At 72.6% G+C, this 56,981-nt stretch carries 50 protein-coding genes and 1 pseudogene (1 of these 51 running past the window's edge); 29 read left to right on the top strand and 22 right to left on the bottom strand.

The genetic code is table 11. The annotated features are described in order from the left end of the window. The 3 genes from folB to folP form a co-directional block, all read right to left on the bottom strand. On the bottom strand, positions 1-214 hold the 5' portion of the coding sequence (folB, locus tag ACFV9M_RS25370) for a dihydroneopterin aldolase (protein ID WP_385065979.1). Its footprint begins 146 nt before the window's first position; the window shows 214 of its 360 coding nt (coding positions 1-214); it begins with the start codon at positions 212-214; its stop codon lies beyond the left edge, outside the window. A 303-nt stretch (positions 215-517) separates the two neighbouring features. After that, positions 518-1,024 (bottom strand): nuclear transport factor 2 family protein, encoded by a 507-nt coding sequence (locus ACFV9M_RS25365; protein WP_385065977.1) that lies wholly within the window; start codon positions 1,022-1,024, stop codon positions 518-520. Further along, positions 1,021-1,953 (bottom strand): dihydropteroate synthase, encoded by a 933-nt coding sequence (gene folP, locus ACFV9M_RS25360; protein WP_385065974.1) that lies wholly within the window; start codon positions 1,951-1,953, stop codon positions 1,021-1,023. The genes ACFV9M_RS25365 and folP overlap by 4 nt, the downstream gene beginning before the upstream one ends. Positions 1,954-2,170: 217 nt before the next feature. Between folP and ACFV9M_RS25355 the strand changes: the two genes are divergently transcribed. Both ACFV9M_RS25355 and ACFV9M_RS25350 read left to right on the top strand, forming a co-directional pair. Continuing rightward, positions 2,171-3,304: an alpha/beta hydrolase gene (locus tag ACFV9M_RS25355; protein WP_385065971.1), complete on the top strand. Its 1,134-nt coding sequence runs from the start codon at positions 2,171-2,173 to the stop codon at positions 3,302-3,304. Between the two features lie 278 nt (positions 3,305-3,582). Further along, on the top strand, positions 3,583-5,181 hold the full coding sequence (locus tag ACFV9M_RS25350; RefSeq protein WP_385065969.1) for a hypothetical protein: 1,599 nt from the start codon (positions 3,583-3,585) through the stop codon (positions 5,179-5,181). Between the two features lie 125 nt (positions 5,182-5,306). On the opposite strand, the gene ACFV9M_RS25345 is transcribed toward ACFV9M_RS25350, so the two are convergent. Both ACFV9M_RS25345 and ACFV9M_RS25340 read right to left on the bottom strand, forming a co-directional pair. Continuing rightward, positions 5,307-6,650: a PH domain-containing protein gene (locus ACFV9M_RS25345; RefSeq protein ID WP_385065967.1), complete on the bottom strand. Its 1,344-nt coding sequence runs from the start codon at positions 6,648-6,650 to the stop codon at positions 5,307-5,309. Continuing rightward, entirely contained in the window at positions 6,647-7,150 is a 504-nt protein-coding gene (locus ACFV9M_RS25340) for a PH domain-containing protein (RefSeq protein ID WP_385065964.1), read from the bottom strand. The genes ACFV9M_RS25345 and ACFV9M_RS25340 overlap by 4 nt, the downstream gene beginning before the upstream one ends. 31 nt (positions 7,151-7,181) lie before the next feature. Between ACFV9M_RS25340 and ACFV9M_RS25335 the strand changes: the two genes are divergently transcribed. Continuing rightward, positions 7,182-8,333 carry an NADH-quinone oxidoreductase subunit D gene (locus tag ACFV9M_RS25335; protein WP_385065962.1) on the top strand — a complete coding sequence of 384 codons (1,152 nt, stop codon included), beginning with the start codon at positions 7,182-7,184 and terminating at the stop codon, positions 8,331-8,333. Between the two features lie 33 nt (positions 8,334-8,366). Here the strand turns inward: ACFV9M_RS25335 and ACFV9M_RS25330 are convergent, their stop codons facing one another. Continuing rightward, positions 8,367-9,506, bottom strand: a complete 1,140-nt coding sequence (locus ACFV9M_RS25330; RefSeq protein ID WP_385065960.1) for an SAM-dependent methyltransferase — start codon at positions 9,504-9,506, stop codon at positions 8,367-8,369. Positions 9,507-9,624: 118 nt separating this feature from the next. On the opposite strand from ACFV9M_RS25330, the gene ACFV9M_RS25325 reads away from it, so the two are divergent. From ACFV9M_RS25325 to ACFV9M_RS25315, 3 genes are all read left to right on the top strand, one after another. Then, positions 9,625-10,827 (top strand): sensor histidine kinase, encoded by a 1,203-nt coding sequence (locus tag ACFV9M_RS25325; protein WP_385065957.1) that lies wholly within the window; start codon positions 9,625-9,627, stop codon positions 10,825-10,827. Positions 10,828-11,092: 265 nt separating this feature from the next. Then, positions 11,093-11,761, top strand: coding sequence for a response regulator (locus tag ACFV9M_RS25320; protein WP_385065954.1), 669 nt, complete (start codon positions 11,093-11,095; stop codon positions 11,759-11,761). Between the two features lie 120 nt (positions 11,762-11,881). Then, a complete protein-coding gene (locus ACFV9M_RS25315; RefSeq protein ID WP_385065952.1) occupies positions 11,882-12,538 on the top strand; it encodes an AAA family ATPase in 657 nt (218 codons plus the stop codon). A gap of 33 nt (positions 12,539-12,571) precedes the next feature. On the opposite strand, the gene ACFV9M_RS25310 is transcribed toward ACFV9M_RS25315, so the two are convergent. Beyond that, positions 12,572-13,678 carry a DUF5937 family protein gene (locus ACFV9M_RS25310; protein ID WP_385065950.1) on the bottom strand — a complete coding sequence of 369 codons (1,107 nt, stop codon included), beginning with the start codon at positions 13,676-13,678 and terminating at the stop codon, positions 12,572-12,574. 86 nt (positions 13,679-13,764) lie between these two features. After that, entirely contained in the window at positions 13,765-15,051 is a 1,287-nt protein-coding gene (locus ACFV9M_RS25305; RefSeq protein ID WP_385065947.1) for a threonine aldolase family protein, read from the bottom strand. A 239-nt stretch (positions 15,052-15,290) separates the two neighbouring features. Between ACFV9M_RS25305 and ACFV9M_RS25300 the strand changes: the two genes are divergently transcribed. The 10 genes from ACFV9M_RS25300 to ACFV9M_RS25255 all read left to right on the top strand — a co-directional run bounded on the left by ACFV9M_RS25300 (position 15,291) and on the right by ACFV9M_RS25255 (position 23,770). Beyond that, on the top strand, positions 15,291-16,220 hold the full coding sequence (locus tag ACFV9M_RS25300; RefSeq protein ID WP_385065944.1) for a Rossmann-like and DUF2520 domain-containing protein: 930 nt from the start codon (positions 15,291-15,293) through the stop codon (positions 16,218-16,220). Further along, on the top strand, positions 16,217-17,209 hold the full coding sequence (panC, locus tag ACFV9M_RS25295; RefSeq protein ID WP_385065941.1) for a pantoate--beta-alanine ligase: 993 nt from the start codon (positions 16,217-16,219) through the stop codon (positions 17,207-17,209). Before ACFV9M_RS25300 ends, panC begins: the two co-directional genes overlap by 4 nt. Next, complete coding sequence (locus ACFV9M_RS25290; RefSeq protein ID WP_385065938.1) at positions 17,206-18,990, top strand: L-aspartate oxidase; 1,785 nt, start codon at positions 17,206-17,208, stop codon at positions 18,988-18,990. The genes panC and ACFV9M_RS25290 overlap by 4 nt, the downstream gene beginning before the upstream one ends. A 5-nt stretch (positions 18,991-18,995) precedes the next feature. Next, positions 18,996-19,985 carry a carboxylating nicotinate-nucleotide diphosphorylase gene (gene nadC, locus ACFV9M_RS25285; RefSeq protein WP_385065936.1) on the top strand — a complete coding sequence of 330 codons (990 nt, stop codon included), beginning with the start codon at positions 18,996-18,998 and terminating at the stop codon, positions 19,983-19,985. A gap of 15 nt (positions 19,986-20,000) precedes the next feature. Further along, entirely contained in the window at positions 20,001-20,798 is a 798-nt protein-coding gene (locus ACFV9M_RS25280) for a type III pantothenate kinase (protein ID WP_385065933.1), read from the top strand. Positions 20,799-21,147: 349 nt separating this feature from the next. Then, positions 21,148-21,846, top strand: a complete 699-nt coding sequence (locus tag ACFV9M_RS25275) for a hypothetical protein (protein WP_385066093.1) — start codon at positions 21,148-21,150, stop codon at positions 21,844-21,846. 75 nt (positions 21,847-21,921) lie between these two features. After that, positions 21,922-22,101, top strand: coding sequence for a hypothetical protein (locus ACFV9M_RS25270; protein ID WP_385065930.1), 180 nt, complete (start codon positions 21,922-21,924; stop codon positions 22,099-22,101). 137 nt (positions 22,102-22,238) lie between these two features. Beyond that, entirely contained in the window at positions 22,239-22,667 is a 429-nt protein-coding gene (locus ACFV9M_RS25265) for a BlaI/MecI/CopY family transcriptional regulator (RefSeq protein WP_385065927.1), read from the top strand. A gap of 9 nt (positions 22,668-22,676) precedes the next feature. Then, a complete protein-coding gene (locus tag ACFV9M_RS25260) occupies positions 22,677-23,210 on the top strand; it encodes an amino-acid N-acetyltransferase (RefSeq protein ID WP_385065924.1) in 534 nt (177 codons plus the stop codon). Between the two features lie 224 nt (positions 23,211-23,434). Further along, entirely contained in the window at positions 23,435-23,770 is a 336-nt protein-coding gene (locus ACFV9M_RS25255) for an Lsr2 family protein (protein WP_385065922.1), read from the top strand. On the opposite strand, the gene ACFV9M_RS25250 is transcribed toward ACFV9M_RS25255, so the two are convergent. Then, the gene (locus ACFV9M_RS25250; RefSeq protein ID WP_385065919.1) at positions 23,749-24,291 is read right to left on the bottom strand and encodes an SCO3374 family protein; all 543 of its coding nucleotides are present in this window, start codon (positions 24,289-24,291) and stop codon (positions 23,749-23,751) included. The two genes, ACFV9M_RS25255 and ACFV9M_RS25250, sit on opposite strands and share 22 nt — an antisense overlap. Positions 24,292-24,863: 572 nt before the next feature. Between ACFV9M_RS25250 and ACFV9M_RS25245 the strand changes: the two genes are divergently transcribed. After that, complete coding sequence (locus ACFV9M_RS25245) at positions 24,864-27,389, top strand: ATP-dependent Clp protease ATP-binding subunit (RefSeq protein WP_385065916.1); 2,526 nt, start codon at positions 24,864-24,866, stop codon at positions 27,387-27,389. Between the two features lie 119 nt (positions 27,390-27,508). Here ACFV9M_RS25245 and ACFV9M_RS25240 read toward each other — a convergent pair whose 3' ends face one another. Then, entirely contained in the window at positions 27,509-28,195 is a 687-nt protein-coding gene (locus tag ACFV9M_RS25240) for an HAD family acid phosphatase (protein ID WP_385065914.1), read from the bottom strand. Positions 28,196-28,720: 525 nt separating this feature from the next. Between ACFV9M_RS25240 and ACFV9M_RS25235 the strand changes: the two genes are divergently transcribed. Continuing rightward, positions 28,721-29,311 (top strand): M23 family metallopeptidase, encoded by a 591-nt coding sequence (locus ACFV9M_RS25235; RefSeq protein ID WP_385065912.1) that lies wholly within the window; start codon positions 28,721-28,723, stop codon positions 29,309-29,311. Between the two features lie 17 nt (positions 29,312-29,328). Here ACFV9M_RS25235 and ACFV9M_RS25230 read toward each other — a convergent pair whose 3' ends face one another. Then, complete coding sequence (locus ACFV9M_RS25230) at positions 29,329-29,922, bottom strand: TetR/AcrR family transcriptional regulator (protein ID WP_385065909.1); 594 nt, start codon at positions 29,920-29,922, stop codon at positions 29,329-29,331. 169 nt (positions 29,923-30,091) lie between these two features. On the opposite strand from ACFV9M_RS25230, the gene ACFV9M_RS25225 reads away from it, so the two are divergent. Then, a complete protein-coding gene (locus ACFV9M_RS25225; RefSeq protein ID WP_385065906.1) occupies positions 30,092-31,687 on the top strand; it encodes an MDR family MFS transporter in 1,596 nt (531 codons plus the stop codon). A 421-nt stretch (positions 31,688-32,108) separates the two neighbouring features. On the opposite strand, the gene cseC is transcribed toward ACFV9M_RS25225, so the two are convergent. From cseC to ACFV9M_RS25200, 5 genes are all read right to left on the bottom strand, one after another. Beyond that, the gene (gene cseC, locus ACFV9M_RS25220) at positions 32,109-33,464 is read right to left on the bottom strand and encodes a two-component system sensor histidine kinase CseC (protein ID WP_385065903.1); all 1,356 of its coding nucleotides are present in this window, start codon (positions 33,462-33,464) and stop codon (positions 32,109-32,111) included. A gap of 23 nt (positions 33,465-33,487) precedes the next feature. Next, a complete protein-coding gene (gene cseB, locus ACFV9M_RS25215; protein ID WP_385065900.1) occupies positions 33,488-34,189 on the bottom strand; it encodes a two-component system response regulator CseB in 702 nt (233 codons plus the stop codon). A gap of 300 nt (positions 34,190-34,489) precedes the next feature. Continuing rightward, positions 34,490-35,155, bottom strand: a complete 666-nt coding sequence (locus tag ACFV9M_RS25210; RefSeq protein WP_385065897.1) for a hypothetical protein — start codon at positions 35,153-35,155, stop codon at positions 34,490-34,492. Beyond that, the gene (locus ACFV9M_RS25205; RefSeq protein WP_385065894.1) at positions 35,140-35,682 is read right to left on the bottom strand and encodes a SigE family RNA polymerase sigma factor; all 543 of its coding nucleotides are present in this window, start codon (positions 35,680-35,682) and stop codon (positions 35,140-35,142) included. Before ACFV9M_RS25205 ends, ACFV9M_RS25210 begins: the two co-directional genes overlap by 16 nt. A 311-nt stretch (positions 35,683-35,993) precedes the next feature. Next, positions 35,994-37,097 carry an A/G-specific adenine glycosylase gene (locus ACFV9M_RS25200; protein WP_385065891.1) on the bottom strand — a complete coding sequence of 368 codons (1,104 nt, stop codon included), beginning with the start codon at positions 37,095-37,097 and terminating at the stop codon, positions 35,994-35,996. Between the two features lie 346 nt (positions 37,098-37,443). Here ACFV9M_RS25200 and ACFV9M_RS25195 point away from each other — a divergent pair, with 346 nt between their 5' ends. After that, positions 37,444-38,313 (top strand): hypothetical protein, encoded by an 870-nt coding sequence (locus tag ACFV9M_RS25195; protein ID WP_385065888.1) that lies wholly within the window; start codon positions 37,444-37,446, stop codon positions 38,311-38,313. Between the two features lie 124 nt (positions 38,314-38,437). Here ACFV9M_RS25195 and disA read toward each other — a convergent pair whose 3' ends face one another. Both disA and radA read right to left on the bottom strand, forming a co-directional pair. Next, positions 38,438-39,562: a DNA integrity scanning diadenylate cyclase DisA gene (gene disA / locus ACFV9M_RS25190; RefSeq protein ID WP_385065885.1), complete on the bottom strand. Its 1,125-nt coding sequence runs from the start codon at positions 39,560-39,562 to the stop codon at positions 38,438-38,440. Positions 39,563-39,643: 81 nt separating this feature from the next. Next, positions 39,644-41,053, bottom strand: a complete 1,410-nt coding sequence (gene radA, locus ACFV9M_RS25185; RefSeq protein WP_385065882.1) for a DNA repair protein RadA — start codon at positions 41,051-41,053, stop codon at positions 39,644-39,646. Between the two features lie 340 nt (positions 41,054-41,393). Here radA and ACFV9M_RS25180 point away from each other — a divergent pair, with 340 nt between their 5' ends. Beyond that, positions 41,394-43,151, top strand: coding sequence for a hypothetical protein (locus ACFV9M_RS25180; protein ID WP_385065879.1), 1,758 nt, complete (start codon positions 41,394-41,396; stop codon positions 43,149-43,151). A 342-nt stretch (positions 43,152-43,493) separates the two neighbouring features. Here ACFV9M_RS25180 and ACFV9M_RS25175 read toward each other — a convergent pair whose 3' ends face one another. Then, positions 43,494-44,435 carry a hypothetical protein gene (locus tag ACFV9M_RS25175; RefSeq protein ID WP_385065876.1) on the bottom strand — a complete coding sequence of 314 codons (942 nt, stop codon included), beginning with the start codon at positions 44,433-44,435 and terminating at the stop codon, positions 43,494-43,496. Positions 44,436-44,530: 95 nt separating this feature from the next. On the opposite strand from ACFV9M_RS25175, the gene ACFV9M_RS25170 reads away from it, so the two are divergent. From ACFV9M_RS25170 to ilvD, 3 genes are all read left to right on the top strand, one after another. Next, the gene (locus ACFV9M_RS25170; protein WP_385065873.1) at positions 44,531-45,463 is read left to right on the top strand and encodes a Ppx/GppA family phosphatase; all 933 of its coding nucleotides are present in this window, start codon (positions 44,531-44,533) and stop codon (positions 45,461-45,463) included. Between the two features lie 192 nt (positions 45,464-45,655). Further along, positions 45,656-46,480 (top strand): sugar phosphate isomerase/epimerase family protein, encoded by an 825-nt coding sequence (locus tag ACFV9M_RS25165; RefSeq protein ID WP_385065870.1) that lies wholly within the window; start codon positions 45,656-45,658, stop codon positions 46,478-46,480. A gap of 279 nt (positions 46,481-46,759) precedes the next feature. Continuing rightward, positions 46,760-48,613: a dihydroxy-acid dehydratase gene (gene ilvD, locus ACFV9M_RS25160; protein ID WP_385065867.1), complete on the top strand. Its 1,854-nt coding sequence runs from the start codon at positions 46,760-46,762 to the stop codon at positions 48,611-48,613. 249 nt (positions 48,614-48,862) lie between these two features. On the opposite strand, the gene ACFV9M_RS25155 is transcribed toward ilvD, so the two are convergent. Continuing rightward, positions 48,863-51,292 carry a PQQ-binding-like beta-propeller repeat protein gene (locus tag ACFV9M_RS25155; RefSeq protein WP_385065864.1) on the bottom strand — a complete coding sequence of 810 codons (2,430 nt, stop codon included), beginning with the start codon at positions 51,290-51,292 and terminating at the stop codon, positions 48,863-48,865. A 182-nt stretch (positions 51,293-51,474) separates the two neighbouring features. Here ACFV9M_RS25155 and ACFV9M_RS25150 point away from each other — a divergent pair, with 182 nt between their 5' ends. From ACFV9M_RS25150 to proC, 5 genes are all read left to right on the top strand, one after another. Then, positions 51,475-51,789, top strand: a complete 315-nt coding sequence (locus tag ACFV9M_RS25150; RefSeq protein ID WP_385065861.1) for an SH3 domain-containing protein — start codon at positions 51,475-51,477, stop codon at positions 51,787-51,789. A gap of 46 nt (positions 51,790-51,835) precedes the next feature. Continuing rightward, on the top strand, positions 51,836-52,357 hold the full coding sequence (locus ACFV9M_RS25145; RefSeq protein WP_385065858.1) for an EamA/RhaT family transporter: 522 nt from the start codon (positions 51,836-51,838) through the stop codon (positions 52,355-52,357). 179 nt (positions 52,358-52,536) lie between these two features. Continuing rightward, positions 52,537-53,415: an ABC transporter ATP-binding protein gene (locus tag ACFV9M_RS25140; protein WP_385066091.1), complete on the top strand. Its 879-nt coding sequence runs from the start codon at positions 52,537-52,539 to the stop codon at positions 53,413-53,415. Further along, positions 53,412-54,227 carry an ABC transporter permease gene (locus ACFV9M_RS25135; protein WP_385065856.1) on the top strand — a complete coding sequence of 272 codons (816 nt, stop codon included), beginning with the start codon at positions 53,412-53,414 and terminating at the stop codon, positions 54,225-54,227. The genes ACFV9M_RS25140 and ACFV9M_RS25135 overlap by 4 nt, the downstream gene beginning before the upstream one ends. A 107-nt stretch (positions 54,228-54,334) precedes the next feature. Next, entirely contained in the window at positions 54,335-55,147 is an 813-nt protein-coding gene (proC, locus tag ACFV9M_RS25130; protein WP_385065855.1) for a pyrroline-5-carboxylate reductase, read from the top strand. A 15-nt stretch (positions 55,148-55,162) separates the two neighbouring features. Here proC and ACFV9M_RS25125 read toward each other — a convergent pair. Next, positions 55,163-55,267 (bottom strand): annotated as a pseudogene (locus tag ACFV9M_RS25125) (cysteine hydrolase); the annotation flags it as partial. A 58-nt stretch (positions 55,268-55,325) separates the two neighbouring features. After that, on the bottom strand, positions 55,326-56,351 hold the full coding sequence (gene trpS / locus ACFV9M_RS25120) for a tryptophan--tRNA ligase (RefSeq protein WP_385065853.1): 1,026 nt from the start codon (positions 56,349-56,351) through the stop codon (positions 55,326-55,328). Positions 56,352-56,981: the final 630 nt, after the last annotated feature.

The following is a 56,981-nucleotide window of genomic DNA, read 5'->3' as shown; positions in this document are numbered from 1 at the left end:
CGAGGTCGACGGGCTCGCCCTCGACGACGGCCACGACCTCCTCCGCCACGATGCCGTAGTGCACGGTCTTCGCCAGGTCGTCGTCGGCCGCGGCCGGACGGGTGTCCAGGCCGAGGGAGAGGTCCACGATGAAGGTCTGTCCCTCCTCGCGCTCCCTGGGGAACACGCCGTGGTACCCGCGGGCCTTCAGGCCGCGCAGCGCGACACGATCCACGCGAATCACTCCTGCAGTCGTCGGTGACGGCCGGTCCTGCCGTGTGCGGGCGGCTCACCGGCCTCGAACGAATGTACCCGCGAACTCTGACAGGACCGGGCCACGGGGGCCCCGGTCCGGCCGGCCGCCACAAGGTTTCACCGTGCGTTTTCCCCGGGGAACCCGGTGGCTCACGGGTCGGTGGCGGCGCCTACCCACGGGTTCGTGATTCCAACCACTTCTCCGTTCCTGTGGACCCGCGGCGCGGTTCCCGGGGGTCGGACGGGGCGGCGAGGGGCGCTCGCCTCCCTTCCGCCTACCCACTCAGGAGGGGCCCTCCTCGTCCTCCTCCTCCTCGTCGTTCTCGGCCAGGACCGGGGAGGCGTGGTGCGCCCAGAGCTTCCAGCCGTCCTCGGTGCGGCGGAACACGTTCGTGGCGACCACCAGCTGCCCCACGAGCGGGCCCAGCTCCTCGCCGGCCTCCGGGGCGGGGCCACCGCTGAGGATGTTCTCCGTGCAGGTCACCAGGGCGGTGTCGCCGGTGACGGACACATGGACGTCGGTGAGGAAGAACTGGATGTAGTCGGTGTTCGCCATGATCAGCGCGTACGACCGCAGCACCTCGCCGCGCCCGGTGAGCACGGGCCAGCCCGGGTGCACGCAGGAGACCACGCCCGTGTCGGCCGGGTCGTGGTACTCCTCGTCGACCCCCAGGTCGGCCGGGGTGAGCCAGAGCGAGGACACCGTCTCGAAGTCGCCCTGCTCCAGTGCTTCGTAGAAGGCGGTGTTGGCGGCCTCGACCTGCTCGACATCGGTGTGGGGGGCGCTCACCGGGCTCCTTCAGCGCCGTCGGGGGAGTGCGCGGGGGTGTGGGCGGTGGTGTGGACGGTGTCCGCGGGCGTGCGCGCTCCTTCCACGGCGCGCGCGACCCGTACCGCGTCCGCCGTCGCGCGCACCTCGTGCACGCGTACCGCCCACGCGCCGCCGTGGGCCGCGAGGGCGGAGACGGCCGCCGTCGCGGCGTCCCGCTCGCGGGCGGGCGGCGGGGAGCCCTGGGGCCCCGCCAGCACCCGGCCGAGGAACCGCTTGCGGGAGGCGGCGACCAGCAGGGGATGTCCGAGGGCGTGCAGCCGGTCGAGGTGGGCGAGCAGGGAGAGATCGTGCTCGGCTCCCTTGGAGAAGCCGAGACCCGGGTCGACGACGATGCGGTCGGGGGCGACGCCGCCGGCCAGCACGGCCTCCACGCGCGCGTGGAGCTCGTCGACGACCTCGCGGACGACGTCGTCGTAGACGCCCCGGACGTTGCCGCCCTCGAGGAAGCCGCGCCAGTGCATGACGACGAAGGGGGCGCCCGCCTCGGCGACGGCCGGGACCATCTCCGGGTCGGCGAGGCCGCCGCTGACGTCGTTGACGAGGGCGGCGCCGGCGGCGAGGGACCGGGCCGCGACGGAGGCGCGCATGGTGTCGACGGAGACGACGACGCCCTCCGAGGCGAGGCCGCGGACGACGGGGATCACACGACGCAGTTCCTCGGCCTCGTCGACGCGGGTCGCGCCGGGGCGGGTGGACTCGCCGCCGACGTCGACGAGGTCGGCGCCCTCGGCGACGAGCTGGAGGCCGTGTTTGACGGCGGCCGTCGTGTCGAACCAGCGGCCGCCGTCGGAGAAGGAGTCGGGGGTCACGTTGACGACTCCCATGACCGCGCAGCGGTCCCATTCCGGAAGGCCGGCGACGCGCCCGCGTCCGCTCTGCTTGCTCATACGTTCAGCGTAGGCCCCGCAGGGGGCGGCCATGCGGTGCGGCCCGGGCGGAAGCTCCCGGGCGGGGACGGCGGCGCAGAGGGCGGGAGGTTCACTCACCTACCGAAGCTGCCGAAAAGGCCAGGGAAGGCCCCGGGCGGCCCGCGCGAGGGAGCGGGGCGGCGCGGGAGCCCGGGCGGAGAGCGCGGACGGGAACACCTGGCGGACGGGAACACAGATGGGTCTTACGAGCACCAAGGTGCTGCTGCTGGCGGTCTCGTCCGCCGTCCTGCTGTTCGTCGGCACGGTGTGGCAGTGGCCGCGGCTGGCCGGGCCCGGCCTGCGGGCCGTCAGCGGGCGCGTGGGCCTGCTGCTCGCCACCCAGTCGGCGGTCTTCGCGTCGGTGGGGCTCGCCGCCAACCAGGCCTTCGGCTTCTACGCGAGCTGGGCGGACCTGTTCGGCCGGGAGACCGGCCAGGGTGTGGTCGTCGACCACGCTGCGGGCGGCGGCGGGGCGGCGCTGCGGGTGGTGGGGATCCGGCGGGTGGAGGGCGCGGGCGGGCGGCCGCGGTCCGGCGGGCAGGTGCACGAGGTCGCCGTCTCCGGCCGGACCACGCGCATCGCCACGCCCGCGTTCGTGTACCTGCCGCCGGAGTACTTCGACCCCCGCCGGCCGGCGCGTACGTTCCCGGCGGCCGTGGTCCTGACGGGGTATCCCGGTACGGCGGAGGCGCTCGTCGACAAGCTGGACTACCCGCGCACCGCGCGGCGGCTCGCGGCGGACGGGCGGATGCGGCCGATGATTTTGGTGATGCTGCGGCCGACGGTGGCGCCGCCGAGGGACACGGAGTGCGTCGACATACCGGGCGGACCGCAGACCGAGTCGTTCTTCGCGGAGGACCTGCCGGAGGCCGTGGCGGCGCACTACCGGGTGGGCGGGGAACCGGGCAGCTGGGGCGTCATCGGGGACTCCACGGGCGGTTACTGCGCGCTGAAGCTCGCCATGCACCACCCCGGCGTGTTCGCGGCGGGCGCCGGCCTCTCGGCGTACTACAAGGCGCCGATCGACCCGACCACCGGCGACCTCTTCCACGGGGACACGACGCTGCGGAACGAGGCCGACCTGCGGTGGTTCCTGAAGAACCGGCCGCCGCCGGACACCTCGTTGCTCGTCACCAGCAGCAAGGCGGGGGAATCCAACTACAAGGACACGCTGAAGTTCATCGAACAGGTGAAGGCGACGAACAGGACCAGGATCTCGTCGATCATCCTCGAAAGCGGCGGGCACAACTTCAACACCTGGCGGCGCAAGATCCCACCGGCGCTGGAGTGGATCAGCGGGCGGTTGAGCGGTGGGTCGGTGGGCCGTTGAGCGGCGGATCAGTGGGCGGTTGGCGGCGGATCGGTGCGTGGTGAGCGGTGGATCCGTGCGTGGTTGAGCGGGTGGTCGAGTGGTGGATCGGTGCGTGGTTGAGCGGGTGGTCGAGCGGTCGGTGACGTCGGCCGAGGGGCGCGCCCAACGCAATGATCTTGATTCCCGTCGAATTCTTTGACAGGAGTGTTTGCTGATGCTCTGTGAAGGCTTCGGTATGACTGTGTTTTTGCGGGGCGGGGCGCCAACATTCCTCTACGCGCGGTAAGTTTCTGGCCATGCCACGTGGACGTCACCGCCATTCCCCGCCTTTGCACAGGCTGCTGCCTCCTTCGGCGATCGCAGGCGTCTCCCTCGTCTGCGCCCTCGGCCCCTGGGTGTTCTCGGAGCCGCTGGTGCTCCGAGGTCTGGCCGCGGCCGCGGCGATGACGGCGGTCGCCGGTGCGTTCGTCATGCGCCGCTGGGACATCCAGGCAGGCAAACAGGTCGCCGAGCTCACGCGCGCGCGTGCGAGCGACGAGTGGCGCTTCGAGGAACGTGTCGCCGAACTGGAGAGCGACCTCGACGAATCGCGGGAGTTGCGCGGCAAGCTGGAACAGCGGCTGCGCGCCAAGCGTGCCGAGCTGGCCGGCCTGCGCAACGAGCACGCGGCACTGCTGCGCCGTTACGCCACGGCGGAGACCGAGCGGGCGAGCGCCCTGGAGGGCCGCCGTCTCCTCGAGATAGAGGCCACCGTTCCGTCGCTCGCCCTGCCGCCCGCGCGGTCCGCGCAGGACGCGCCCGAGGTGGACGGGCCGGACGAGGCCGGCAGCGCCGGGAACGTCGATGGCACCGACAGCACCGACAGCATTGATGGCATCGAGAACGTCGACGGCGTAGCGGACGTCGACAACGTCGAGGACTCCGAGAGCGAGGAGCCCGGTGGTGGCGCCGCCGGGACCGACGCCGGGACCGACGACTCGGCCGAGGACGAGTCAGAGGCTCCCGCGGTCTTCTCGCCGGAAGGCTCCACGCTGTTCCGGCGGGCGCGGGCGGCGCTGGCCCGGTTCGGCTCCGGCGCCGACGCGGCCGAGCCGGTGAGCGGCGAGGAGTCCGCCGGGGCGGAACCGCCCGTGCGGGCCGCCGTCGCGGAGACCGGCGGCGACGCGGAGGCCGCGCGGGAGGACGAGGCGAAGGGGAAGCCCGAGGCGGCCGACGAGCACACGCGCGCGGCCGCCCCCCACAGCGCCGCCGGGCAGAGCGGGAACCCCGCCGAACCGGCCATTGTCGAAGAACCCACCGCCCGGCCGCAGGACATCGGGGCCCCGGCCGCTTCGGCCGTCGCCGATGCCGTCGCCGACGCTTCGGATGCGCCGGATGCTTCGGATGGGCCGGAGGCTCCGGACGGACCGGATGCCTCGGGCGTGCCGGATGATTCGCGCGTGCCGGATGATTCGCACGGGACGGACGCTTCGGACGGACCCGACGCCGAGGCCGACACTACCGAGGCCCTCGCTTCCGAAGCCGAAGCCGAAGCCGACGTCCTCGTGCCGCGCCCCGCCGGCCCCGTCCAGCCTCCCTCCGGGCACTTCACCGTGCCGACCGCCGTGGCCGTCGTACCGGCCGCGCAGCCGGTGCGGCCTCCGGCGGCCGAGGGCGGGTTCGACTTCTTCGGTACGAAGAAGTCCTCGACGCCCGAGGAACTGGACGCCGTCCACAACGAGGACCTCGCCGACGTCGTCGGCCAGGAGGCGCTCGCCCTGCACAAGGCCGAGGCCGAGGGCGAGTTCAAGCCCGCGGACGAGGGGTCGCGCGGGGTCGGCCAGGTGATCGACCTGACCGCGCACGACGAGACCGAGCAGATCGACCTCCAGCGGCTGCGCAGCGCCGTCTCCTGAGCCACCGCCCACGCAGTCCACGCAGTCCACGCAGTCCACGCAAGACTCGACCACGACTCACGGCTCACGTCCCACAGGGCCCGCCCCGCCGCTCTCCGCGTGCCGGGGCGGGCCCTCGCCGTCCCCTACGTCATCCACCGGTCGGGCCGCGCGTCCCGGCGTCCGGTGCGGGACCGCTCCGCCTGGGCCCGCAGCAGCTCCGCGGCCTCGTCCGCGTCCCGCAGACGCGCCGTCAAGGTCTTCCCGGCTCCCGAATCCACGTGCACGTCCGCGACGCGCCAGAGCCGCTGCCAGGGCCCCTGCGAGAGCCGTACGCTCTGCACCTTGGCGTGCGGCACGAGCGCCAGGCTCCGGCGCAGCAGCCCGTGCCGCGCGGCGAACACCACGTCGGTGACGGCGAGGCCGTAGCCCCGCCACCAGAGGGGGACACAGCGTCCGGCGCGGCGCGGGGGCCGGGACAGCGCGGCCGCCGCGGGGACCGCCGTGCCGGGCAGTACGCGCGCGACGACGGCCTCCGCCGCCTCGCGCGGGGCGACCGGCACGAGCACGGAGTTCGCCGAGCCGGCCACGTCCAGCTCGACCCGCACCCATCCGCGCCGCCGCCACAGCAGCGGCTCGACGATCCGCACGGTCTGCACCCGCCCGGGCGGCACCGTCTCGTGCGTACGGTCCAGCAGGCCGTGGTCGATGCGCAGCCCGTCCGGTGACTCGCCGACCGTCCAGTCGTACTCGCCGACGAACCGGCCCACGCTCCTCGCGCCCGCCGCGCCGAGCAGGGGTACTCCGGTCGCGAGAACCGTCCACACGCTGTGGGTAGCCAGCCACAGCACCGGCGGTACGACGAGGGCGGCCGCGAGCCCGCCCCAGGTCGCGCCGGTCAGGACCAGCGAGACCGCCAGCTCGCGCGTCGGCACGCGCAGCAGCTCGCGCGCCGGCGCCTCACCGACCTCGTGCGCCGTCCCGGGCGCGAACCCCGCCGCGCGCGCGAGCAGCTCGGCCCGCAGCGCGCGTGCCTCGGCCTCGCCCAGGAAGGCGAGCTCGTCCTTCTTGTCCGCACCGACGACGTCGAGCCGCAGCTTCGCCACGCCCGCGAACCGCCCGAGCAGCGGCTGGGTGACGTCGATCGCCTGGACGCGCTCCAGGCGGATGTGGGCGGTGCGCCGGAACAGCAGGCCGGTCCGTATGCGCAGTTCGGAGTCCGTGACCGCGAAGTGCGTGAACCACCATGACAGGAACCCGTAGAGGGCGGCCGCGGGGACGACCACGGCGAGAGCGACCAGCAGGGTCGTCGTGGTCAGCCGGGTCAGCTGCGCCTGCGTCTGGTTCGGGTCGTGCGCGGCCCAGCCGACCAGCACCGCGACGGGCGCCCACGCCCGCCGGAACGGCGTGACGGGATGCAGCCGGCGCTCGGCCACGGCCCGCGCGCGCGGGCCGCCGGTTCCGTCCTCGTCGGCGCCCGGCGCCGTCACAGACCCGCCGATCGGGCCTCGCCGAGCTCGGTGAGCCGGTCCCGCAGCCGTTCCGCCTCGGCCGGGTCCAGGCCGGGGATCCTCGCGTCGGTCGCGGCGGCCGCGGTGTGCAACTGGACGCCGGCCAGTTCGAAGTGCCGCTCCACGGGACCCGAGGTCACCTCCACGAGCTGCATCCGCCCGTACGGCACCACCGTCTCCTCGCGCCACAGCACGCCCCGGCTGATCAGCAGGTCGTCGGCGCGTTCCGCGTACCGCCAGGACCGCCAGTTGCGGCCCAGCACGACCCAGCCCCAGCCGATGCCCGCCAGCGGCAGCAGGGCGAACGCGGCCCACGCCGGGCCGACGAGCAGCCCGAGCGGCACACCGAGACCGGCGGCCGCCGCCCCGAGCCACACCACCAGCAACAGCCGCCGCATCCGCAGCAGCCCCGGAGGCAGCCCGGTCCACACGGGACCGGCCCCCTCCGCCCTCGCGCCCGTCGTGCTCCCCGTTTCCATACGGCCAGCGTACGTAGGGGAGACTGGGGCCATGACTCCTACGACGGAGACCACGGTCGGGATCGGCGGTGCCGCGGAGAGCACCGACATGGTGCTCAACATCGGGCCTCAGCACCCCTCCACGCACGGCGTGCTGCGGCTGCGGCTCGTGCTGGACGGCGAGCGCATCACCCACGCGGAGCCGGTGATCGGCTACATGCACCGCGGCGCGGAGAAGCTGTTCGAGGCGCGGGACTACCGGCAGATCATCATGCTGGCCAACCGCCACGACTGGCTGTCGGCCTTCTCGAACGAGCTGGGCGTGGTCCTCGCCGTGGAGCGCATGCTCGGCATGGAGGTCCCCCCGCGCGCGGTGTGGACGCGCACGCTCCTGGCGGAGCTGAACCGGGTGCTCAACCACCTGATGTTCCTGGGCTCGTACCCGCTGGAGCTCGGCGGCATCACGCCCGTCTTCTACGCCTTCCGCGAGCGCGAGGTCCTCCAGAACGTCATGGAGGAGGTCTCCGGCGGGCGCATGCACTACATGTTCAACCGCGTCGGCGGCCTCAAGGAGGACCTGCCGGCCGGATGGGCCGCACGCGCGCGTGCGGCCGTCGCCGCCGTGCGCTCGCGCATGGACGTCTTCGACGACCTGGTGCTCGGCAACGAGATCTTCCGGGGCCGCACCCGCGACGTCGGCACCCTCACCCCCCGGGCCGTGCACGCGTACGGCGTGAGCGGGCCGATCGCGCGCGCCTCGGGGGTCGGCCTGGACCTGCGCCGCGACGAGCCCTACCTCGCGTACGGGGAGCTCCAGGACACCCTGAAGGTGGTGACCCGGACCGAGGGCGACTGCCTCGCCCGCTTCGAGTGCCTCCTGGAGCAGACGCACAACGCGCTCGACCTCGCCGACGCCTGCCTGGACCGGCTCGCCGACCTCCCGCCGGGCCCGGTCAACCAGCGGCTCCCGAAGGTCCTCAAGGCGCCCGAGGGACACACGTACGCGTGGACCGAGAACCCCCTCGGCATCAACGGCTACTACCTCGTCAGCAAGGGCGAGAAGACCCCGTACCGGCTGAAGCTGCGCTCGGCCTCGTACAACAACATCCAGGTGCTCACCGAGCTGCTGCCGGGCACGCTGGTCGCGGACATGGTGGCGATCCTGGGGTCGATGTTCTTCGTGGTCGGCGACATCGACAAGTAGGCGGCGGGGCGGGCCGGCCGGCTGACCGGCCCGTCAGCTCTCGTGCTCGGGGAGCGGGTCCGGCATCCGTACCGGCTGGAGCAGCCACCCGAAGTCGCCCAGCCCGCCGGGCGCGGTGAGCTCGGCGGCCTCCCCGGCGCTCGCCAGGGCGCGTACGTACCCGGAGGGGTCCGTGGTCGCGAGCGAGAGCGGGGGGCGTGCGCCGGTGACGCCGAGCGCGCGCAGCGCGGCGCGCTGGCTCAGCAGACGCGCTCCCGGGGACGCGCACGCCGTGGCTCCCGCCCCCGCGCACGCCGTGGCCCCCGTCTCCGTGCGCGCCGCGACCTCTGCCTCCGCGCGCGCGGCGACCTCTGCCTGCGTTTCCGCCCCTGCGTCCGTCGCCGCGTCCGCGTCCGCGCACGCGTCCAGCGCCACATGCGCCGTGATGTCGCACGACCCGTCCGGTACGGGGGCCGTCTCGCGCCCCTCCCGGAAGCCGGTGAGCGTCCCGAACGCGGGGCGCGCGTCCACGGTGTGCGCGTAGTCGACCGCCACCGCGAGCCCCCGCGCGAGGCAGGAGACGGCGGATGCCCAGGCGGTGTCCCGGGGCCGCCCGATCTCGGCTCGCAGCCCCTCCTCACCCGGCAGCGGCCACCACCGCGCGAGCCACTCCGCGTCCGCGCCGGACACCGGCTCCCCGAGCCGCTCGGCCCCGTCGTCCCGGACGAGCACCAGCCGCGCCACGCCCGCGGAGTCCGTCTCGGCGACCTCGACGGGAACGTTGTCCAGCCACTCGTTGGCGAAGAGCAGGCCGGTGACCTGCGAGGGAGGCTCCGCGAGCCAGACGATCCGGTCCGCGAGGCCCACCGGGCGGACGGCGACCTCGACGGCGTACGCGCGCGTGCGGGCGGCCACGTCGGAGGGGAGCGCGGCGAGCACCCCGGTGACCAGTTCGCCGCGTCCGGCGGCCATGTCGACGAAGTCCAGCGTCGCGGGCCGGCCGAGCGCCTCGTCGACCCGGCACAGCAGCCGGGCCACCGCCCCGGCGAAGAGCGGCGACGCGTGCACGGACGTACGGAAGTGCCCGGCGGGCCCCTCGGGCCGCAGGTAGAAGCCGTCCGGCCCGTACAGGGCGGCCTGCGTCGCCGCCCGCCAGCCGCGCCACTCGCCGGGGTCCGTCACCTTCTCCACCACCTGGTCAGACTATGCGCACAGCTGATCACCGCCTCCACCTTGCGGAGTACGCGCGCCGGTCGCGGATCGGCCCTCCGGTTGACCCGTGCACTCATCACGCTTCCCTACTCTGGGTTACGTGCAGCGCCTCTATGACTTCCTCCGTAGGCACCCGACCGGGGTCGACGGCTTCTGGGCCCTCGTCCTGTTCGGGATCTCGCTCGTCTCGGAGACGACACGGCAGGAGGCCACCGGCACGGATTCCCCGGCGGTCGTCGCCCCGGTCGTGCTCCTGTTGTGCCTGGTGATCGCGTTGCGCCGCCGTCTGCCCGAGAAGATGCTGCTGCTGGCCGGCGCGCTCGGGCTGGCGCAGCTGGTGCTGGACGTCCCGACGACGGCCGCCGACTTCGCCCTGCTGGTGATCGTGTACACGGTCGCCGCGACCGGCGCCCGCTGGGCGTCCAGGCTCGCGCTGGGCATGGGCCTGTGCGCCGCCACGCTGGCGCAGCTGCGCTGGCCGAGCGCGCAGACGGGCCTCGCGGGCAACATCGCGCTCGTCGTCTTCCAGACGGTGCCGTTCGCCCTCGCCTGGGTCCTCGGCGACTCCATACGCACCCGCCGCGCCTACTTCGCCCAGCTGGAGGAGCGCGCGGCGCGCCTGGAGAAGGAGCGCGAGGCGCAGGCGAAGGTAGCGGTCGCCGCCGAACGGGCCCGGATCGCGCGCGAGCTGCACGACGTCGTCGCGCACAACGTGTCGGTGATGGTGGTGCAGGCCGACGGCGCCGCCTACGTTCTCGACGCCGCCCCCGACCAGGCGAAGAAGGCCCTGGAGACGATCTCCTCCACCGGCCGGCAGGCCCTCGCGGAGATGCGCCGCCTGCTGGGCGTGCTGCGCACCGGCGAGCACCAGGAGGGCGGCGAGTACGTGCCGCAGCCGGACGTCGAGCAGATCGAGGACCTCGTGGAGCAGTGCCGCGGCTCCGGACTGCCCGTGGACTTCAGGATCGAGGGCACCCCGCGGCCGCTGCCCAGCGGCGTCGAGCTCACCGCGTACCGCATCGTGCAGGAGGCGCTGACCAACACGCGCAAGCACGGCGGTCCGGACGCGGGCGCCAGCGTGCGCCTGGTCTACTTCGACGACGGCCTCGGCCTGCTCGTCGAGGACGACGGCAAGGGCGCCCCGCACGAGCTGTACGACGAGGGCGGCGCCGACGGCCGGGGCCACGGGCTGATCGGGATGCGGGAACGGGTCGGCATGGTCGGCGGCACCCTGGACGCGGGCCCGCGTCCGGGCGGAGGATTCCGCATCAGCGCCCTGCTCCCGCTCAAACCGACGCATTGACGCCCACACACGCCCCCCGTTGACACCTGTCACAACCGGCCCTGTCACAACCGGCGGACGACACCCCCCGACCCGGCGGACGACGCCCCCCGACCCGGCGGACGACAACTCCACCACCCGGCGGACGACAACTCCACCACCCGGCGGACGACGATCGCCACCACCCGGCGGACGACGCTCGCCGCCACCCCGCGGATTGCACTTCGCCACCGCGCGAAAGACCCTTCGCACCCTGCGAAACGACACGGAAGAGGACTCGATCCCGATGACGATCCGCGTGATGCTCGTCGACGACCAGGTGCTGCTGCGCACCGGGTTCCGGATGGTGCTCGCCGCCCAACCGGACATGGAGGTCGTGGCCGAGGCGGGCGACGGCGTCGAAGCCCTCCAGGTGGCGCGGTCCACGGCGGTCGACGTCATCCTGATGGACGTGCGCATGCCGAAGCTGGACGGCGTGGAGGCCACCCGGCGCATCTGCGCGGAGACCGACCCCCCGAAGGTGCTGATCCTGACCACCTTCGACCTCGACGAGTACGCCTTCTCCGCGCTGAAGGCGGGCGCCTCCGGGTTCATGCTCAAGGACGTGCCGCCCGCCGAACTGCTCGCCGCCATCCGCTCCGTGCACAGCGGTGACGCGGTGGTCGCCCCGTCCACCACCCGCCGGCTCCTCGACCGGTTCGCGCCGATGCTGCCCAGCACGGCCAAGGAGCCCCGGCACAAGGAGCTGGAGCGGCTCACCGAACGGGAGCGCGAGGTCATGGTGCTGGTCGCCCAGGGACTGTCCAACGGCGAGATCGCGGCCCGGCTGGTGCTGTCCGAGGCGACCGTGAAGACCCATGTGGGCCGCATCCTGACCAAGCTGGCACTGCGCGACCGGGTGCAGGTGGTGGTGCTCGCCTACGAGACGGGACTCGTACGGGCCGGCGGGCGCTGAACCGCCGGAGTCCCTGCCGAAGCCGCCCGCCGGAGTCCCCGCCGAAGCCGCCCGCCGGAGTCCCGGCCGAACCGCGGCGAACGTCACCCGCGCGCGGCGGACACGCATTAGGGTCTGCGCATGCTCCTGTGGATCAACGGCCCCTTCGGGGGCGGCAAGACACAGACGGCACACGAGATACGGCGCCGGCTGCCCGGCAGCGTCGTCTGCGACCCCGAGCACGCCGGGTTCGGCCTGCGCCGCGTGCTGCCCCCCGATCTGCGCGGCGCCCGGGGCGGGACGCCGCTGATCGAGGACTTCCAGGATCTGGTGTCCTGGCGGCAGGGCGTCGTCGAGGTCCTCGACCTGGTGCTCACCCGGCACGAGGGCGTGGTCGTCGCCCCCATGACGGTCACCGATCCGCGCTACTTCGACGAGACCGTCGGCCGCCTGCGCGCACTGGGCCACGACGTCCGGCACTTCACACTCCTGGCGGAGCGGGAGACCGTCCTGCGGCGACTGCGCGAGCGGGGCTTCGGGCACCTCCTGTCGTACGTCGCCCGCGGTGCCGGTCCCCGGCGCGAGAGCTGGGCCGTCCAGCATCTGGACCACTGCCTGGAGCGGCTGCGCGAGCCGGAGTTCGCCGAGCACCTGTGGACCGACCACTCGACGGTGCCGAAGACGGCGGACCGGATCGCCGTCCTGGCCGGGCTCACCCTGCGCCCGAACACGGAGGGCGCGCTGCGGACGCGGCTGCGGCAGGCACGGGTGGGACTGCGGCACATCCGCATCGACTGACGGGCCGTGCGCCGCCGGTGGCGGACGACGGGCTCAGCGCAGTATCCCCTCGAGGAAGTCGCTGCCCAGCCGGGCCACCACCGTCACGTCGAGCTGGTGCAGCACGTACCGCCCACGCCGGCGCGTGGTGACCAGCCCCGCCTTCTTCAGTACGCCGACGTGCCGCGATATCTCGGGCGCCGTCATCCCGTGCACCTGCGCCAGTTCGGTCGTCGTGTAGGCGCTGCGGGCCAGCAGACGGCAGATCCGCATCCGCACCGGGTGGGACAGCGCGGTCATCCGCAGTGTGAGCTGCTCGACCGAGGGCGGCGAGGCCAGCTCCGGCGAGCCCAGCGGATAGTGCACCACCGGCTGCCAGCCGTACCGGTGCAGGACCAGCAGGTGCGGCCATCCGAGGCTCGTGGGGACGAGGAGGAGGCCGCCGTCCGCGGTGGCGGTGCGGCCCTCGACCAGCTTGTCCACCGTGATCCGCGCGGCCCGCTCGTCCAGCGCCACGGCGGAGGACACCGAGGCGAGCGCGTCCGCGAGGCCCTTGCGGTGCAGCAGCTCCGTCTTGTGGCGGGCGTCCGCGGCGAGGGGGTGGCGGACCCGCGCCCAGACATCGGCGAAGAACGCCTCGTCGCAGTCCTCCAGGAACTGCCTCAGCCAGGCACGCACACGAGGCGGGTCCTCGAGCAGCCGCCGGGTGAAGCGCACCTGGCGCGGACCGCGCGTGGCGGCCAGGTCGAGGGCGCGGCGGCGCAGGTCCGGGTCGCAGAGGACGCCGGGGCCCGGCAGGTCGTACCCCGGCGCACAGGTGAACTCCAGCGCCGAGTCCGCGAACTGCTCGTCCGTCAGCTTGTCCAGCAGGTCCAGGTCCTCGGCGAGGGTGGCGCCGGGGAGCGTGGTCCCGCCGGGGACGCCCGCGCAGGGCAGGAACAGGTCGGAGAACGTGGTGCGCCACAGGAAGTCGGCCTCGCACATCCGGTCGGCCAGGTGCGAGTCGAGGCGAGCGGTGACGCTCGTGACCCAGCCCTGGAGGCCAGGGTGGTGGCCCGGCTCCGACAGCGCGTGCAGCGCCATGCCGAGCTCGGCCAGGGGGGAGGGCACGATCGCGGCCCTCTCCGGCCGCAGCCCCGCGATGTCGATGCTCACGCTCATGCCCTCATGGTGCACCCCGCCACTGACAACGCCGCCGTCGAGCGACGGCCGCCGTCGAGCGACGCGACGCGGCGCACGGGCCCGCTCTATCCGCTGACCCCGTCCGTCGTCCCGTCCGTCGTCCTGTCCGCCAGCGCGTTCACCCGCGCCACGAACTCGGCGACCGCGGCCCGCACGTCCCCCGCCGTCCAGGCCAGGCCGTCGGCGCGCACGGTGACCTCGGTGACGCCGAGGCCCGGCCCGCCCCGCATCCAGTTCACGCCGAACAGCAGCGTCCCCGTCTCCTCGGCCTGCCGCAGCGCCGCCTCGGTGAGCACCTCCGGGTCGTACGGCAGCCAGACCTGGAACTCGTGGGTGTGCGGCACCTCGGGGTGCACGCGCACCCACGGCACGCCCGCCGCCGCGAAACCCTCGCGCAGCGCGGCGGCCACCACGCGCGCGTGAGCGACGTACTCCGGAAGCCGGGGCAGTTCCCGTTCGAGGCCCACGAGCGCCGACAGGGCCGTCGGGAACTGCTGGAAGACAAGGCCGCCGTAGCGGTGCCGCCAGACCCTGGCCTCCTCCACCAGGGTCAGCGGACCGGCGAGGGCCGCGCCGCCGAAGCCGTCGAGGGACTTGTAGAACGACACGTAGACGCTGTCCGCCAGGCCGGCGATCTCCTCCAGGGGGCGGCCGAAGTGGACGGTGGACTCCCACAGGCGCGCGCCGTCGAAGTGCACCACCGCGTCGCGTTCGCGTGCCGCCGCGACGACGTCGGTGAGCTCCTCCCACGAGGGCAGCAGGAAACCGGCGTCCCTGAGGGGCAGTTCCAGCATCAGCGTCCCGAAGGGTTCCTCGTGGTCGCGCACCTCCTCGGCCGTCGGCTGCCGGTGCTCGCCGGTCAGCCGCACCGGGCGCAGCCCGCTGACCAGGCTGAGCGCGCTGCGTTCGTGCACCTCGGGGTGGGCCAGCGCGTGCAGCGCGACCGTGGGGTCGCCGGTGCGGCCCGCCCAACAGCGCAGTGCCACCTGCTGCGCCATCGTGCCCGTCGGGAAGAACGCGGCGGCCTCCGTGCCCAGCAGTGCCGCGACGCGCCGCTCCAGGGCCTCCACGACCCGGTTGCCGTACATGTCGCCGGGCTCGTCCACGTCGTACACCTGCGGCGCCGCCTCCTGGAGCAGGGCGAGCTGTTCGCGCAGAGTCCTGCGGAAGCCCGCGCGCGCCAGGACGCGTTCCGCCGTCCGGTAGGCGTCCGCCCGGCGCTCCCGCAGCCGTTCCCCCGCCGCCCGGCCGGTCGCCGCGCTCCCCTCGCCGTCGTGCGCCGCCCGGCCCCCGCTGTCCCGCGCCGCCTGGCCCCCGCTGTCCCGCGCCGTCTCCGTCATGCTCCGGATCATGCCGTGTGGCGCCCACGCGAGTCACTGTCGTTTTCGTGAGGCGGCGGACTGCCTGCCGCCCCTGCGGCCTGCCGCCCCTGCGGCCTTCCGGCCGGGGAGGCCGCCCCCTTCCGGCCGCCCGCGGCCCTCCGGTCACCCACAGCCTGTGGACGAACGGACGCCCCGGGAACCGATCGCGTTAACATGACGAGAAATCGTCCGGTACCCGGAGCGGACTGGAACGGGAAGGCCGCCGTCGCGTGAGTACAAGCCAACAGCCAGACCCCAGGGACCGCCCCGCGCGGCTCACCGTCGGCGTCGTCGGCGCCGGCCGTGTGGGCCCCGCGCTCGCCGCCTCCCTCCAGCTCGCCGGGCACCGCCCGGTCGCCGTCTCCGGTGTCTCCGACGCCTCCCGGCGGCGGGCCGCCCTCCTGCTGCCCGACGTGCCGCTCGTGCCGCCCGCCGAGGTCCTCCAGCGCGCCGACCTCGTCCTGCTGACCGTCCCCGACGACATCCTGCCCGGTCTCGTCGAGGGCCTCGCCGAGACCGGCGCCGTACGGCCGGGGCAGCTGCTCGTGCACACCTCCGGGCGGTACGGCGCGCGCGTGCTCGACCCCGCCCTGCGCGCGGGCGCGCTGCCCCTGGCCCTGCACCCGGCGATGACCTTCACCGGCACGCCCGTCGACGTCCAGCGGCTGGCCGGCTGCTCCTTCGGCGTGACCGCGCCCGACGAGCTGCGGCTGGCCGCCGAGGCCCTCGTCATCGAGATGGGCGGCGAGCCGGAGTGGATCGCCGAGGAGAACCGGCCGCTGTACCACGCGGCCCTCGCCCTGGGCGCCAACCACCTGGTCACGCTGGTCGCCCAGTCCATGGAGCTGCTGCGCGCGGCCGGCGTCGAGGCGCCCGACCGGATGCTCGGCCCCCTGCTGGGCGCCGCCCTGGACAACGCGCTGCGCTCCGGCGACGCGGCGCTCACCGGGCCCGTGGCGCGCGGCGACGCGGGCACGGTCGCCGCGCACCTCGGCGAACTGCGCAAGCACGCCCCCCAGACCGTGGACGGTTACCTGGCGATGGCCCGGGCGACCGCCGACCGCGCGCTCGCCCACGGACTGCTCAAGCCGGAGCTCGCCGAGGACCTCCTCGGGGTACTCGCCAACGGGACCGACGGCGCCGAGGGAGATGCCGGATGACCACGACCCTGCTGCGCACCGCCGGCGAACTGCACGCACGCACGCGTGCGGGCCGCCGGGCCGTCGTGATGACGATGGGCGCCCTGCACGACGGACACGCCACCCTGATCCGCACCGCCCGCGAGCTCGCCGGGGCGGACGGCGAGGTCGTCGTCACGGTCTTCGTCAACCCGCTCCAGTTCGGCGCGGGCGAGGACCTCGACCGCTATCCGCGCACCCTGGACTCCGACGTCAAGATCGCCGAGCAGGCCGGCGCGGACGTCGTGTTCGCCCCGTCCGTGGACGAGGTCTACCCGGGTGGCGAGCCCCAGGTCCGCGTCGCCGCGGGCCCCATGGGGGAGCGCCTGGAGGGCTCCTCGCGCCCCGGCCACTTCGACGGCATGCTGACCGTCGTCGCCAAGCTGCTGCACCTCACGCGGCCGGACATGGCCCTGTTCGGGCAGAAGGACGCCCAGCAGCTCGCCCTGATCCGCCGCATGGTGCGCGACCTGAACTTCGGCGTCGAGATCGTCGCCGTGCCGACCGTGCGCGAGGAGGACGGGCTGGCCCTGTCCAGCCGCAACCGCTACCTCTCCCCGGCCGAGAGGCGCACCGCGCTCGCCCTCTCGCAGGCGCTGTTCGCGGGCCGCGACCGGCACGCGGCGCAGGAGGCGCTGCGGGCACGCGCGCGTGAGGTGCCCGCCACGCACGCGCGTGCCGAGGCGCTCAGCGCCCTGGGGGAGTCCCGCGCGGCCGCCGACGCGCACGCCGTCGCCCAGGCCGTCCCCGGGGCCGCCGCGGCCGTCCGCGCCGCCGCCCGCCTCGTCCTCGACGAGGCCGACCGGCTGAGTCCGCCGCTGGAGCTGGACTACCTCGCCCTCGTCGACCCCTCCGACTTCACCGAGGTCGAGGACGACTACACCGGCGAGGCCGTCCTCGCCGTCGCCGCCCGGGTCGGGACGACCCGGCTGATCGACAACCTTCCCCTCACCTTCGGAGCCGCCTCGTGACCAGCACAGGCATACGACTGCACGCGCCCGCCCCCGGGTGGTCCATCTCCGCGGACGTCGTGGTCGTCGGCTCCGGGGTCGCCGGCCTGACCGCCGCCCTGCGCTGCGAGGCCGAGGGGCTGACCACGGTCGTCGTCACCAAGGCCCGCCTGGACGACGGCTCCACCCGCTGGGCGCAGGGCGGCATCGCCGCCGCCCTCGGTGAGGGCGACACCCCCGAACAGCACCTGGACGACACACTGGTGGCGGGCGCGGGCCTGTGCGACGAGGACGCGGTGCGGATCCTGGTCACCGAGGGCCCCGACGCCGTACGGCGGCTGATCTCCACCGGCGCCACCTTCGACACCGACGACGAGGGCGGCATCCAGCTCACCCGCGAGGGCGGCCACCACCGCCGCCGCATCGCGCACGCGGGCGGCGACGCGACCGGCGCGGAGATCTCCCGCGCCCTCGTCGAGGCGGTCCGCGCGCGCGGGCTGCGCACCATCGAGAACGCGCTCGTCCTGGACCTCCTCGCCGACGCCGACGGCCGTACCGCCGGCGTCACCCTGCACGTCATGGGCGAGGGCCAGCACGACGGCGTGGGCGCCGTGCACGCCCCGGCGGTCGTCCTGGCCACCGGCGGCATGGGCCAGGTCTTCTCCGCCACCACCAACCCGTCCGTCTCCACGGGCGACGGCGTGGCCCTCGCCCTGCGCGCGGGCGCGGAGGTCTCCGACCTGGAGTTCGTCCAGTTCCACCCGACCGTGCTGTTCCTCGGCCCGGACGCGGAGGGCCAGCAGCCCCTCGTCTCCGAGGCCGTACGCGGTGAGGGGGCCCACCTGGTCGACGGGGACGGCGTGCGCTTCATGGTCGGGCAGCACGAACTGGCCGAACTCGCGCCGCGCGACATCGTCGCCAAGGGCATCATGCGCCGCATGCAGGAGCAGGACGCCGAACACATGTTCCTCGACGCCCGCCACTTCGGCGCCGAGATGTGGGAGCACCGCTTCCCGACGATCCTGGCCGCCTGCCGCGCGCACGGCATCGACCCGGTCACCGAGCCGGTCCCGGTCGCCCCGGCCGCCCACTACGCCTCCGGAGGCGTGCGCACCGACTCCCACGGCCGCACGACCGTCCCGGGCCTGTACGCGTGCGGCGAGGTCGCCTGCACGGGCGTGCACGGCGCGAACCGGCTCGCCTCCAACTCGCTCCTGGAAGGCCTCGTCTACGCCGAGCGCATCGCCGCCGACATCGCGGCGAGCCGGGCGGACGGCGGCCTCCCCGCGCGCGTGCCCGCGCCGGCCGAGCGGCGGCCCGAGGGACCCGAGCGGTCCGCGCAGCGGTCCCAGCGGCCCGAGCAGCCGTCCGAGCAGCCGTCCGAGCAGCCGCCCGCGCACCCGCTGCTGGGCGCCGAGGCCCGCTTCGCGATCCAGCGGATCATGAGCGACGGCGCGGGCGTCCTGCGCTCCGCCGACTCCCTGGAGAAGGCCGCCGACCAGCTCCAGCGGCTGCACTCCGAGGCCCGCGACGCGCTGGCCGAGAACGGCAAGACCGCCGAGCCCGGCGTCGACACCTGGGAGGCCACCAACCTCCTGTGCGTGGCCCGCGTCCTGGTCGCCGCCGCGCGGATGCGCGAGGAGACCCGCGGCTGCCACTGGCGCGAGGATCACGCCGATCGCGACGACACCGACTGGCGCCGTCATATCGTCGTACGGCTGAATCCGGATCGGACGCTCGCCGTACGCACCACCGATACCGCAGACTTCCCCCCTACCCGGCAGCACCAGCAGGAGCAGTGACACAAGTGAGCACCCCCGAGGATCTTCCCCTCGTCCAGAGCGGCGGCTGCGGCGACGGCTGCGCCTGCGGCGCGGACGCCGGCCACGACGACGAGGAGTACCTGGAGTGCGGGCTGGACCCCGCGCTCGCCCAGCTCCTGGCCGACGCCGGGCTCGACCCGCTGGAGGTCGAGGACATCGCCAACGTCGCCATCCAGGAGGACCTGGACCACGGCGTGGACGTGACGACCGTCGCGACCATCCCCGAGGACGCGGTCGCCACCGCCGACTTCACCGCGCGCGAGGCGGGCGTGGTGGCGGGCCTGCGCGTCGCCGAGGCCGTGCTCTCGGTCGTGTGCACGGACGAGTTCGAAGTCGAGCGGCACGTGGAGGACGGCGACCGCGTGGAGGCCGGACAGAAGCTGCTGTCGGTCACCACGCGCACGCGCGACCTGCTCACCGCCGAGCGCAGCGCGCTCAACCTGATGTGCCGCCTGTCCGGCATCGCGACCGCCACGCGCGCGTGGGCGGACGTCCTGGAGGGCACCAAGGCACGCGTGCGGGACACCCGCAAGACCACCCCGGGCCTGCGCGCCCTGGAGAAGTTCGCCGTCCGCTGCGGCGGCGGGGTCAACCACCGCATGTCGCTGTCCGACGCGGCCCTGGTCAAGGACAACCACGTGGTCGCCGCGGGCGGTGTCGCCCAGGCCTTCGAGGCCGTGCGCGAGGCCTTCCCGGACGTGCCGATCGAGGTCGAGGTCGACACCCTGCACCAGCTGCGCGAGGTCGTGGACGCCGGCGCCGACCTGATCCTGCTCGACAACTTCACCCCCGGCGAGTGCGCGGAGGCCGTCGGCATCGTCGGCGGACGCGCGCTGCTGGAGGCGTCCGGCCGGCTCACCCTGGACAACGCGAAGGCGTACGCCGACACCGGCGTCGACTTCCTGGCCGTGGGCGCCCTGACCCACTCCTCGCCGATCCTCGACATCGGCCTGGACCTGCGAGCGGCGGAGTAGGAGCGGGATCCGGCCATGCTGCTGACGATCGACGTGGGGAACACGCACACCGTGCTCGGCCTGTTCGACGGTGAGGACATCGTCGAGCACTGGCGCATCTCGACGGACTCCCGCCGTACGGCCGACGAGCTCGCGGTCCTCCTCCAGGGACTGATGGGCATGCATCCCCTCCTCGGGGTGGAGCTGGGCGACGGCATCGACGGCATCGCGATCTGCGCGACCGTCCCCTCGGTGCTCCACGAGCTGCGCGAGGTGACCCGCCGCTACTACGGCGACGTGCCCGCGGTGCTCGTCGAACCCGGCGTGAAGACCGGTGTGCCGATCCTCTTCGACAACCCCAAGGAGGTCGGGGCCGACCGCATCATCAACGCGGTCGCCGCGAACGAGCTCTACGGCGGTCCCGCGATCGTCGTCGACTTCGGCACGGCGACGACGTTCGACGCGATCAGCGCGCGCGGGGAGTACGTCGGCGGCGTCATCGCCCCCGGCATCGAGATCTCCGTGGAGGCGCTCGGCATCAAGGCCGCGCAACTGCGCAAGATCGAGGTCGCCCGCCCCCGCAGCGTGATCGGCAAGAACACGGTCGAGGCGATGCAGGCCGGCGTGGTCTACGGCTTCGCGGGCCAGGTGGACGGCGTCGTCAGCCGGATGGCGCGCGAGCTGGCGGACGACCCGGACGACGTCACGGTGATCGCGACGGGCGGTCTGGCGCCGATGGTGCTGGGCGAGTCCTCGGTGATCGACGAGCACGAGCCGTGGCTGACGCTGATCGGACTGCGTCTGGTCTACGAGCGGAACGTGTCGCGCATGTGAGCGGCGCACGCCCCCGTGTCCGCGCGCCCTGTTGTCCGTACGGACCAGCGCGCGGCCCCGGGGCCGCGCGTCGGTCCGGGGTGTGCCTGCGCAGGCACGCCCGGCGTCGTGCGCAAGCACGCCCGACTTCGTGCGGAGGTGGGCTCCGCGTCGTGCGGAGGTGGGCTCCGCGTCGTGCGGAGGTGGCCCCGTCTCCCTCCGGAACGGGCCGCGCCGGGCCCGCCCGCACGGGTGACCCGCCGCGGGCCGCGGGTGGATTCGGGCACGCCACATCTGACCGTTGTGCAGGGATTGTCCGATTAGCGCGTATCGTCGCCGCATGCCCACGCCATACGGATCCCGCGGCGGCATGGCGTTCGGCGCGGAGGAGCTGCGTGTGCTCCGCCGCGCTCTCGCCCTCGCCCTCCACCCCGGCCCCGCCTCGGCCGAGGACGTCCAGGACTGTCACCGCCTCGCCGAGTCCCTCGACGAGGCGGTGCGCGAGGCCTCCCGGCTGCGGGCCTTCCTGGTGGCCGACCTCGCCCGGTACCGAGCCGCCCTGCCCGGCACCGCTGCCGGATACCTCACGCTGCTGGAAGAGGTCCTGGCCACCGGTCACCGGCCCGGCGCGGACGACCTCGCCGCCCTGCGCGCCCTGCGCGGCAACCCGGCGGCGGCCGCCCTCCTGGCCCGCTGCCAGGTCCTCGCGGAAGAGGACGTACGCGCCTGTCTGGCGCGCCGGACGGCTCGCCGGGCCGTTCCGGTGGCCGGCGTGGTGCCGGCGTCCCGTACGCGCCTCCTGGCCCTGCCCGGGGGCCGTACGGGGGCCGTGGACCGGGTGCCCGGCGGCCGGGTCGCCGTGGCCGCGGGCGGTACGGAGGGGGAGCCGGGGAAGAAGCCCGCCGAGCGGCCCGCCGCACCCCACCCGGCTCCCGGCCCCGTGCCCGTGAAGCCTGCCGCACCCGAGCCCCCGCGCCGGCCCGTCCCCACGCCGGGCGAGGTCTTCCCGCGCCGCAAGCCGGCCCCGCCGCCCGCCGGGTCCGGGAAGCGGCGGCTCGCGGTCTGCTGAGAAAACGGCACCGGGGTGCCCCGCCGCACCCGACCCCGCCCCGGTGCCCCCCTTCCCCCTGGCTACCCTGGAGCCATGGACTACGTCTCCGCGCTCGTGCCCCCCGTCGTCATGGCGGCGTTCTTCATCGGTGTGGTCAGGGTGATCGTGAAGACCCAGGGTGGGGCCAACAAGGCCAAGGAGGACGCGGCCGTAGACGCCGCCCTCGCGCGCACGGAGGGGGCCCGTCGGCCCTCCGCCCAGCCCGACGCCTGACCAGGACGCGCCCGCACGGCGTACGGCAGCCCCCCGGCAGCCGTACGCCCTTTTTGTTCGCCTTCAGCAGGGAACATGCACGTCCGGCACGCGATGAGCGAGATCTCCCACTATTGTTCTGAGGTGTGCCTCGCCCATTGGGAGAACTCGAAGACGCGGTCATGACGCGGGTGTGGAAGTGGAACCGCCCGGTGACCGTTCGAGAAGTCCTGGAAGACCTCCAGCAGGAACGGTCCATCGCCTACACCACGGTGATGACCGTTTTGGACAATCTCCATCAGAAGGGCTGGGTGCGCCGTGAGGCGGAAGGCCGGGCCTATCGATATGAGGCGGTCTCCACCCGCGCCGCCTACGCCGCCGCCCTGATGAACGACGCCTGGGCGCAGAGCGACAACCCCGCCGCCGCTCTCGTCGCCTTCTTCGGGATGATGAGCGAGGAACAGCGGCACGCCCTGCGGGACGCGGTGCGCATCGTCCAAGGTCCGGAAACGTCCGAAGCCCCCCGGCCGGCGAGTGCCGGGGAGAACCAGAACCCCGGCTCGGCAACCGCGACCGACGGGCGATAGCGTCCGCACATGTCTGCACGGAGCCCCGAAGTCAGCGCTAAAGCCATCACCGTCCGCCGGGCCCGGACCAGCGATGTCCCCGTCGTCCGCCGTCTCCTTGACGCGTACGTCCGCGACCGCATCCTGCTCGACAAAGCGACGGTGACTCTTTACGAGGACATCCAGGAGTTCTGGGTCGCCGAACGGGACGACAACGCCGAGGTCGTCGGCTGCGGCGCCCTGCACGTGATGTGGGAAGACCTCGCGGAAGTCCGCACTCTCGCGGTGAAGCCCGGGCTGAAGGGCGCCGGCGTGGGTCACCAGTTGTTGGAGAAGTTGCTGCACACCGCCCGCTGGCTGGGCGTTCGCCGCGTTTTCTGCCTGACCTTCGAAGTCGACTTCTTCAGCAAGCACGGCTTCGTGGAGATCGGCGAGACGCCGGTCGACACCGATGTCTACGCGGAGCTGTTGCGTTCCTATGACGAGGGCGTCGCGGAGTTCCTCGGACTCGAACGAGTGAAACCGAACACCTTGGGCAACAGCCGGATGCTTCTGCATCTGTGATCGTCTAGTCCATTCCGGGCCGGCCACCCTTGCCCGGGTGCCCTATGTCCGAAACGCGCATCTTTCCGGACGGGGGCGGGCCGCAGGCCTCTGCCGGGGGTTTGTGTTTTTCCAGCAAAAGCGGTTTGCTTTCCGACGTACTGCAGTACTGCATATAACAGGGGCGGCGAAACGGCGGACGCCGCAGACCCCCGGCCCTCACGTTATCGATGAAAGGAAATCCGGTGGCACAGAAGGTTCAGGTCCTTCTTGTCGACGACCTCGACGGCGGCGAGGCGGACGAGACCGTTACGTTCGCGCTGGACGGCAAGACCTACGAGATCGATCTCACCACGGCCAATGCGGACAAGCTGCGCGGCCTTCTCGACCCCTATGTGAAGGGTGGCCGTCGTACCGGTGGCCGCGCTTCGGGCGGACGCGGAAAGACGCGCGCCGCTTCCGGTGGCAGCCAGGACACCGCGCAGATCCGCGCATGGGCGAAGGAGAACGGTTACGAGGTCAACGACCGTGGCCGCGTTCCCGCGTCCATTCGCGAGGCTTACGAGAAGGCCAACGGCTGAGCGCAGGCGCGCCGCAGCCGGACACGGTGACATTGCGTCGCCAGCGTGTCCACCCACCGCACCAGATCGGGGGCGCCCCCACCGCCCCCCAGGGCCGACACCGTCGCCAATGAGGCCTCGATCTCACGCCCGGCCACGGGGGGCCGTACCCACAGGGCGGCCCCCTGCGCAGTCCCGGCGGACTCCGCGCCCGGGGGCAGGGGCGCCTTGATGACGCCGCCCGCCCCGATCGCCCGCAGGTCCAGCGGCAGCGCCCCCCAGTCGAGCCACTGAAGGATCCCCGGCAGCTCTCCCGTGCTGCCCGCGGCCACCAGTAGCCGCAACCACTTCCCCTGGACGGCCACGGGAGAGCCCGGATCCAGGCGCCGCAGAGCCGCGTGACCCGCCTCGGCCGGCACCTCCAGGACGTCGAAGCGCACGCCGACCGCGAGCCGCACCGGCGTCCCGGGCACCGTCGCCCATCCCAGTTCGTTCTCGTACCAGCCGCGGACAAGAGCGGCTGTATCAGATGTATTGGTCATATCGGTCGTATCAGCTGCATCCGTATCAGCTGCATCGGCGGTATCGGTCGTATCAGCTGTGACGGGAGTGGCCGGGATGGTGTCCGGGACGGTGTCCGGGCGGCGGTTCGGAAGGGCGTCCGGGGGGACTCGGCCAGCCATGCCAAGCGCAACCGTCCGAAAGGCTCACAGGTTACGCTGTGTATTCACGCGGATGCCCTGTGTGCCGAAATGGGGGGGCGTGCGGGGATGCCGGGGGGCGTGAGGTTGTTCGCCCATAGCGGAGGGAACCGGTGCACGCGGCATGGACTGTCCGTAGCAGCGGGTAAGACATCCCTAGTGAGAGGGGGCGACACGCAGAACAGGACGTCTCACGTTCGCCATCGGCGTACTGGCGAAGGGGGTAACTGCCTGGCCTGCGGGAACATCGTCTCGCACCATCGGGTTGGAGCAGATGTCGGCGTTCGGGGTCAGGAGGCCATCGACGGTGTCGGCAGTTGGAATGAGCGGTCCCCGCTTGCGGGACTAAGCTGCGGAAGGACAGGGAGGGGAAGTTCCCCCCACTGCCTGACCGCTCTGAGGAGCGATTAACGATGTTCGAGAGGTTCACCGACCGCGCGCGGCGGGTTGTCGTCCTGGCTCAGGAAGAAGCCCGGATGCTCAACCACAACTACATCGGCACCGAGCACATCCTCCTGGGCCTGATCCACGAGGGTGAGGGTGTCGCCGCCAAGGCCCTTGAGAGCCTCGGGATTTCGCTCGAGGCGGTCCGCCAGCAGGTGGAGGAGATCATCGGGCAGGGGCAGCAGGCCCCGTCCGGGCACATCCCCTTCACCCCCCGTGCCAAGAAGGTCCTGGAGCTGTCGCTCCGCGAGGCCCTTCAGCTGGGCCACAACTACATCGGCACGGAGCACATCCTGCTCGGCCTGATCCGTGAGGGCGAGGGCGTCGCCGCCCAGGTCCTGGTCAAGCTGGGTGCAGATCTCAACCGGGTGCGGCAGCAGGTCATCCAGCTGCTCTCCGGCTACCAGGGCAAGGAGACCGCCACCGCCGGCGGGCCTGCCGAGGGCACGCCCTCGACGTCCCTGGTCCTCGACCAGTTCGGCCGGAACCTCACCCAGGCCGCTCGTGAGTCCAAGCTCGACCCGGTCATCGGGCGCGAGAAGGAGATCGAGCGGGTCATGCAGGTGCTGTCCCGCCGTACCAAGAACAACCCGGTCCTGATCGGTGAGCCCGGTGTCGGCAAGACCGCCGTCGTCGAGGGTCTCGCCCAGGCCATCGTCAAGGGCGAGGTGCCCGAGACCCTCAAGGACAAGCACCTCTACACCCTGGACCTCGGCGCGCTGGTCGCCGGCTCCCGGTACCGCGGTGACTTCGAGGAGCGCCTGAAGAAGGTGCTCAAGGAGATCCGCACCCGCGGCGACATCATCCTGTTCATCGACGAGCTCCACACGCTGGTCGGTGCGGGTGCCGCCGAGGGCGCCATCGACGCGGCCTCCATCCTGAAGCCGATGCTGGCCCGCGGTGAGCTCCAGACCATCGGCGCCACGACGCTGGACGAGTACCGCAAGCACCTGGAGAAGGACGCGGCCCTCGAGCGCCGCTTCCAGCCCATCCAGGTCGCCGAGCCGTCCCTGCCGCACACCATCGAGATCCTCAAGGGTCTGCGCGACCGGTACGAGGCCCACCACCGCGTCTCCATCACCGACGAGGCGCTGGTCCAGGCCGCCACCCTGGCCGACCGGTACATCTCGGACCGCTTCCTGCCGGACAAGGCGATCGACCTGATCGACGAGGCCGGTTCCCGGATGCGCATCCGCCGGATGACCGCTCCGCCGGACCTGCGCGAGTTCGACGAGAAGATCGCCGGCGTCCGCCGTGACAAGGAGTCCGCGATCGACTCGCAGGACTTCGAGAAGGCCGCCTCCCTCCGCGACAAGGAGAAGCAGCTCCTGGCCGCCAAGGCCAAGCGGGAGAAGGAGTGGAAGGCCGGCGACATGGACGTCGTCGCCGAGGTCGACGGCGAGCTGATCGCCGAGGTCCTCGCCACGGCGACGGGCATCCCGGTCTTCAAGCTGACCGAGGAGGAGTCCAGCCGCCTGCTCCGCATGGAGGACGAGCTCCACAAGCGGGTCATCGGCCAGAACGACGCCGTCAAGGCGCTGTCGAAGGCGATCCGCCGTACCCGCGCCGGTCTGAAGGACCCGAAGCGCCCCGGTGGTTCGTTCATCTTCGCCGGCCCGTCCGGTGTCGGTAAGACCGAGCTGTCCAAGGCGCTCGCCGAGTTCCTCTTCGGCGACGAGGACGCGCTGATCTCCCTCGACATGTCGGAGTTCAGCGAGAAGCACACGGTGTCGCGTCTCTTCGGTTCCCCGCCCGGATACGTGGGCTACGAAGAGGGCGGCCAGCTCACCGAGAAGGTCCGCCGCAAGCCGTTCTCCGTCGTGCTCTTCGACGAGGTCGAGAAGGCCCACCCGGACATCTTCAACTCGCTGCTGCAGATCCTGGAGGACGGTCGACTGACCGACTCCCAGGGCCGGGTCGTGGACTTCAAGAACACGGTCATCATCATGACGACCAACCTCGGCACCCGGGACATCTCCAAGGGCTTCAACCTCGGCTTCGCGGCCGCGGGCGACACGAAGACCAACTACGAGCGCATGAAGAACAAGGTCTCGGACGAGCTGAAGCAGCACTTCCGGCCCGAGTTCCTCAACCGCGTCGACGACGTCGTCGTGTTTCCGCAGCTGACGCAGGCGGACATCCTGCGGATCGTCGACCTGATGGTCGGCAAGGTCGACGAGCGCCTGAAGGACCGGGACATGGGCATCGAGCTCTCCCAGTCCGCCAAGGAACTGCTGTCCAAGAAGGGCTACGACCCCGTGCTGGGTGCGCGTCCGCTGCGCCGCACCATCCAGCGCGAGATCGAGGACACGCTCTCGGAGAAGATCCTCTTCGGCGAGCTGCGCCCCGGTCACATCGTGGTCGTGGACACCGAGGGCGAGGGCGAGACCAAGACCTTCACCTTCCGGGGTGAGGAGAAGTCGGCCCTGCCGGACGTCCCGCCGATCGAGCAGGCGGCCGGCGGTGCCGGGCCGAACCTGAGCAAGGACGCGTGACCGTCCCGGAGTTCGCCCGGGCGACCTGACGGAACCCGACGGACCTGACAGAAGGGGCCGGTGCTCTCACGAGCACCGGCCCCTTCCGCGTGCCTCGGGTGACGACCGCCCGTCGTCGGCTACGACAACTGCCCGTCGTAGTCCGGCAGCTTGAACGTCTTCTCGGCGTGGCCGCCGGACAGGTCGGTGGCGCTGTTGCCGATGTTCGCGATGATCGTGTAGCCCTTGGCCTCGATGTCGACGCGCTGGGCGGTCTTGTAGTCGGCGACGTCCTCGAAGAGGTCCAGGAAGCCGCGGACATGGAGGCCGGAGACCTGGTAGCCGACGTGCCGGAGGTTGTAGTCGGTCACCGAGGCGATGATCCCGGGGCGGGCCGTGACGAAGAACAGCGCGACACCGTGCTCCTGCGCGTACTCGGCGACGTCGAGGACGGGGGCGTTGGCCGGCTGCGGGTAGCTGAAGCCGAAGTCGCTCTCCAGCGTGGTGTTGTCCACGTCGAAGACGATCGCCTGCTTCTCGCCCGGTACCGGGGAGGCGATGCGCTGCTTCAGGTAGGGCAGGGCCTGGTCCATCACGGCCTGGCAGTCCGCCTGCCAGGTGTCGTAGTCCACGGCTGCCGCGGCTGCGGTCGCCGCCGCGGCCGTGGTGGCGGTGGCGGCCGTGGTGGTGGTGCTGGTGGCCGTGGTGGCGGTGGAGGTGCCGGTGGCCGTCGCGGCCTGTGCGCCGGCCGGGACGGCCATCGCGGTGACTGCGGCCGAGGCCGCGGCGGTCAGGGCGATACGGCGCGTCCAGCTGCCTCTGCTCATGGTGGGGGTCCTCTCGCGTCCATGGCGCTGCGGGTGTCGTGAGCATGCTCATCGAGGGGGATGGCGTGAGGGGAACCAGCGGGTTACTGGACGGTAATGCACCCTGAGAGCCCGGTCACAGCCCCGCGCGCGTGATCGTGGCGCGGGTCACAACTCGGGGAAGGGGGAAGGGAGTAGCGGTCGAGTAGCCCCCGTCACATTCCGAAGTGCCTGCGGGCGGGCGGCCGGTGACATGCCGCACAGGCGATATGTCCGTTACTAGCCGGATTAGTGGCACACTTGGTCCCTGCAAAACGGGCAAAAGCCTCAAGTGCCTGTGCCTACTGTGTGCGTTTTGCGGGCATTTGGCGGAAGTGGGGGCAAAGAGTGAACTGTCAAGAAGTGCATGCTTTCATGGCGATCTACTAGCTTCCGTCGTAGATCACATGTTTGGGGCTTTCGGGGCCTGGGGGTTACCAAGGAATGGCCCATCCGGCGGACGTCCGTCGGGTGGTTTTCTCTGCCCCCGGCCCCCATGAGGTTTCGATGTTCCAGCGCGTCACGTCCCGTTCTTCCCGTACGTCCCTGTTCCGCACCCGCGTGGCGGTCGGGGCCGCCGCTCTCGGCGCCTCGGTCGTGCTCGGGAGCGGGGTGGCGTCCGCCGTCCAGCCCGCCGCTCAGCCCACCACCCAGTCCGCGGTGAAGGCGGCCGCCTCCACCGGCTGGGTCAAGCCGGTCGCGAAGTACACCAAGTCCGCCAGCTTCCACCAGGCCGGCGCCATGTGGCAGTCCACCCACAGCGGGCAGGACTTCGCCGTCCCGAGCGGCACCAAGGTCGTGGCCGCGCACGGCGGCACCGTGGTCAAGGCCGGCGGCAACGGTGCCGGCGACGGCCCCGCCTACGGCAACGCCATCGTCATCAAGCACGGCAACGGCACGTACTCCCAGTACGCCCACCTGTCGCGCGTCGAGGTGAAGGTCGGCCAGATCGTCAAGACCGGTCAGCGCATCGCCCTGTCCGGCAACACCGGCAACTCCAGCGGCCCGCACCTGCACTTCGAGATCCGTACGACCCCCAACTACGGCTCGGCGATCGACCCGGTCGCGTTCCTGCGGGCCAAGGGTCTCGGTATCTGACCTGAGAGGTCTCCGCCCTAGGGCCGCGTGCCCTGATGGGCCTGGGTGACCAGATCGATGGCGACCCCGAGGACAGCTTCGCGCTTGTCCTCGGGGTCGCCTTCGATGTCCTGGAGGAAGAACATGCCGGCGTGCAGCGTGAAGATCGCGCTGACGCAGCGGACCTGGTCGGCCAGGGGGGCGTCCGGGTCGATGATGATGTCGCGCAGACTGCGCATACGGTCCTTGAAGGACTCCCCGATCTGCAACTCCCGCACCGTCGCCTGGTTCTCCTGCATGAACCGGAAGAGGGGCGTGGCGTCGTTGAGGGCCTGGCTGTAGCGGCGGACGAGTTCCCGCTTGGTCTCGAGGGTGTGCGGCTGCGTCTTGCCCCACTCGATCAGGTCCTCGATCGGCTTGGACAGATCCGTGAAGATGCTGACGACGATCTCTTCCTTGGTCTTGAAGTGGTAGTAGAGGGCCGCCTTCGTGACCGACAGGCGCTCGGCGATCTCGCGCAGCGAGGTCTTCTCGTAGCCCTGCTCGGCGAAGAGTTCCAGGGCCACGTCCTGAATGCGCTGGCGGGTGTTGCCTCGGCGCTGCCGCCTGGTGCCGTCCATGGTGACGTCCATCCTCGTACTCCTCGCGCTGCCGCGACACTCGCCCACGACTCGGTAAGAAAAACTTACCCTCCGCCCGGGCTGGAACTTACTTGACGACCGGCTAGTTAGGGGTCTACTTTCCCAGTGTAGTGAACTAGCCGGGCGGCAAGTAAGTAGCCGCCCTGGGGGAGTGGGAATGATGGCGGACACACCAAGCAAACAGACGGGCGCCGACGTCGAGCCGGCTGCGAGAGAACCGAAGAGCGTACGCGTCGTCATGCTCGCGCTCATGATCACGATGATGCTCGCGATGCTCGACAACATGATCGTGGGCACGGCGATGCCGACGATCGTGGGTGAGCTCGGAGGCCTGGAGCACCTGTCGTGGGTGGTCACGTCGTACACCCTCGCGACCGCCGCCTCCACCCCGATCTGGGGCAAGCTCGGCGACATGTACGGGCGCAAGGGCGCCTTCCTGAGCTCGATCGTGATCTTCCTGATCGGGTCGGCGCTGAGCGGCATGGCCCAGGACATGGGCCAGCTGATCGCGTTCCGCGCCGTTCAGGGTCTGGGCGCCGGCGGACTGATGGTCGGCGTCATGGCGATCATCGGTGACCTGGTCCCGCCGCGGGAGCGCGGCAAGTACCAGGGCATGATGGCCGGAGTGATGGCGATCGCGATGATCGGCGGGCCGCTCGTCGGAGGCACCATCACCGATCACTGGGGCTGGCGCTGGGCCTTCTACATCAACCTGCCGCTCGGCATCGTGTCCCTGGGCCTCATCACCGCCGTCCTCCACCTGCCGAGGAAGCGATCCCAGGCGCGCATCGACTACCTGGGTGCCGCGCTGCTGACCATCGGCATCACGGCCATCGTGCTCGTCACCACCTGGGGCGGCACGGAGTACGCCTGGGGCTCCGCGCGGATCATGGAGCTGATCGGCATCGGTGTCGCCACCCTGGTCGGGTTCGTGTTCTGGCAGACCAGGGCCGCCGAGCCGATCGTGCCGCTGCACATCTTCCGCAGCCGCAACTTCACGCTGATGTCCCTCATCGGTTTCATCACCGGCTTCGTGATGTTCGGCGCCACCCTCTTCCTGCCGCTGTACCAGCAGTCCGTGCAGGGCGCGTCCGCGACCAACTCCGGGCTGCTGCTCCTGCCGATGCTCGGCGCGATGCTCGTAACCTCGATCGTCGCGGGCCGCATCACCACCAACAGCGGCCGCTACAAGATCTTCCCCATCGTCGGCGGCGCCCTGATGATCGTCGGGCTGTACCTGTTGTCCACGATGGACACCGGGACCTCCCGGCTCACCTCCGGCGTGTTCATGGCCGTCGTGGGTCTCGGCATGGGCTGCCTGATGCAGATCACCATGCTGGTCGCGCAGAACAGCGTGGAGATGCGGGACATGGGGGTCGCCTCCTCGTCGACCACCCTCTTCCGTACGCTCGGCTCCTCCTTCGGTGTCGCGATCATGGGCGCGCTGTTCAACAGCCGGGTCGAGGACGTCATGGCCGAGCGGGCCGGCGCGCTGGGCTCCGCGGTGACCGAGCAGTCCGCGCAACTGGACGCGGCCAGCCTCGCCGAGCTTCCGGCGGCGGCCCGGGAGGCCTACCAGTACGCGGTCTCCGACGGGACCCACGCGGCGTTCCTCCTCGGCTCGGTGGTGGCCGTGATCGCGCTGGTGGCGGCCTTCTTCGTCAAGGAGGTTCCGCTGCGGGGAGCCGGCCCGAAGCCGGAGGGGCCCGCGGACGGGGCCGCCGCGCCGAAGACGCCGGTGGCGGAGTCCGTCTGACCGACCGGCATGACGAGACCGGTGCCGCGCCGCCCGCGTCGACGGGCGGCGGGCAAGCCCGGTCTCACCGAAGGCCCCGGCGGGTGACCGCTTCAGGGGGCCTTTCCTGTCGCAGGAGCGGGGACCTGGACCGAGGCCGCCGGAGCCGGTGCACGTCCGAGCCGCCGCCCGGGTCGCCGATGTTTACCGGAGCTGCCCGGGGGTGCCGGATCGTCCTGGGGGAGTCGCCGGGCTTGCCGGATCGTCCCCGGGCGCTGGGGTCGCCGGGGTTGCCGGATCGGCCCGGGGCGTCGGGGGCGTCGGGGTCGCCGGGGTCGCCGGAACCGACGGAGTCGCCGGGCCGGTGAGGTTCGCGCGCGGGATCGCTACTGCTCGGACAGTGGTTACGGCTCGGACAGTGGTCCACTGCCCGAACGGTGGTCTACTGCCCGGACGGCGGCAGCATCGGGTAGCTCCCCGTGTTCGTCGGCGCGTGTTCCGGTAGCCACAGGACGGCGACGGCGCCGTCGGCGGGTATGTGCTCCGGCGCCCCGGCCGGCCGTACGTTGCGGAACGTGAGCCGGGCGCCCAGGACGCGGGCCTGGCCCGCGGCGATGGTCAGGCCGAGCCCGTGGCCGTGGCCGGCACGGTCGCTGCTGCCGGTACGGAAGCGGCTCGGGCCCTCGGCGAGCAGGCTCTCGGGGAAGCCGGGGCCGTGGTCGCGGACCCGGATCACCCGGCCCTCCACGGTGACCTGGACGGGCGGTCTGCCGTGCCGGCCGGCGTTGGCGAGCAGGTTGAACAGCACGCGCTCCAGACGCCGGGGATCGGTGGTGACCATCGACTCGTGCACCACACGGACCTCGACCGCGGGATCCTTGGCCGCGACGCGCCGGGTGACGAACTCGCCCAGCAGCACGTCCTGCAACTCCGCGCGCTCCGAGGCGCCGTCGAGGCGGGCCACCTCCAGTACGTCCTCGACGAGGGTGCGCATGGCCTGGGCCCGGTCCAGGACCAGCTCCGTGGGCCGGCCCGGCGGCAGCAGCTCGGCGGCGGTGAGCAGTCCTGTCACGGGTGTGCGCAGCTCGTGCGCGATGTCGGCGGTGACCCTGCGCTCGGCCTCCAGCCGCTGCTGGAGGGCGTCCGCCATGGCGTCGACCGCCCGCGCCAGGTCGTCGGTCTCGTCCCGGACGACTCCGCCGATGGCGTCCCGTACCCGGACGTCCGTCTCGCCCTTGGCGACCTGGTTGGCGGCGGCCGCCGCCTTGCGCAGCCGGCGGGACAGCTGCCCCCCGATGAGCACACCGAGCGCACTGCCGCCCAGGACGACCGCGATGGAGCCGATCACCAGGGCCTGGTCGAGGTCCTTGAGGATGTCCGTGCTGCGGTCGGTGAAACCGGTGTGGAGGGAGAGCACATGGCCGTCCTTGACCGGCACGGCCGCCCAGATGCTCGGCGCGCCGCCCGCGTGCTCGGAGACGAACGTCGCCCGTCGGCCCTCCTCGACCTTCTTCCGCAGCTCCGTCGGCAGACGGGGGTCGTCGATCTCGATGCTGGGGAAGTTGGCGCGTCCGGACACGCCGTAGTTGCGCTGGGCGATCTGGATGCGTTCGTCGGCGAGGTCGCGTGCGTTGTCCAGCATGGACACCCGGGCCGCGTTGTGGACCACCAGGCTGAGCGCGACCGCCACCAGCGCACCGACCAGCGCGATGGCCGCGCTCAGCTTCCACCGCAGGCCGGTGCACATGCCCGCGCGCTCCCCGCGGACCGGAACCAGGTGCCGCAACATCCCCCGCATACCCCCGTCCACACCCGTCCCGCTCAGGCTTTCAGTTTGTAGCCGAAGCCGCGGACCGTCTCGATGCGCTCCTGGCCGATCTTGGTCCGCAGCCGCTGCACATGGACGTCGACGACCCGGGTGTCGCCTCCCCACCCGTAGTCCCAGACGCGCTCCAGGAGCCTGTCCCGCGACAGGACCGTGCCCGGGGCGGAGGAGAACTCCAGCAGCAGACGCATCTCGGTGGGGGTGAGGGCCACCGGCCGTCCGGCCCGGCGCACCTCCATGCCCTCGGTGTCGACCTCCAGCTCGCCGAAGGTCAGCACCCCGCCCGCGGGAGAGTCGTCTGGCTCGGTGCGGTCGCCGCCGCCCGCGTGCCCGAAGCGGCGCAGGACGGCGCGGATGCGGGCGACCAGGACGGCTCCGTCGAACGGCTTGGTCACGTAGTCGTCGGCACCGGCCTCCAGACCGAGGACGACGTCGATGGAGTCGGCGCGCGCGGAGAGCATGATCACCGGCACGGTGGACTCGTCGCGGATGCGCCGGCACAGGCTCACGCCGTCCAGGCCGGGCACCATGACGTCCAACAGCGCGATGTCGGGGCGGTCGGCCCGGAACGCCTCCAGGCCGGACAGGCCGTCGGGCATCGCGGTGACCGCGAAGCCGTCCCGCTCCAGGGCGAGCTGGGTGGCCTCGCGGATGACATCGTCGTCCTCGACGAACAGGACGTGGGTCTGGTCTGCCATCCCGGTGCTCTCAGTCCTCGTGGGTGTCGGCCGTACTTCTGTCGGCATGTCGTTCACTGGTTCATCGGACCGGGCGGCCCGAACGGTTCACGCGACGGGAGATTTTTTTCCGCGTCCTCCGCCCGAGCGCCCCTCGCCCCGGCCGCCGCTCCGGCCGCCGCTCCGGCCGCCGCTTCCGCGGCCCCGGGCAGAACCCGCCCCTCCCGTCTCAGCCGGCCCGGGCTGATCCCCGCCCCTGCCCGTCTCAGCCTGCTTTCGGGGTCAGCCGGCCCTGCCCGTCTCGGCCTGCCCCACCCGGGCTCAGCCCCCGTCGGACTCCGTCGGGTCGTCCCCGCCGACGACGCCGCTGTAGTCGTTGTGCCAGCTGTACTCCTGGACGAAGCGGTCCGCGGTCCAGCGGTACGTGATCACGTTCTCGCCGGACGGACTGGAGACCGGGTCGCCCTTCTCGTACACCTGCTCGGTGACCACCAGGTCGCCGCGGTCTATCTCCGCGTACACCGGGGGCTCCTCGGCCTGGAACACGTTCTCATAGCGGCCGTCGGCCCTCCGGTACACGTACGAGCCGACACCGACGGCGTCGCCGCAGGTCAGTACGTTCACGACGATGTCGCGGCCGGAACCGCCGGTGAGATCGCCGTAGGACACGTCGACCGGGTACTCGTCGCCGGCGCACGGCTTCAGCCCGCGCTTGACCTCCGCCGAGACCGCGGGGTCCTCCTTGACGAGCCGGACCGCGTCCACCCGGTCGGAGGCGTCGGTGGAAGCGGCCGACGGGGAGGTCGTGGCGGCGCCGACGACCGCGTCGCCGCGAGCCGGCCCCTCGTCGCGGGCGCCGGTGCCGCCGGTGGCGCACGCGGAGACGACGAAGGCGAGGGCGGCGAGCACGCCCGCCGCCGTGGTCGCCGCCTGGACGGTGCCCCGGACCGGTGTCGTGGGCCGGGCCTCGGTCAGGCCGCCGCGCAACGCTCCCGCTCCTCACGCTCCAGCGCGCGTGCGTCGAGATCGCGGGCTTCCAGCTCCTCGCGGAGCCGGGCGAGCGCCCGGTGCAGCGTGCTCTTGACCGTTCCGGCCGACATGCCGAGGGCGGCGGCCGTCTCCTCCGTGGACATCTGCTCCCAGTGCCGTAGGACGACGACGCTGCGCTGCTTCGGAGCGAGCACCTTCAGCACGTCCATCAGCAGGGCGCGGTCCGCGTGCTGCTCGGTGGAGTCCTCCACGGAGGCGTCCGGCAACTGCTCGGTGGGCACCTCCTCCAGCCTCCGGGCCCGCCACCACTCCGTCCGCGTGTTGATCATGACTCGGCGCAGGTAGGCGTCGGCGAGCCGCTTGTCCGCGATGCCCTCCCAGCGGCCGTACGTCCGGACCAGCGCGGTCTGGAGCAGGTCCTGTGCCTCGACCGGGTCCGGTACCAGCCGACGGGCGCTGCGCAGCAGCGCGTCCTGCCGGGTGCGGACGTACTCCTCGAACTCGAGCACCTCGCCCTGCGCCATGATCAACCGCCTCCGTGTCCCCGTGCCGGTCGGCCGACGCCGCCGGTTTCCCGCTTCTGGTCTGTGGTCCGCGTGCCGTTGCCGGGCACGCGAACGACGCTACGGAGGTGTTGTCACGGCACTGTCCGAGGCAGCCTGCGGCCACCCCTCGGCTGTCCGTCGGTTGTGTAACGGAAGTAGGGCGAGGGTAAAGACGCGAACCGTATGGTGCGGTTATGGGGTGATGTGTCGGGCGGGTGGGTGGGGAGAGGCGTGACGAACGGCCGGTTGCGGGCCGAGGAAGAGGCCGCCGTCTGTGACGTGACCGTGTGTCAGGTCAGCGGGAGGCGGTAGAGACCGCCGGGCAGCGGCTCCACCAGACCGTCCGCGACGAGCCCGTCCAGGGCACGCGCGCGTTGCACCGGCTCGTGCCAGACCCGGTCGAGGGCGGACTGCGGCACGGGCGCGTGCGCGTCGCGCAGCACGGCGAGCAGCTTGCCCCGCACCTGCCGGTCCGTCCCGGCGTACGTCTGCCCCCGGCGGGGCGGACCGTCGTGCTCCGGCTTGCCCGCGAGCCGCCAGGCGCACTGTGCGGCGATCGGGCAGCGGTGGCAGGTCTCGTTCTTCGCCGTGCACACGAGCGCCCCGAGTTCCATGGACGCGGCGGCCCAGCGGGCGGCGGTCCTCTCGTCCTCGGGGAGCAGGGCGCGCGCCAGCCTGCGTTCGGCGGCCGTCGTGGCGTTCGGCGGGTACTGCGCGCCGGTCACCGCGCGTGCGAAGACCCGGCGCACGTTGGTGTCCAGGACGGCGTGCCGCTGGCCGTACGCGAAGGAGGCGACGGCGGCGGCCGTGTACTCGCCGATGCCGGGGAGCGCCAGCAGTTGCGCGTGGTCCGACGGTACGTCGCCGCCGTGCCGTTCCGTTATGGCCGCCGCGGCGCCGTGCAGGCGCAGGGCGCGGCGGGGATAGCCGAGCCGGCCCCACGCGCGGACGGCCTCGCCGGGCGCCTCCGCGGCCAGGTCGGCGGGGCGCGGCCAGCGCGCCAGCCACTGCTCGTAGACCGGCAGGACACGGCTGACCGGCGTCTGCTGGAGCATGAACTCGCTGACCATCACGCCCCAGGCGCCGGCCTCCGGGCGCCGCCAGGGCAGGTCGCGGGCGTTGTCGTCGAACCAGTCGATCACGGGGGAGTGCAGGTGCGTGCCGGAGACCTTCCCGGCGGCGGTACCGGAGACCTTCCCGGCGGCGGTACCGGCGAGCGTTCCGGTGGTCGGTGCGGTGGTCGTCCCGGTGAACGGTGCGGTGGTCGTCCCGGCGGTGGGTGCGGTGGTCGTCCCGGCGGTGGGGGCGGAGGGCGACTGCTCTCCGGAAGGGGGTCCGGGGACGGCGTCGGCGTCGGTGGGGCTGCTGTGCGGGGGCTTCGTGGGCGCAGTCATGGCCTTTCGATCCTGCCATGCGCACCGGGGCACGCGCGCGTACCGCCACCCGGCGGCGTGGGCGCGGAGCGTCCACGGACATGCGGCGGCATGGGCGCGGAGCGGCTCGCCGACGGTCGGCCGATAGCCATGGCCAAAGCTGCAAGGCATGCGAATGCGAAACATCGTCGACGTCACCGAGCGTGGACGTTCCGTCGTGAGCCGTCACGCGTGGTGACCGGCCGTACGGGCGAGAGGCGCAAGTCGGGGGCGGGGCCGCCCTGTCCGGGATGATGATCCGGAAAAGTTGTGGTCGTGGCGGCGGGTGGGGCCAGCGAACGCGATGATCTCTCGTACAGTTTGCGCCGTGGGATCTCTGCGCAATCCGGTCGGGCCGCTTCCCTCCTCCATCTACTGGCGACGGAGGGCTGTACTGCTGTCCGTGGCAGCCCTGTTGGCGCTGCTGATCGCATGGATCGTCACCTCGGGCGGGGGTGGCGGCGACAACGGCGCAGACGGGGGCAACGGCAAGAATCCGGCGTCCTCCATCACGCCGGGGCCGTCGGGATCGGGGCCGGCGATCAGTCAGAACCCCGGCGGGCGCGACGAGTCGGGCGACGAGGGCTCCGGTGGGTCGGGCGGCTCCGGCAGCTCCAGTGACACTGGTGGGTCCGGTGGGTCCGGTGGGGCCGGTTCGGACGCGGGATCGGGCGGCGGCTCCGGATCGGGAGGTTCCGGCACGAGTGGCGGAGCGGGCTCGGCGGGCTCCGGCGGTTCCGGCAGCGGCTCCGTCGGAACGGGTTCGTCCGCGGCGCTGCCGGCCGGGACCACTCTGCCCGACTGCACCGCCAGCGTGGTCACGTTGAGCCTGCGCAGCGTCCGCAACACGTACTCGCCCGATCAGACGCCCACGTTCCAACTGACGGCGAAGAACTCCTCGGACAACGACTGCAAGGTCGATCTCGGGTCGGAGAACGCGGTGTTGACGATCACTCAGGCGACCGCCGAGGACGACTACTGGTCGTCCGCCGACTGCCCCGCGGTCTCCGGAAGCGTGCTGTACCGCGTGCCGGCGGGCGGCACCTTCACCTACACCCTGAAGTGGGACCGCAAGCCCAGTGCCGCGGAGTGCGCGACGCCTCCGGCCGGGGTGGCGGGAGCCGGGACGTATCTGGTGGAGGCGAAGGCTCCGGGCTTCGCGAAGGCGCAGACGTCGTTCGTGCTGGAGGCCGACTGAGGCGGGGGCGGCGCGTCGGGCCGTGTCCGGAGCCCCGGATACGCCGCCGGCTCACCCGCCGACCGGGCGTGCCGCTCCGCCGGTAGGACGTACCGCTCGGGCCGTCGGACGTACCGCTCCGTCGTCAGACGTACCGCTCCAGGATCGAGGACTCCGCCAGTCGTGAGAGTCCCTCGCGGACGCTGCGTGCCCGCGCCTCGCCCACGCCGTCGACCGTCTGGAGGTCGTCGACGCTGGCGGCGAGGAGCTTCTGGAGGCCGCCGAAGTGCTCCACCAGGCGGTCGATGATCGCTCCGGGGAGCCGCGGGACCTTGGCCAGGAGGCGGAAGCCGCGCGGCGAGACGGCCGAGTCGAGGGCCTCGGGCGAGCCGGTGTAACCCAACGCGCGTGCCACCGTGGAGAGTTCCAGGAGCTCGGCGTGGGACAGGGCGTCCAGTTCGTGCAGCGCCTCGTCGACCGTGCGGGAGCGCTTGGCCGTGGGCTCGGGGACGTAGTCCCGGACCACCAGTTCCCGCTCGGGTTCCACGCCGGCGATCAGCTCGTCGAGCTGGAGGGCGAGGAGACGGCCGTCCGTACCCAGTTCGACCACGTACTCGGCGATTTCGGTGGCGATGCGGCGCACCATCTCCAGACGCTGGGCCACCGCGGAGACGTCCCGGACCGTCACCAGGTCCTCGATCTCCAGTGCCGACAGCGTTCCCGCGACCTCGTCGAGGCGGAGTTTGTAACGCTCCAGGGTGGCGAGGGCCTGGTTGGCGCGGGACAGGATCGCCGCCGAGTCCTCCAGGACGCGGCGCTGGCCGTCGACGTACAGCGCGATCAGCCGCATCGACTGGGAGACCGAGACGACCGGGAAGCCGACCTGTTTGCTGACGCGGTCCGCGGTGCGGTGGCGGGTGCCCGTCTCCTCCGTCGGGATCGTGGGGTCCGGCACCAGCTGGACACCGGCCCGGAGGATCTTGGACAGGTCGGAGGAGAGCACGATGCCGCCGTCGAGCTTGCACAGCTCGCGCAGGCGGGTGGCGGTGAACTCGACGTCCAGGACGAAGCCGCCCGTGCACATCGGCTCGACCGTCTTGTCCGAGCCCAGCACGATGAGCCCTCCGGTGTTGCCGCGGAGAACCCGCTCGAGGCCGTCACGCAGAGCCGTGCCGGGGGCCACCGCGCTCAGCGCGGCGCGCATCAGGCCGTCGGCACCGGAACTCCCACCGGACTTTCCGGGAGCTGCCGCCCGGTCGTTGGCTGCCACTGCACTCCTCCGGTCGCGGGGTCTGGGACGCTCCCGTTTCGCGCACTCGGTTCGTACGGACGGGCGAGACCAGGGCAAAGTCTACCGGCGGTCCTCCTCGTCCCGTGGGGCGTCTCGGCGACGGGAGCGCGGCAGGACCCGCAGGGCGTCCCCCATGTCCGCGACTTCCAGCACCTTCATCCCGGAAGGGATCTTGCCGGCATCGCCCGGCACTAGGGCGTGCGTGAAGCCCAGACGGTGGGCCTCCGCCAGCCGGCGCTGGACGCCCGTGACCCGTCTGACCTCGCCCGCGAGGCCGACTTCGCCGATCGCGACGAGGTTCTTGGGCAGCGGGGTGTCACTCGCCGCGGAGGCCAGCGCGAGGGCGATCGCCAGGTCCGCCGCGGGCTCCGAGAGCTTCACTCCGCCGACCGTCGCGGAGTAGATGTCCCGCTTTCCGAGCGCGCTGATCCTGCCGCGCTGCTCCAGGACCGCGAGCATCATCGAGACACGGGACGTCTCCAGGCCGGACGTCGTCCGGCGGGGGGAGGGGATCTGCGAGTCGACCGTGAGTGCCTGCACCTCGGCGACCAGGGGACGGCGGCCCTCCAGGGTGACCGTCAGGCAGGTGCCGGGGACCGGTTCGTCACGACGGGTCAGGAAGAGTCCGCTGGGGTCCGCCAGGCCCGTGATGCCCTCGTCATGGAGTTCGAAGCAGCCGACCTCGTCGGTGGCGCCGTAGCGGTTCTTGACGCCCCGCACGAGGCGCAGGCGCGCGTGCCGGTCGCCCTCGAAGTGCAGGACGACGTCCACCAGGTGTTCCAGCAGGCGTGGGCCGGCGATCGCGCCGTCCTTGGTGACGTGGCCCACGAGCAGCGTGGACATGCCGCGGTCCTTGGAGGCGCGGATGAGGGCGCCCGCCACCTCGCGGACCTGGGCCATGCCCCCGGGCGCTCCGTCGATCTCGGGGGAGGCCACCGTCTGCACCGAGTCGAGGATCAGCAGCGACGGCTTCACGGCGTCCAAGTGACCGAGGACAGCCGCCAGGTCCGTCTCGGCGGCCAGGTACAGGTGGTCGTCGATGGCGCCGATGCGGTCGGCGCGCAGGCGGACCTGGCTCGCGGACTCCTCGCCCGTCACGTAGAGCGTGCGGTGCTCGTCGCTCGCCGACTTGGCGGCCACGTCGAGCAGGAGCGTGGACTTGCCGACGCCCGGCTCGCCGGCGAGGAGGACGACCGCGCCGGGGACCAGCCCCCCGCCGAGGACGCGGTCCAGCTCGGGCACGCCGGTGGGGCGCGCGGTGGCCTGACGGCCGTCGACCTGGCCGATGGGCAGGGCGGAGGTGGTGACGCGCCCCGGCGTCGTCGTACGGACGGCGGGCGTGCCGTACTCCTCGACCGTGCCCCATGCCTGGCATTCGGGGCAGCGGCCGAGCCACTTGGCCGTCTGCCAGCCGCATTCGGTGCAGCGGTAGGACGGGCGGTCCTTGGTGGTCTTCGTACGGGCAGCCATGGAGGAAACCGTAACCGCCGGGACTGACAACCGGCCGGGCGCGCGGAGGAGCGGCACCGGATCGAGGCGGGATCGAGGCGGGATCGAGGCGGGATCGAGGCGGGATCGAGGCGGGATGGATGCGGGTCGAGGCGGGGGCGAGGCGGGGGGCGAGGCGGGACGGAGGCGGGATCGAGGCGGCATGAAGGTGGCATGGAGATGGCATGGAGGCGGGATCGACCCGCAGCGCCGGCCCCGCGAGCCCGCCGCCGTCCCCGTATGAGGGATCGTTTCACCCATACGGATTAAAAGGACTCCAGGGGGCAGAAGAGGTCGTTCCGTGCCGCCTACGGTCGCACGGGTGATGAGCAGCAGTCCGGAAATTCCGACCCGCACGATCGGCGCACACCGGGCGAACAGGGAGGCGCGCGACCGCGCCGCGGCGCGCACGGTGGCACAGCGGTCACCCGCGCGTTACGAGCCGTACTTGGACGGCCTGTTCACCTACTGCCTGTCCGTCCTGTGCGACCACGACACGGCCACCGCGGCCCTCGCGGACGCCCTCGCGCTCGCCGAGCGGCGGGGGCAGCGCGTCCCGGAGGCCGCCGGGGACCGCAGGGCGTGGCTGTACGCGCTGGCCCGCTGGGCGTGTCTGCGCAAGCTGGCCGAGACCAAGCGGAAACGTCAGGGCACGCACGCGGCGGGGCGCCACGGCGTCTCCCGGGACGCCGACGCCGGTTCCGCCGGCGAGCCGGTCCCCGGCGAGGTGCGGGAGCGGCGGCGGCGCGAACTCGCCCAGCTGGCCTGGCCGGAGGCGGCCGGCACCACCCCGGAGCAGCGTGAGGCCCTCGAACTCGCCGTCCGCCACCAGCTCGCCGCCCACGAGGTCGCCGCCGTCCTCGGCATGGACCTCGCCGGGGCCCGCGAACTGCTCGCCTCCGCCGCCTGCGAGGTCGAACGCACCCGCGCGGCCCTGGCCGTCGTCGAGACCGGCGGCTGCCCCGGTGTGGCCCACCTCACCGGCGACCACCAGCTCGTGCTCAGTGCCGCCCTGCGCCGCGAACTCGTCCGGCACGTCGACGACTGCCCGCACTGCCGCCGGGGCGCCGGGCGCGCGGACTCCGGCCGGTGGCCCGGTGTCGGAGTCACCCCCGCCGAGCTGCCCGTCCTGGAGGCGCCCCGCGCGGAGCTGCACCTCGCCCTGGCGCACCGCCCACGCGCGCGGGGCACCGAGGCACCCCGCTTCGACCGGCGGGGTTTCCCCATGGACCCCAAGGACCGCGCCGCCCGCCGCGACCGCCTCCGCGCGCGTGCCGTCACCACGACCGTCGTCGCCACCGTCGTCGCCGCGCCCGTGCTCGCCCTGTGGGCGGCCTACCGGGGCACCCCGACCAGCGAGGGCACCGCCGGCCACGCGGCCACGGCCGGCGAGGCGCACGGCTCCGACGCTCTCGACGGCGGGACGGCGGGCGGCTACCAGAACGCCGGCAACGCCAGCACCCGGCCCCGCTCCGGCTTCGCCAAAGGCGACGAGCCCGACGTCTCGGTGGAGGTCATCAGCGTCACCGGAGCCGGCGGGAAGGGCGCGAGCAGCCTCACGGTGGCCGCGAGCAACAGCGGCGACACCACGCTGATCACCCTCACCGCCTCCGCCGAGGCGGGCGGGCCCGTCCGCTGGTCGGCGACCACCGGAGCGCCCTGGCTCTACCTGAGCCGCTCCTCCGGCACGCTGGAGCCCGGCGGGACGGTGACGGTCAAGGTGTACGTCGACCATCTGCGCGAGCCGTCCGGTCACTGGGACGCGCGCGTGGCGATCGCCCCGGCGGGCGCCGTCGTCTCCATCGAGGGCAACGGCATCGCACCCGTCCCCGCCGACCCGGGACCCGGTCCCGCCCCCGGCACCCCCGGCGACCCGCCCGCCCCGCCCGACCCGGGCCCGGATCCGGACCTGGAACCGACCCCCACGGACCCTGCATCCCCCGACCCCGACCCCGCCCCGAGCGAGCCGCCGTCCTCGCCCGGTCCGCAGCCCACCCCCGGCGAACCGTCGCCGTCCGGCCCGGGGATCCCGGCGCCGCAGCCGGGCGACGGCGGTGACCCCAGCCCCGCCGCGCCGTGACCGTCCGGGCCCGGCCCGGGGATCCCGGCGCCGCAGCCGGGCGACGGCGGTGACCCCAGCCCCGCCGCGCCGTGACCGTCCGGGCCCGGCCCGGCGGCGGCACGCCGCGTACGGCGGCGGCCCGGGGCGTCAGCCCGCCCGGCCGCAGGATCCACCGGACCAGGGGGGTTCGCGGGACCCGTGGGATCCACCGGACCAGGGGAGTTCACGGGACTCACGCGACTTACGCGACTCACGCGACTCACGCGACTCACGCGACTCACGCGACTCACGCGACTTACGGAACTCAGGGACTCACGCGACTCACGGGACTCACGCGACTCACGGAACTAAGGGAGCGACTCAGGGACCCACCGGACCCACGGGATCCGCCGGATGCGGTGCCAGCAGCGGGAGCCGGGCGGCGAGCCGTTCCTCGCACAGCTCGACCAGCCGGTCGTATCCGGCCTTGCCCATCAGCTCGGTCAGTTCCGCCCGGTAGGAGACGTACACCGGCTCGCCCGCGCCGTGCGCCGAGGTCGCCGACGTGCACCACCAGTGCAGGTCGTGGCCGCCCGGACCCCAGCCGCGGCGGTCGTACTCGCCGATCGACACCTGGAGCACGCGCGTGTCGTCGGGCCGGTCGATCCAGTCGTACGTACGCCGGATCGGAAGCTGCCAGCAGACGTCCGGCTTGGTCTCCAGCGGCTCGCGGCCCTCCCTGAGCGCCAGGATGTGCAGCGAGCAGCCGGCGCCGCCCGGGAAGCCGGAACGGTTCTGGAAGATGCACGAGCCGTTGAACGGGCGGGTCTGGCGGGAGCCCTCCTCGTCCTCGGCGACCCAGCCGTCCCGGGTGCCCTCAGCGTGGTGCTGCCAGATGTCGGGAGTGAGCCGCGCCACGTGCTCGGCGACCCGCTTCTCGTCGTCCTCGTCGGAGAAGTGGGCGCCCAGCGTGCAGCAGCCGTCGTCCGCGCGGCCCGCCTGGATGCCCTGGCAGCCGCTGCCGAAGATGCAGTTCCAGCGAGAGGTCAGCCATGTCAGATCGCAGCGGAAGATCTGCTCGTCGTCCGCCGGATCGGGAAACTCCACCCACGCGCGCGCGAAGTCGAGGCCCTTCTCGTCCGGGACCGGAGCCGTCCCCTCTCCCGCGACCGGAGCCGTCCGCGACGGCTTCGACGGCTTCGACGGCTTCGATGACTTCGGCCGCGAAGAACCCTTGGAGGAACCCGAGGAACCCGTGGTGGATTCGGCCGTCTTGGCGGTCTTGTCGGCCTTTTCGTCCTTCGCCTTTTTCGTCTTTGGCACGCGTCCAGGGTAAGTCGCCCCCGTCCGCTCACGGCACCGTCTCAGGATGCGCACCGGGCACGGAGGGCGCGATCGCTGGCAGTAGCGTTCCCTACATGAGACTCGGTGTCCTCGACGTGGGATCGAACACGGTGCATCTGCTGGTGGTGGACGCGCACCCCGGCGCGTGCCCGCTGCCCGCCCACTCGCACAAGGCGGAGTTGCGTCTCGCCCAACTCCTCGACGAGAGCGGGGCGATCGGCCCCGAGGGCGTCGAAAGGCTGATCGCTGTCATCCGGGAGGCCCTCCAGGCCGCCGAGGACAAGGGCGCCGAGGACGTACTGCCGTTCGCGACCTCCGCGGTGCGGGAGGCCACCAACGCCGACGAGGTCCTCGCGCGCGTGCAGGCCGAGACCGGCGTCGAGCTGCGGGTCCTCACCGGTGCGGAGGAGGCCCGGCTCACCTTCCTCGCGGCCCGCCGCTGGTTCGGCTGGTCGGCCGGCAAGCTGCTGGTCCTCGACATCGGCGGCGGCTCGCTGGAGATCGCCTACGGCATCGACGAGGAGCCCGACGCTGCCGTCTCCCTCCCGCTCGGCGCGGGCCGGCTCACCGCCGGCTGGCTGCCCGGGGACCCGCCCGACCCCGAGAACATACGGGCGCTGCGCCGGCACGCGCGTGCGGAGATAGCCCGCACCGTGGGGGAGTTCAGCCGCTTCGGCGCCCCCGACCACGTCGTCGCCACGTCGAAGACCTTCAAGCAGCTCGCCCGCCTCGCCGGCGCCGCCCGCTCCGCCGAGGGCGTGTACGTCCAGCGCGAGCTCAAGAGGGAGTCCCTGGAGGCCTGGGTGCCGCGCCTGGCCGGCATGACCGCCGCCCAGCGCGCGGAACTTCCCGGCGTCTCCGACGGCCGCGCCCACCAGCTCCTCGCCGGCGCCCTGGTCGCCGAGGGGGCGATGGACCTGTTCGGCGTGGAGACGCTGGAGATCTGCCCCTGGGCGCTGCGGGAGGGCGTGATCCTGCGGCGGCTGGACCACATGCCCACGGAGTGAGCGGGAGTGGCGGAGCAGACGGAGCGGCAGACGTGAAGTACGCCACCCCCCGCCCGCGCGCCGCCCCCGCGAACTGCCCCCGCTCACCCCGCTCCGTCCCAGGCCATCCGCGTGGCCGGTTCCCCCGCCCCCGCCCGGCCGGCACGGTGGCTCGCTCCCCGGCGTGAGGCGGGGGACCGTACGCTGTCCCTCGTGGCAGAACCAGTGGTGCGCATCCCGGATGCGAAGGTCGCGCTGTCGACGGCCTCGGTCTATCCGGAGTCGACGGCGACGGCCTTCGAGATCGCCGCGCGCCTCGGGTACGACGGGGTCGAGGTCATGGTGTGGAACGACCCGGTCAGCCAGGACATCGACGCGCTGCGCCGGCTCAGCGACTACCACCGGGTCCCGATCCTCGCCGTTCACGCCCCCTGTCTGCTCATCACGCAGCGGGTGTGGTCGACCGACCCGTGGGTGAAGTTGCAGCGGGCGCGCGCGGCGGCCGAGAAGCTGGGGGCGACCACCGTCGTCGTCCACCCGCCCTTCCGCTGGCAGCGGCAGTACGCGCGCGACTTCGTCCAGGGCATCTGGCGGATGGCGGACGAGACGGACGTACGGTTCGCCGTCGAGAACATGTACCCCTGGCGCTACCGGGACCGCGAGATGCTCGCGTACGCGCCGGACTGGGACGTGACGAAGGACGACTACCGCCACTTCACGATCGATCTCAGCCACGCCTCGACGGCCCGCACGGACGCGATGCACATGATCGACCGCATGGGCGACCGCCTCGGGCACGTCCACCTCGCCGACGGCAACGGCTCCGCCAAGGACGAGCACCTCGTCCCCGGGCGCGGCTCGCAGCCCTGCGCCGAACTGCTGGAGCGCCTCGGGTCGAGCGGCTTCGACGGGCACGTCGTCATCGAGGTCAACACCCGGCGCGCGATGTCCGCCGCCGAACGCGAGGCCGACCTGGCCGAGGCCCTCGCCTTCACCCGCCTGCACCTGGCCTCGGCCGCGAACGCTCGGCACCCGTAACGGGGTCCCCCACCGGTAACGAGGCTCTCACTGGCATCGGGCCCCACCGGTGACGAGGCACTCACCGGTATCGGGCCCCACCGGTAGGCCCTCACCGGTGTCGGGGCCCACCGGTGAGCGGCGCGACGGCCGCCACCGTCAGAAGCGTCACCCGCGACGACGCCGCCACCACCCACCGGAACGAGACACGCATCCCGCATTTCGGACACCGTGTCCCGCCCCGTGGATGACCGGCGTACGCTCGATAACAGCCATATCTGTCTGAAGGAGCGAGCGACGATGCCCCAGCTGAGGTCCCGCACAGTCACCCACGGCCGCAACATGGCGGGCGCCCGCGCCCTTATGCGCGCCTCCGGTGTACCCGGTGCGGACATCGGCCGAAAGCCGATCATCGCGGTCGCCAACAGTTTCACGGAGTTCGTGCCGGGCCACACGCACCTCCAGCCGGTCGGCCGGATCGTCAGCGAGGCGATCAGGGAGGCCGGCGGCATCCCGCGCGAGTTCAACACGATCGCCGTCGACGACGGCATCGCGATGGGCCACGGCGGCATGCTGTACTCGCTGCCGTCCCGCGACCTGATCGCGGACAGCGTGGAGTACATGGTCGAGGCCCACTGCGCCGACGCCCTGGTCTGCATCTCCAACTGCGACAAGATCACCCCGGGCATGCTGAACGCCGCCCTGCGGCTCAACATCCCCACGGTCTTCGTCTCCGGCGGCCCGATGGAGTCCGGCCGCGCCACCCTCGTCGACGGCACGGTCCGCACGCTCGACCTGGTCGACGCGATCTCCGACGCGGTGAACGACAAGATCTCGGACGAGGACATCCTCCGTATCGAGGAGAACGCCTGCCCGACCTGCGGCAGCTGTTCCGGCATGTTCACCGCCAACTCGATGAACTGCCTGACCGAGGCCATCGGCCTCTCCCTCCCCGGCAACGGCTCGGTCCTGGCCACCCACACCGCGCGGAAACAGCTGTACGTCGATGCCGCGCGCACGGTCATGGACATCACGCGCCGCTACTACGACGAGGACGACGACACGGTCCTGCCGCGCAACGTCGCCACCTTCGCCGCCTTCGAGAACGCGATGGCCCTGGACATCGCCATGGGCGGTTCGACCAACACGATCCTGCACCTGCTGGCGGCGGCCCAGGAGGCGGACGTCCCCTTCGGCCTGCACGAGATCGACGCGGTCTCCCGCCGGGTCCCCTGCCTGGCCAAGGTCGCCCCGAACGTCGCCAAGGACCGCACGTACTACATGGAGGACGTGCACCGCGCCGGCGGCATCCCCGCCCTCCTCGGCGAGCTGCACCGCGCGGGCCTGCTCAACGAGGACGTGCACTCCGTGCACAGCCCGTCCCTGGCGGACTGGCTGAAGACCTGGGACGTCCGCGGCGGCTCCCCGTCCGCCGAGGCGGTCGAGCTGTGGCACGCGGCGCCCGGCTGCGTCCGCTCCGCCGAGGCCTTCTCCCAGTCCGAGCGCTGGGAGGCCCTCGACGTGGACGCCGAGGGCGGCTGCATCCGCTCCGCCGAGCACGCGTACTCCAAGGACGGCGGTCTGGCGGTCCTCAGGGGCAACCTCGCCGTCGACGGCTGCGTGGTGAAGACGGCCGGCGTCGACGAGTCGATCTGGACGTTCGAGGGCCCGGCCGTCGTCTGCGAGTCGCAGGAGGAGGCCGTCCAGAAGATCCTCACCCAGCAGGTCAAGGAGGGTGACGTCGTCGTCATCCGCTACGAGGGTCCCCGGGGCGGCCCCGGTATGCAGGAGATGCTGTACCCGACCTCGTACCTGAAGGGCCGCGGTCTGGGCAAGGCCTGCGCGCTGGTCACCGACGGCCGCTTCTCCGGCGGCACCTCGGGCCTGTCCATCGGCCACGCCTCGCCCGAGGCGGCCGGCGGCGGCACGATCGCCCTCGTCGAGGACGGCGACCGCATCCGCATCGACATCCCGAACCGCACGATCGAGCTGCTCGTCGACGACGCGGAACTCACGCGCCGCGACCAGGCGTTGAACGGCGTGTACGCCCCGAAGAACCGCGAGCGCAAGGTCTCCGCCGCCCTGCGCGCCTACGCGGCGATGGCCACGAGCGCCGACAAGGGCGCGGTGCGGGACGTGTCGAAGCTGGGCTGACGACGCCGGCGCCGACTGCGCTGCGCCGGCTGCGACTACCGGTGGGGCCGCTCCTCGGGGCGGCCCCACCGTCGTGCCCGGGGTCGTGCGTGTGCCCGGGGCCGTGCACGTGCCCGGGCCGTACCGTGCCCGTACCGATGCCCGGGGCCGTGCCCTGCGGTGCCGATGCCGGGGCCGCGCCCTGCGGTGTCGGTGCCTGTGCTGGGGCCGGGGCCGGGGTCGTGCGCGCGTGCCCCGAGCCGTCGGGATTCACCAGGCCGCCGGGTCCGTCCCGTCCACGGCGAAGACGGTGCCGTCGGGCGCGGCGGCGTAGACACGGCCGTCGGCCACCTCCGGCGCGGGCAGGGCGGTCACCACCTCACCCGAGTTCTCCCCGAGCCGCAGCGGTGTCTGCCCGATGAGCCTGCCCGCGTCGGCGTCCACGGCGAGGAGACGGCCGTCGGGCGCGCTGAAGTACACGTGCTCGTCGTCGGCCGCCGGCACCGACCCCCGGCTCACCGCCGTCTGGAGCGACCACAGCCGCTCCCCCTTCGCCATGTCGACGGCCACCAGCGAACCGTCGAACGTCAGCAGGTAGACGCGGTCGCCGTGCACGGCCGCGCTCGCCTGCTGGAGCTCGACGCTCAGCGCCACCCGCCGCGACTCCCCGGTTGCGGGAGAGAAGCGGACCACGGCGTCCACCCTGCCGTACTCCCCACCGCCGGACAGCAGGACGAGGCCGTCCCCGTCGGTGCCCGCCAGGGTCAGCGTGCCGTCGAACCGCTCGTCCCAGCGCACGTCCCCGGTGGCCGGGTCCACCGCCGTGACCAGGGTGCTCCCGTCGTCGGACGTGCTCGTCACGTACGCCAGCGGGTCACCCGTGAACGACGCGAAGTACGCCTCGCCGGCCCCCGGGACGCTCCGCTGCCACTTGGTCCGCCCCGACGCGGCGTCCACGCCGGTCACCGTGCCGTCGGCCGCGGTCAGCAGCAGGGTCCCGCCCGCGTACCGGATGCCCTTGTACGCCGACACGTCCCGCTCCCAGCGCGTCTCGCCCGACGACGGGTCGAGCGCCTCCAGGCGCTTGCCCGAGTCGGTGAGCACCTGCGCCAGCCCGCCCGCGAGCACCGGTGCCTCACCGCTCCCGTCCCCGGCGGAGAGGGAGTGCCGCCACAGCACCCGCCCGCGCGCCGTGTCGAGCGCGGACACCTGCCCCGGCTGGACGCAGATCAGCCGCTGCGCGTCGTGCGCGCACCGGGGCATGCCGGCCGTCGTACCGTCGGTGACCGGTTGCGCCGCCCACGGAGTGAACGTTTCCGTGCCCGAGGACGCCCGTGCCCCGCCCGCGCTCCGGCCGTCGCTGTCCGCAGGGTCGCCGAGCAGCAGCACGGAGCCGAGGCCGGCACCCGCGACGAGGACCAGCGCGCCGAGAACGAGCCCGACCCGTCCACGCCGTCGACCCCACGCACCGGCACCCGCACCCGCACCCGCACTCGCAGCCGCAGCCGCCGACGACACCCCCGCATCCCCCGCATCCCCCGCATCCCCTGCATCCCCCGGGTCCGCCGTGACCCCCGCATCCCCCGCATCCCCCGGGTCTCCTGGGTCCGCCGGGCGCTCCGCGTCCCCCGGGACCCCCGCACCGCCCACGCCCTCCGGGCGCGCGGGCCCGGGCGCGTCCGGACCGGACAGGCCCGAGGCCGGCACGTCGGGCCCCGGCGCGTCCGAAGCCCACGCGCCCGGCCCCGGCGCGTCCGAAGCCCACGCGCCCGGCCCCGGCGCGTCCGAAGCCCACGCGCCCGGCCCCGGCGCCGCCGGCCCCGTCGCCTCCGAGGCCCGTTGCGCCGGTATGAACGCCTGCGTGTCGTACGAGGCCGCCACCGCACGCAGCTCCCGCATCAACTCGTCCGGCGTCGGCCGTTCCTCGGGCTCCTTGGCGAGACAGCGCCGCACCAGCGGCGCGAGGCTCTCCGGTACGCCCGTGAGATCCGGCTCGTCGTGCACGACCTGGTAGGCGACGACGTACGGGCTGTCGGAGTCGAACGGCCCCCGCCCGGTCGCCGCGTGCACCAGCACCGACCCGAGCGCGAAGATGTCGGCGGCCGGCCCGACCTCCCGCGGCCGCCGGAACTGCTCCGGCGCCATGAACGGCGGTGTGCCGATCAACTTGCCGGTCTCGGTGCGCAGTTCACTGTCCTTGGGCCGCGAGATGCCGAAGTCGATGACCTTCGGCCCGTCCTCCGCGAGCAGCACGTTGCTGGGTTTGAGATCCCGGTGCACGACCCCGACCCGGTGGATGTCGCGCAGCGCCTCCGCGAGCCCGGCCGTCAGCCGCCGCAACTCGCCCGTCCCCATCGGCCCGTTCCGCTTCACATGGTCCGAAAGCGTCGATCCCGGGATGAACAGTGTGGCCATCCACGGCCGTTCGGCCTCCGGGTCGGCGTCGACGACGGGTGCGGTGAAGGCGCCGCTGACCCGTCGCGCGGCCGCCACCTCCTGCCGGAAACGTCCCCTGAACTCGGGGTCCCTGGCGAACTCGGCGTGCACGACCTTCACGGCGAGCTTCATGCCCGAGGTGCTGCGGGCCAGGTGGACCACGCCCATGCCGCCGGATCCCAGACGGGACTCGAGACGGTAGTGGCCGGCGTACTCCGGAAGTTCCGCTTCCGCGCCCGCCCCGGTGTTGCGCTGTGGCGTCATGGACCACCCCCGTGCTGCTTCGGCCGCGCGCGCGACGCACGGAGCCTAGTCGATGACTCGTACGGGACCGAGGCGACTTGCTAGCCTCCCCGTGCGAGTTGCGTACATGTGTTTCATGCCGTGATTCAGGGGAATCAACGTGTCCCCATGGCAGCCATGGGGTTCAACGGGGGAGGTCTTGCATGTCTGTCGAGCACGTGGAAGAGGTCGAGAGCGGTGACGAGGCGGAAGCCGTCGTCGCGACGGCCCTGACGTACTACCCGATCGCGCCCGGCGTCCGCCTGAACGTCCGCAGCGGACCCGGCACCAGCTATCCCGTCGTGAAGGTCCTGCCCGAGGGCACGAAGGTGCCGATCTTCTGCCAGACCCCGGGCACCACCGTGAGCGGCCCGTACGGCACCACCAACATCTGGGACAACATCGCCGACAGCCAGTTCGTCTCGGACGCGTACGTGAAGACGGGCAGCGACGGCTACATCGCGGCGCGCTGCGCCTGACCCACCCCCCGGGGAGCCCGCCCCCGTCCGGCGCCATAATCGTCCCGTGAGCGACGAAAACGGCACCTCGGACACTCCGGCGGGTTCCCCGGGCCCGGGCACTCCCAGCGGCCCGCGCCCCGAGCCGCTGCGCTTCTTCGGGACCACCTGGGTCGAGCACGACCACGGCTACCGCGCCCGCCGGGCCGCCGTGGCCGCCGGCTCCCTCCTCGCCGCCGCCGTCTCCTGCCTCGTCCTCCGCTTCGCCTACGAGGGCCTCGCCCTCGCCGCCATCGGCGGCTTCGTGACCCTGCTCGTCGTCGCCATGTTCGCGATCTGCACCGCCCTCGCCTTCCGCCACACCTGGAGCGGCTTCACCGAGCGCGCCGACCCGGACCGCCAGGCCTCCCTGCGCGGCCTGCTGGCCATCGGCTTCGTCGGCTCCCTCCTCGCCTACTTCTTCCGCTCCCTCACCGAGGCCCCCGGCGAGCGACTCCACCGCCAGGAGTACGAGGCGGCCCGCGCCCGGCACGACCGCCGCAGCACCCGCCGCACCGGCAACCCGTCGAAGAAGCGCCGCCGCGCCTGACGCCCGCCCCCGGCCCCCGGCCCCCACCTTTCGGCCCCCGGCCCCCGGCCCTGCCGTTCGTCCCCCGCTGCCCGGCTCCCGGCCCCCGCCGTTCGTCCCCGTGCCCCCGGCCCCGACGCCCCACCGCCCACCACCGACGCCTTGACGGCACCCCACCCCGGAGAGACGGTTCACGCGTGATGGACAACCCCGCTCCGGGCCCACCCCCGGGCACGCCCGACCCCACCCGCGCCCCCAGCCCCACCGGCACCCCCAGCCCCACCCCCACCCCCACCGCCCCCACCCCCACCGTCCCCGTCCCGGCCGTCCACGCCTCCGCCCTGACCGTCGTCCGAGGCCCCCGCACAGTCCTCCGCTCCCTCGACTTCACCGTCCCCCGCGGCCAGGTCACCGGCCTCCTCGGCCCCTCGGGGTGCGGCAAGTCGACCCTGATGCGCGCGATCGTCGGCACCCAGGCCAAGGTCACCGGCACCCTCGACGTCCTCGGCCACCCCGCGGGCCACCCCACCCTGCGCACCCGCATCGGCTACGTCACGCAGGCGCCCTCCGTCTACGACGACCTGACGGTCCGCCAGAACCTCGACTACTTCGCCGCGATCCTCGACCCGGGCCGCCCGGCCGCCGCCCGCCGCCGCGACAACGTCACCCGGGCCATCGCCGACGTCGACCTGACCAGCCACGCCGACGCCCTGGCCGGCACCCTCTCCGGCGGCCAGCGCAGCCGCGTCTCCCTCGCCGTGGCCCTGCTGGGCACCCCCGAACTCCTCGTCCTCGACGAACCGACCGTCGGCCTGGACCCGGTCCTCCGCCGCGGCCTGTGGACCCTCTTCCACGACATCGCGGCCACCCGGGGAGCCACCCTCCTCGTCTCCTCCCACGTCATGGACGAGGCCGAGCGCTGCCACCGCCTGCTGCTGATGCGCGAGGGCGAGATCCTCGCCGACGACACCCCCGACGCCCTGCGCACCCGCACCGGCTCCGACACCGTCGAGGCGGCCTTCCTCCACCTGGTCGACGAGGCGACCGAGGCCGCCCGGGCGAAGGAGCAGACCCCATGACCCCGCGCACGAACCCCGCCCCGCGCACGCCACCCACCCCCGCCCCGCGCCCCACTCCCGCGCCCACCACCCCCCTCGACCTCTCCCGCACCACCGCCACCGCGGCCCGGGTCCTGCGCCAGCTCCGCCACGACCCGCGCACGATCGCGCTGATGATCCTCGTCCCGTGCGTGATGCTGTTCCTGCTGCGCTACGTCTTCGACGGCAGCCCCCGCGCCTTCGACAGCATCGGCGCATCCCTCCTCGGGATCTTCCCGCTGATCACGATGTTCCTGGTCACCTCCATCGCCACCCTGCGCGAACGCACCTCGGGCACCCTCGAACGCCTCCTCGCCCTCCCCCTCGGCAAGGCCGACCTGATCGCCGGCTACGCCCTCGCCTTCGGCGCCCTGGCGATCGTCCAGTCCGCCCTGGCCACAGGCCTCGCCGTCTGGGCGCTCGACCTGGACGTGACGGGCAGCCCCTGGCTCCTCCTCCTGGTGGCGCTCCTCGACGCGCTCCTGGGCACCGCCCTCGGCCTCTTCGTCTCGGCCTTCGCCGCCTCCGAGTTCCAGGCGGTCCAGTTCATGCCGGCGGTGATCTTCCCCCAGCTCCTCCTCTGCGGCCTGTTCACCCCCCGCGACGCCATGCACCCCGCCCTGGAGGCCGTCTCCGACGTCCTCCCCATGTCCTATGCCGTCGACGGCATGAACGAGGTCCTCCGGCACCCGGAGATGACGACCGCCTTCGTCCGCGACGTGCTGATCGTGGCGGGCTGCGCCCTGCTGGTCCTGGTCCTGGGCGCGGCCACCCTGCGGCGCCGCACCGCCTGACGCCGCCCCGTCCCGCCCACGTCCGCCCACCGGACACGCACGCCGCCCGCCCGCCTCCCGGTGCGAGGATGACACCGGACGACGCACACTCCCGAAGGACCCCCGCCATGACCCAGAAAGTCGCAGTCCTCGGCACCGGCAAGATCGGCGAAGCCCTGCTCAGCGGAATGCTCCGGGGCGGCTGGCCGCCCGCCGACCTCCTCGTCACCGCCCGCCGGGCCGAGCGCGCCGAGGAACTCCGCACCCGCTACGGCGTCACCCCCGTCACCAACGCCGAAGCCGCCAAGACCGCGGACACCCTCATCCTCACGGTCAAGCCGCAGGACATGGGCGCCCTCCTCGACGAACTGGCCCCCCACGTCCCCGCCGACCGCCTGGTCATCAGCGGAGCCGCCGGCATCACCACCTCCTTCATCGAGGAGCGCCTCACCTCCGGCGTCCCCGTCGTCCGCGTCATGACGAACACCCCCGCCCTCGTCGACGAGGCCATGTCCGTCATCTCCCCCGGCAGCCACGCCAGCGAGGCGGACCTCGCCCACGCCGAGGAGATCTTCGGCTCGGTGGGCAAGACCCTCCGCGTCCCCGAGTCCCAGCAGGACGCCTGCACCGCCCTCTCCGGCTCCGGCCCGGCGTACTTCTTCTACCTGGTCGAAGCCATGACGGACGCCGGGATCCTGCTCGGCCTGCCCCGCGACAAGGCCCACGACCTCATCGTCCAGTCCGCGATCGGCGCCGCGACGATGCTCCGCGACAGCGGAGAGCACCCCGTCAAGCTCCGCGAGAACGTCACCTCGCCGGCGGGCACCACCATCAACGCCATCCGCGAACTGGAGAACCACGGCGTGCGGGCCGCCCTCATCGCCGCCCTCGAGGCCGCCCGCGACCGCAGCCGCGAGCTGGCCTCCGGCACCAAGGACTGACGCGGCCGGGGGCGGTCACCGCGCGGCCCCGACCACCTCCGCCGTGGTCACCACTCGCGCGAACCCGCCCCCGTGCAGCGACACCGCCGCCGCCCGCGCCGCCTCCTCCGCCGCGAGCCGCCGGCGAGGTCACGATGCGCCAATACTTCGCATCGCGCCTCGCCACCAGTCCACGCGCCTACCGCACGGCGTTCAGCACCGGATCCGCCACCGGCGGCAGCAGCCCGATGGCGCGGTAGGCGGCATCGACGACGGGCCGGGCCATCGCCCGTGCCTTCCGTGCCCCCTCCCGCAGCACCCCTTCCACGTACGCCGGATCGGCGCACAGCTCCTGGTGCCGGGCCTGGAGCGGCCGAAGCGCCTCCACCACGGCCTCGGCCGTGTCCTTCTTCAATGCCCCGTACGACTCGTAGGTACCGCCCAGGGCCTCCGGGTCCCCACCCGTGCAGGCCGCGAGGATCTCCAGCAGGTTCGCGACCCCGGGCCGCCCCTCCCGGTCGTACACGACCTCCCGCCCGCTGTCGGTCACGGCCCGAGCGATCTTCCTCCGTACGATGTCCGGCTCGTCCAGCAGATAGACGATCCCCGGCCCGGAGTCGTCGCTCTTCCCCATCTTCGACGTCGGCTCCTGCAGGTTCATCACCCGCGCGGCCACCGTCGGATGCGTCGCCCTGGGCACCACGAACGTCTGCCCGTACCGCTGGTTGAACCGCAGCGCCAGATCCCGCGCCAGCTCCACGTGCTGAGCCTGGTCGTCACCCACGGGCACCTCGTCCGTCCCGTACGCCAGGATGTCCGCGGCCATCAGCACCGGGTAGGTCAGCAGCGACAACCGCACGCTCCCGCCCCGCGTACGCTCCCGCGCGGCCTTCTCCTTGTACTGGATCATCCGCCGCATCTCACCGTCGGTGGCCACACACTCCAGCAGGTACGACAGCCGCGCGTGCTCGTCCACGTGACTCTGCACGAACAGCGTGCACAGCCGCGGATCCAGCCCGGCCGCCAGCAGCAGCGTGGCCGTCTGCCTGCTGAGCCGACGCACCCGCTCCGGATCGTGCTCGACGGTGAGCGCGTGCAGGTCGACGACACAGAACAAGGCGTCCGCCCGGTGCTGGTCGACCGAGGCCCACTGCCGCATGGCCCCCAGGTAGTTCCCCAGCGTCAGATGCCCGGTCGGCTTGACCCCGCTGAAGACCCGCTTCATCTCTCCACCTCCTGGTCGGGCCCGCCGCCCCGGCCGGCCGGCCCTCAGGAGGGAGAAACAGAAAACGGCCGCCGGGGCGGCGGCCGTTGAGTGCATACGTGAGGACGGCCGCCGTCAGGCGGCCCACCACTGTCGGGTGCACGTACGCGTAGTCATGCCCCTCAGCGTACGCCTCAGGGGTGCTCCCGGGACATGAGTTGACACGCTGGTGGCGGATCCGTAGTGTTCTCCGAGTTGTCCGACGTGAGCGCCGACCCCGGTCGGTCCCCGGACAGCCATTCCGCAAGTAGCAACCACCTCTCGGCGAACAGTCGATTCAACTGTTGTCGTGTTGTTGGCGTGCGTATTTACGGAATGAGGAATCCGCGTTCGAAAGGGCGCAGGCCCCGATTGGCTTCGGGCGCCAGGAATCCGCTAAAGTCTCACTCGTCGGAACGGCCCAACAGCCGGGAAGACACACCCCTCTGACTGGGAATCAGACGCCGAAAGGATCTGATAGAGTCGGAACCGCCGGAAAGGAAACCGCGAGAGCGGAAACCTGGAAAGCACCGAGGAAATCGGATCGAGAAAAGATCTGATAGAGTCGGAAACGCAAGACCGAAGGGAAGCGCCCGGAGGAAAGCCACGAGA

This window comes from Streptomyces sp. NPDC059895, assembly GCF_042731035.1.
GTDB lineage: Bacteria > Actinomycetota > Actinomycetes > Streptomycetales > Streptomycetaceae > Streptomyces.
Note: the sequence above shows the minus strand (reverse complement) of the source record. Positions and strands in the feature narration are given on the sequence as shown.

Bases quoted from the DNA above. Each gene is read 5' to 3' on its own strand.
- ACFV9M_RS25275 (WP_385066093.1), top strand. From the start codon at position 21,148: ATGGCGTTCGGCGCGGAGGAGCTGCGTGTGCTCCGCCGCGCTCTCGCC.
- ACFV9M_RS25170 (WP_385065873.1), top strand. From the start codon at position 44,531: ATGAGACTCGGTGTCCTCGACGTGGGATCGAACACGGTGCATCTGCTG.
- ACFV9M_RS25235 (WP_385065912.1), top strand. From the start codon at position 28,721: ATGTTCCAGCGCGTCACGTCCCGTTCTTCCCGTACGTCCCTGTTCCGC.
- ACFV9M_RS25240 (WP_385065914.1), bottom strand. From the start codon at position 28,195: ATGAGCAGAGGCAGCTGGACGCGCCGTATCGCCCTGACCGCCGCGGCC.
- ACFV9M_RS25245 (WP_385065916.1), top strand. From the start codon at position 24,864: ATGTTCGAGAGGTTCACCGACCGCGCGCGGCGGGTTGTCGTCCTGGCT.
- ilvD (WP_385065867.1), top strand. From the start codon at position 46,760: ATGCCCCAGCTGAGGTCCCGCACAGTCACCCACGGCCGCAACATGGCG.
- cseC (WP_385065903.1), bottom strand. From the start codon at position 33,464: ATGCGGGGGATGTTGCGGCACCTGGTTCCGGTCCGCGGGGAGCGCGCG.
- ACFV9M_RS25310 (WP_385065950.1), bottom strand. From the start codon at position 13,678: ATGAGCGTGAGCATCGACATCGCGGGGCTGCGGCCGGAGAGGGCCGCG.
- radA (WP_385065882.1), bottom strand. From the start codon at position 41,053: ATGGCTGCCCGTACGAAGACCACCAAGGACCGCCCGTCCTACCGCTGC.
- ACFV9M_RS25355 (WP_385065971.1), top strand. From the start codon at position 2,171: ATGGGTCTTACGAGCACCAAGGTGCTGCTGCTGGCGGTCTCGTCCGCC.
- ACFV9M_RS25205 (WP_385065894.1), bottom strand. From the start codon at position 35,682: ATGGCGCAGGGCGAGGTGCTCGAGTTCGAGGAGTACGTCCGCACCCGG.
- ACFV9M_RS25280 (WP_385065933.1), top strand. From the start codon at position 20,001: ATGCTGCTGACGATCGACGTGGGGAACACGCACACCGTGCTCGGCCTG.
- proC (WP_385065855.1), top strand. From the start codon at position 54,335: ATGACCCAGAAAGTCGCAGTCCTCGGCACCGGCAAGATCGGCGAAGCC.
- ACFV9M_RS25150 (WP_385065861.1), top strand. From the start codon at position 51,475: ATGTCTGTCGAGCACGTGGAAGAGGTCGAGAGCGGTGACGAGGCGGAA.
- panC (WP_385065941.1), top strand. From the start codon at position 16,217: ATGACCACGACCCTGCTGCGCACCGCCGGCGAACTGCACGCACGCACG.
- ACFV9M_RS25315 (WP_385065952.1), top strand. From the start codon at position 11,882: ATGCTCCTGTGGATCAACGGCCCCTTCGGGGGCGGCAAGACACAGACG.
- trpS (WP_385065853.1), bottom strand. From the start codon at position 56,351: ATGAAGCGGGTCTTCAGCGGGGTCAAGCCGACCGGGCATCTGACGCTG.
- ACFV9M_RS25230 (WP_385065909.1), bottom strand. From the start codon at position 29,922: ATGGACGTCACCATGGACGGCACCAGGCGGCAGCGCCGAGGCAACACC.
- ACFV9M_RS25305 (WP_385065947.1), bottom strand. From the start codon at position 15,051: ATGATCCGGAGCATGACGGAGACGGCGCGGGACAGCGGGGGCCAGGCG.
- ACFV9M_RS25155 (WP_385065864.1), bottom strand. From the start codon at position 51,292: ATGACGCCACAGCGCAACACCGGGGCGGGCGCGGAAGCGGAACTTCCG.
- ACFV9M_RS25335 (WP_385065962.1), top strand. From the start codon at position 7,182: ATGACTCCTACGACGGAGACCACGGTCGGGATCGGCGGTGCCGCGGAG.
- ACFV9M_RS25225 (WP_385065906.1), top strand. From the start codon at position 30,092: ATGGCGGACACACCAAGCAAACAGACGGGCGCCGACGTCGAGCCGGCT.
- ACFV9M_RS25340 (WP_385065964.1), bottom strand. From the start codon at position 7,150: ATGGAAACGGGGAGCACGACGGGCGCGAGGGCGGAGGGGGCCGGTCCC.
- ACFV9M_RS25140 (WP_385066091.1), top strand. From the start codon at position 52,537: ATGGACAACCCCGCTCCGGGCCCACCCCCGGGCACGCCCGACCCCACC.
- ACFV9M_RS25350 (WP_385065969.1), top strand. From the start codon at position 3,583: ATGCCACGTGGACGTCACCGCCATTCCCCGCCTTTGCACAGGCTGCTG.
- folP (WP_385065974.1), bottom strand. From the start codon at position 1,953: ATGAGCAAGCAGAGCGGACGCGGGCGCGTCGCCGGCCTTCCGGAATGG.
- ACFV9M_RS25250 (WP_385065919.1), bottom strand. From the start codon at position 24,291: ATGACCAATACATCTGATACAGCCGCTCTTGTCCGCGGCTGGTACGAG.
- ACFV9M_RS25270 (WP_385065930.1), top strand. From the start codon at position 21,922: ATGGACTACGTCTCCGCGCTCGTGCCCCCCGTCGTCATGGCGGCGTTC.
- cseB (WP_385065900.1), bottom strand. From the start codon at position 34,189: ATGGCAGACCAGACCCACGTCCTGTTCGTCGAGGACGACGATGTCATC.
- ACFV9M_RS25320 (WP_385065954.1), top strand. From the start codon at position 11,093: ATGACGATCCGCGTGATGCTCGTCGACGACCAGGTGCTGCTGCGCACC.
- ACFV9M_RS25200 (WP_385065891.1), bottom strand. From the start codon at position 37,097: ATGACTGCGCCCACGAAGCCCCCGCACAGCAGCCCCACCGACGCCGAC.
- ACFV9M_RS25135 (WP_385065856.1), top strand. From the start codon at position 53,412: ATGACCCCGCGCACGAACCCCGCCCCGCGCACGCCACCCACCCCCGCC.
- ACFV9M_RS25260 (WP_385065924.1), top strand. From the start codon at position 22,677: ATGTCTGCACGGAGCCCCGAAGTCAGCGCTAAAGCCATCACCGTCCGC.